Consider the following 56,141-nt stretch of genomic DNA (forward strand, 5'->3'; position numbering starts at 1 on the left):
GCGACCGTATCGCCGTGCTCAGCGCCGGACGCCTGATCGACACCTTCGAGCGCGATCATTGGACCCAGGACCAACTGCTTGCCGCCGCCTTCGCCGGCTACCAGAAACGTGATGCCCTGCTGCACGACGCAGCTCCCAGGATGGACGCATGAAAACCACAACAAACACCTCGGACGCCGCGCCAGTGCGCCGCAGCGGCACCTATTTCGGCCTGGGCACCTACCTGGGCCTGGCCGGTGCCTTGCTGGCGATGATCGTGCTGTTCTCGTTGCTGAGCAGCCACTTCCTGTCCTATGCCACCTTCAGCACCCTGGCCAACCAGATCCCCGACCTGATGGTGCTGGCGGTGGGCATGACCTTCGTGCTGATCATCGGCGGCATCGACCTGTCGGTCGGCTCGGTACTGGCCCTGGCGGCCTCGGCCGTCAGCGTGGCGATCCTCGGCTGGGGCTGGGGCGTGCTGCCCGCCGCCTTGCTCGGCATGGCCGTGGCGGCCTTGGCCGGCACCGTCACCGGCAGCATCACCGTGGCCTGGCGCATCCCTTCGTTCATCGTCTCGCTGGGCGTGCTGGAAATGGCCCGTGGCCTGGCGTACCAGTTCACCGATTCGCGTACCGCGTATATCGGCGATGCCTTCGCCTGGTTCTCCAACCCGATCGCCTTCGGCATTTCCCCGGCCTTCATCATCGCCTTGCTGGTGATCGTGCTGGCCCAACTGGTGCTGACCCGTACTGTGTTCGGCCGCTACCTGATCGGTATCGGCACCAACGAAGAGGCCGTGCGCCTGGCCGGTATCGACCCGCGCCCCTACAAGATCCTGGTGTTCGCCCTGATGGGTGTGCTCGCCGGTCTTGCCGCGCTGTTCCAGATCTCGCGCCTGGAGGCCGCCGACCCCAATGCCGGCTCGGGCATGGAGCTGCAGGTGATCGCTGCCGTGGTGATCGGCGGCACCAGCCTGATGGGCGGGCGCGGCTCGGTCATCAGCACCTTCTTCGGCGTGCTGATCATTTCGGTGCTGGCCGCCGGCCTGGCCCAGATCGGCGCCTCTGAGCCGACCAAACGTATCATCACCGGGGCGGTCATCGTCATCGCCGTGGTACTCGACACTTATCGCAGCCGGCGTGCGAACCGGCGGAACTGAAACCATGGCAACCATCAAAGACGTCGCGGCACTTGCAGGTATTTCCTACACCACCGTGTCCCATGTACTGAACAAGACCCGCCCGGTAAGCGAGCAGGTGCGGCTGAAGGTCGAGGCGGCGATTGCCGAGCTCGACTACGTGCCCAGCGCCGTGGCCCGTTCGCTGAAGGCACGCAGCACCGCCACCATCGGCCTGCTGGTGCCCAACAGCGTCAACCCGTATTTCGCCGAGCTGGCCCGGGGTATCGAGGACGCCTGCGAGCGCAACGGCTACTGCGTGATCCTGTGCAACTCCGATGACAACCCGCAGAAGCAGCGCAGCTACCTGCGCGTGCTGCTGGAAAAGCGCATCGACGGCCTGATCGTCGCCTCGGTGGGCGAGGACCAGGACCTGCTCGACAGCCTCAGCGGCGTGCGCACGCCGATGGTCATCGTCGACCGCGCGCTGGAAGGCGTCGAGGCCGACCTGGTGCGCATAGACCACGAGCAGGGCGCCTACCTGGCCACCCGCCACCTGCTCGAGCTCGGGCATCGCGAGATCGCCACCATCGGCGGCCCGGTGGACACCGGGGTCAGCCAGCTGCGCCTGGCCGGGTTCCGCCGAGCGATGGCCGAGGGCGGCGTGCGCGTTGCCCCGGGCCATGTGCTGCACAGCGACTTCACCAGCCTCGGCGGGCATGCCGCCGCGGCGCGCCTGCTCGATGGCGAGCGGCCCACGGCGATCTTCGCCGGCAACGACATGATTGGTTTCGGCGTGCTGCGTGCCGCTGCCGAACGCAATATCGACGTGCCCGGCGAGCTGTCGGTGATTGGTTTCGACGACATCGAACTGAGCCGCTACGTGTATCCGGCGCTGACCACGGTCGGCCAGTCGATCCGCGAGTTGGGCGAGAGCGCTGCCGGGCTGTTGCTGTCGCGCATCGTCACGCCGCGCCGCGACGGCGCTGCCGAACAGCGCATCGTCGCCCCGCGCATCGTGCTGCGCGAATCCACCGGGCCACGCCCGGACCTGTTCAACGATTACCGTTAAGGAATGCCCATGGATGCCAAGGTGGTAGTGGTCGGCAGCCTCAACATGGACCTGGTGGCCCGCGCCCAGCGCCTGCCCCGGGCAGGCGAGACCCTGACCGGCGACAGTTTCTTCACCGCGCCCGGCGGCAAGGGCGCCAACCAGGCGGTGGCCGTGGCCCGGCTGGGCGCCAGCGTGGCGATGGTCGGCAACGTCGGCGACGACGCCTACGGTCAGCAACTGCGCCAGGCGCTGCTCACCGAGGGCATCGATTGCCAGGGTGTGAGCGTGTGCCCGGGTGTGTCCAGCGGCGTGGCGCTGATCGTGGTGGATGCCGCCAGCCAGAACGCCATTGTCGTGATCCCCGGTGGCAACGGCCTGCTCAGCCCCGAGTCGGTGAGCCGTTTCGATGCACTGCTGCAGCGCGCCGAAGTGATCATCTGCCAGCTGGAGGTGCCGAGCACCACCGTGGCCTGGACCCTGGCCCGCGGCCGCGAGCTGGGCCGCACGGTGATCCTCAACCCGGCGCCGGCCAGCGGGCCGTTGCCAGCGGAGTGGTATGCCTACATCGATTACCTGATCCCCAACGAGAGCGAAGCCGAGGCCCTGGCCGGGGTGCGGGTCAACGACCAGGAAAGTGCCCGTCGCGCGGCCGAGCGGCTACGCCAGCTGGGGGCGGGGAAGGTGATCGTCACCCTTGGCGGCGATGGTGCCTTGCTGGTCGACGCCAGCGGCAGCCGGCACTTCCCGGCCCCACGGGTGCAGCCGGTGGACACCACGGCGGCCGGCGACACCTTTGTCGGCGGCTTTGCCGCTGGCCTGGCGCGGGGCTTGTCGGAAGACGAGGCGATCAGCTTCGGCCAGCGCGCCGCCGCATTGTCGGTGACCCGGGTCGGCGCGCAGCCGTCCATTCCCCTGTTGAAGGAGCTGGCGCCATGAAGAAGACGCCGCTGTTGAACATCGCCCTGTCGCGAACCATTGCCGGGCTCGGCCATGGCGACATCCTGGTGATCGGCGACGCCGGCCTGCCGGTGCCGCCAGGCGTCGAGCTGATCGACCTGGCGCTGACGCCGGGTATCCCGGATTTTGCCAGCGTGTTGCGCGTGGTACTGAGCGAGATGCAGGTCGAACGGCATGTGCTGGCCGATGAAGTGTTCCAGGCCCTGCCGCCCGGGTTGGCCGAGGTCGAACGTTTGCACGCGGACGGTGAGCTGGGCCAGCGACAGGCGCTGAGCCATGCCGACTTCAAGACCCTGTGTCGCCAGGCCCGGGCCGTGGTGCGCACCGGGGAGTGCAAGCCCTACAGCAATATTGCCCTGGTGGCTGGCGTCACTTTCTAGACCGAATGCGAGGGCTTGCACCCTCGATCGCCGGCAAGCCGGCTCCCACAGGTCGGGCGCAACCTCGGGCTGCCGCTGTGGGAGCCGGCTTGCCGGCGAAAGGGCCGCGAAGCGGCCCCTTGTGAATCCATCCCCCTAGCAACAAGGAGTGCTGAATGTCCCTCAAGAACCTGCTCCAAGGAGCCGTCCTCATGTCCGCGCTGGCCGCGACTTCCCTCATGGCCGCGCCCCGCGACCTGATCATCGACACCGACCCCGGCGCCGACGACGTCGTCGCCCTGCTGCTGGCCATGGCCTCGCCCGAGGAACTGAAGATCCGCGCCATCACCACCGTAGCCGGCAACGTGCGCCTGGAGAAGACCTCTCGCAACGCTCGCCTGGCCCGTGAGTGGGCTGGCCGCGAAGAGATCCCGGTGTACGCCGGGGCAGGGCGGCCGATGGTGCGCACGCCGATCTACGCCGCCAACGTGCACGGCGAGGAAGGCCTGACCGGCGTCCAGGTCCACGAGCCGAAAAAGCCGCTGGCCCAGGGCAACGCCGTGCAGTACCTGATCGACACCCTGAGCGCCGCCGAGCCTCACAGCATCACCGTCGCCATGCTCGGCCCACAGACCAACCTGGCCCTGGCATTGATCCAGAAGCCGGAGATCGTCAACGGCATCAAGGAAGTGGTGGTGATGGGCGGCGCCCACTTCAACGGCGGCAACATCACGCCGGCGGCGGAATTCAACCTGTTTGCCGATCCGCACGCCGCCGAGGTGGTGCTGGCCAGTGGCGTGAAACTCACCTACCTGCCGCTGGACGTCACCCACAAGGTGCTCACCAGCGACGCGCGCCTCAAGCAGCTCGCCGCGGTCAACAACAATGCCAGCAAGCTGGTGGTGGACATCCTCAACGCCTACATCAAGTTCGACATGGACAATTACGGCATGCCCGGCGGCCCGGTGCACGACGCCAGCGTCATCGCCTACCTGCTCAAGCCCGAGCTGTTCAAGGGTCGCCAGGTGCACATGGTGGTCGACAGCCGCGAAGGCCCGACCTTCGGCCAGACCATTGCCGACTGGTACGGCGTGCTCAAGCAGCCGGCCAATGTGATGTGGATCGAAGAGGGGGACGCGCAGGGCTTCTTCGACCTGCTCAGCGCCCGCCTGGCCCGATTGAAATAGTGTCGTGGTGCGCGTAGCGCTCGAACACCTGGTCGATGAAGCTACGCGCCGCCTCGCTGCCTCGGTCGCGTACCAGCAGGTCGATGGCGATCAGCAATAGCTCTTCGGGGGTTCCCGGGCTGTAGGCACTCTGACCTTCGTCCCACTTGACCTTGATATCGGCGTCGATGCTGTGGCTGCTCATGGGGCGGTTCTCGCTTGGGCCTGGATGATAGGTCGAATACCGCGTCCTGGCGTTCGAAGTGGAGGTGTTTCCTGCGCCACTTCTTGCAGTAAATCATGCCTTGGCGCAAGAGGATCTGCGACTTAGGCATAAGCCATGCGTTTGGTCGAACCTGCGGTTCGGGGCAAAATCCGGTGACGATTGCGTTTCGCATCCACTGGCTGCGTCAGGCAGAATCTTGCGGTTTTGCAACAAACAGTTAGAAGAACTGTCGCATAAGGCAGTTCCCGGATCGATTTAGGAGGATTCATGTTCCGTACCCGCGCTACCCTGGCGACCCTGCTGGTGGCTACCGTCCTGGCAGGTTGCAGCACCGGTGGCTCTTCGGGCGCCAGCGCCCCTGCCGCCCCGGCCGGCAATGACGGCCGCTGCGAAGCCAGTGGCGCCGATTTCACCGTCGGCAAGCCGGCCAGCGCCGAGCTGTTGGAGCAGGCGCGCAAGGCCAGCGGCTCGCAGATGGCACGCATCCTCAAACCGCACGATGTGATCACCCTGGAATACCGCTCCGAGCGATTGAACCTGAATGTTGATGACAAGGGTGTGGTGACCCGCGTCAACTGCGGCTGATTGCCCGCACGCTGTCACCTGGCGCGGGCCGGCCCGCGCCTTCCCGCGCTTATTCCACGCTTGCCGGTTCGCGCCGTTCCTCGCGAGTGAACAACCCTTCTCCCAAAGTGCGCGCGGCTCGCAGATGCCGTGCCGGATCCTGTCCTTCGCTGTCGTCCAGCAACGTCGAACTCAATACTTGAGCGCCGCAGTAATCGAAGATGCCGTGCTCGATCTGCACGCGCATGGCCTCGCCGTAGCCGTGGCGCTCGAAGGTGCCGGCATCGGCCCCGGCAACGCCGATCAGGTGCGCGGTCAAACCGTGCAGGCGCTTTGTGGTACTACCGTCCGCGGCCTGGTAGAAGGCCCAGCCATTGCTGAACACACGCTCGACCCAGCCCTTGAGCAGGGCCGGGAGCGACCACCAGTAGATGGGATAGACCAGCACCAGGGTGTCGGCGCGTTCGATGCGCGCCTGCTCGGCCAGCACATCGGCCGGCGGCGGCGCCAGGCGGCGGTGCACGGCGTGGTCGGCGAGGCTGAAACGGGGGTCGAAACCTTCACGGGCCAGGTCGGCGAACTCGCTGGTGTGACCGGCCGCGCGCAACCCTTCGGCAACCTGTTGGGCAAGGGCATGGGTAAGGGACTCGGTGTCGTGGTGACCGATGACGATCAGGGCATGCATGGCAGAATCTCCAGAATCAGGATGCGGGGGCTTCGGGAGCGTTATATACTCCCAGTAAGTTACGCTTAGTAAGTTACTTTTGGTAGGTAATCGATGTCAAGCGAGGAAAAGACCGCGCCGCGCAAACGCCTGTCCCGCGAGGAGCGTCGCCGGCAGCTGCTGGATGTGGCCTGGCAGCTGGTGCGCGAAGAAGGCACCGATGCCCTGAGCCTGGGGCGTCTGGCCGAGCAGGCCGGGGTGACCAAGCCGGTGGTGTATGACCACTTCGAAACCCGCAACGGATTGCTGTTGGCGCTGTACCAGGAGTACGACGCACGCCAGACGGCGATGCTCGACACGGCTCTGGCCGGTTGTCCGGCGGACCTGCCGGGGCGGGCCTGGGTAATCGCCGAGGCCTATGTGGATTGCGTGGCGACCCAAGGGCGCGAGATCCCCGGTGTCAGTGCGGCATTGGCCGGCTCGCCGGAGCTCGAGGCGCTCAAGCGCGGCTATGAAGGGCCTTTCATGGACAAATGCCGGGAAGCCTTGGCGCCGTTCGCGCCGACCGGCGATATCGGCGTGGCCGGCCTGTGGGTGCTGGTGGGGGCAGCGGAGGCGCTGTCCCTGGCGGCGGCGGCCGGCGAATTGGCCGGCGAGGCCGCCAAGCGCGAATTGCAGGCAACCATCGTGGCGATGGTCCTGCGTCAGTAGCTGCCGGCGCGGCGCAGGCCAGCAGTCAAGCCGGCAGGCTCTGGTACGTCTGTTCCTCGCCTGGGCTGCGGGCGAACTGGCGCTTGTACTCGCGGCTGAACTGCGAGGTGCTCTGGTAGCCGACGCGATGCGCAACCTGGGCCACGCCTAGCCCTTCGCCGATCAGCATCTGTTGCGCCTTGAGCAGGCGCAGGCGCTTGAGGTACTGCATCGGCGCGAGGTCGGTGCAGCGCTTGAAATGCTCATGGAAGGTCGACACGCTCATGTTCGCCCGGCCGGCCAGCTCATCCACCCCCAGCGGCTCGGCGTAGTGCTCGCGCAGGTATGCCAGGGCCGAGGCGATCCGGGCAAAATGTCCCTGTTGTTCGACCAGTGCCCGCAGCACCCCGGCCTGGGGGCCGCGCAGCGCGGTGTAGAGCACCTCGCGCACTCGCGCCGGCCCCAGCACCCTGGCGTCCAGCGGGTCCTGCAGGCACCGCAGCAGGCGCTCGACACTCTCGCGCATGGCCGTGTCCAACGCCGCCGAGGTCATAGACTGCGGGGTCTGTACCTGAACCGCGGCATCCGGCCCCAGGTTCATCGCTTGCACCAGCTCGCCGAGCATGGCGCGATCGATGTCCACCGCCACGCCCAGCAGTGGCGCCTGGGGTGTGGCGAAGGTTTCGCAGAGGAAGGGCACCGACAGCGCCTGCACCAGATAATGCCCGGCGCCGTACTCCAGGGTGCGCGGGCCCAGGCGCGCCAGCTTGCTGCCCTGGGCGACGATGATCAGGCTGGGTTCGTAGATCTGCGGGCTGCTGGCCACGTAGTGGTCCCAGGTCAGGACCTGGACCTGGGGCAGGGCGGTGGGCACGAACCCGGGGCGCGTGGCGAGGCTGCGGATCAGTGAGCAGAGCGTGGCATTGGCATCCACGTGGCAAGTCAGGTGCATGGCGAAACCGGGCAGAGAATCGGACAATGTCATCTTCGCAGATTAACTGGCTGGCGCCAGAGGGGAGCGGGCAGGTCCGGAGAATCAGGCATGCATGCCGGAGAATCGGCCGTGGCCGGGGCAGGCCAGGCTGCGCAAAATGCGCCGCCTGAACCGTTTCACCTGAGAGAGGTCCGCATGTACACCGCCATCGGCTACGCCGCCCAGTCCCCCACCAGCCCCCTGGCCCCCATGAGCTTCCAGCGTCGCAGCCCGCGGGCCGACGATGTCGCCATCGAGATCCTCTACTGTGGCGTGTGTCACTCCGATATCCATCAGGCCCGCAACGAGTGGGGCATCGCCGTCTATCCGCTGATGCCGGGCCACGAGATCGTCGGTCGGGTCACTGCGGTTGGCGCGCAGGTCAGCCGCTACCAGGTGGGCGATCTGGTCGGTGTAGGTTGCATGGTCGATGCCTGCCGTCACTGCGAAGCCTGCCGCCAGGGCGTCGAGCAATACTGCCTGGAAGGCCCGACCATGACCTACGCTACCCCCGACCGAGTCGATGGCAGCAATACCATGGGCGGCTACTCGAGCAGCATCGTGGTCAGCGAGGATTTCGTCCTGCGCATTCCCCAAGGCCTCGACCTGGCCAGCGCGGCGCCGATCCTCTGCGCCGGCATCACCACCTACTCGCCGCTCAAGCACCATGGCGTTGGCCCGGGGCACAAAGTCGGCGTGCTGGGCATGGGCGGGCTGGGCCACATGGGCATCAAGTTAGCCAAGGCCCTGGGGGCGCATGTCACGCTGTTCACCCGTTCGGCGGCCAAGGCCGAGGAGGCCCGGCGCCAGGGGGCAGATGAAGTGATCGTTTCCACCGACGCCGAACAGATGCGCGCCGCGGCCGGCCGCTTCGACTTCCTGCTCGACACCATCCCGGTCCAGCACGACCTCAACCCCTACCTCGAAACCTTGAGGTTCGACGGCGTGCATATCCTGGTCGGCTTGATCGAGCCGGTCGAGCCGCCGTTGCATGCGGCCAACCTGGTGATGAAGCGCCGAGTGCTGGCCGGCTCGTTGATCGGTGGCATCGCAGAAACCCAGGAGGTGCTCGACTTCTGCGCCGAGCACGGAATCAGCTGCGATATCGAGATGCTCGACATCCGCAACATCAACCAGGCCTACGAGCGGATGATCGCGGGTGATGTGAAATACCGTTTCGTCATCGACATGGCCACGCTGAAGGCCTGAGTCGAGGCGGCTCGTTATCTGAGGGGCGCCGCATATGCCTGGCGCAGGTCGACGCCCCAACCATCGAGCACGGCCTTGACGTTGTCGGCCGTCATCACCTGGCGGTCGTTCTCAAGCGGCACGCCAGTGCCTGCGAGCATCGCCTCGCCCACCACCCTCCCGCTGGTGCCGGCTTCGAACGACAGTTCGGTGGCGATCTCGCTGTCCCGGTCGCGCATCCCCACGGCACTGCTTACTCCAGCCGCGACCAGGGTGATCGGCAGCCACTCGTAGTAGCGCAGGCTTTGCGCGTCGGCGCTGATACGGGTAATGGCGGGCCTGACCACCAGCGTGTTCGGGCCAGGGGCATCCACTACCGTCATCACCTTGCCTATTTCCTCGCGCAGAACCGCGTCGTAATAGTCGGTGATCGAGGCGAGGGTAGCCTGGGGAATACGCGGGCTCGGTTCGGGTGCCGGGTAGAAGCGGCTGGGCGCCAGGTAGACCTCGATGTAGCGCCCCCGTGGCCATTTAGGGTCGGCCCAGCTCAGTAGGGTACCGCCAGACGGCGCCTGGTGCGGGGTGAGCAGGGCGTAGTCCTTGAGAAACCCGGCCGGGGCCGGCTTGTGGCTGCTGCAAGCCGATAAGCTTAGCGTGCTGGTCAGCATGACCGTCAGCAGATGCCGCTGACTCATGGGCGGCGCTCCTCTTGCGCGGCGGCCTGCCAAGCCTGGGGCGGGGGCGCGTCCTGCGAAGCCTGGATCTGCAACTTGCCATGCGCCATCAGCCAGTGGACCAGCTCACGGATGGGCACGGTATGGCTGTATTCGACCCATTCGCCACAGCCCGGATCGTAATGCTCGAAGTAGCGCCGCAGGATGATGTAGCCCAGGTTGTCCGCCAGGCTCAGGCTCTCTTGCTGCACGATCAGTGAGCCCGTCTGGCCGCGGCTGGTGTGGCGCTGGCTGAGGATCAGGGGGGCGGAACCTTCTTGAACGTCGGTGCTGTTGCGGCTGTCGGCTATCTTCATGGGGAGCCCTCGGCGAGTGGAAGGCCCGCAGGGTGCAGGGCAATGTTTGCCAGGTGATGTCCGAATCGTGTCGGGGGTGACGAAATGTTGCCCGATTGAAATAAATGACCCGGGCGCCGCAATGGTTTTAGATACGCCTTTTATCCGGACCTGTACCACCGTGAGCAGACTGCTGATCGTCGATGACGATGTGGAAATCCTCGCCCTGCTTAAGCAATTCTTCGTCCAGCAGGGGTATGAGGTGGACCTGGCCGCCGAAGGCCAGGCGATGTGGGCGGCCATCGAGCGCCAGCGCCCGGACGCGATTATCCTCGACCTGATGCTGCCGGGCGAGGGCGGTCTGAGTCTGTGCCAGAAGCTGCGTGCGCAGGTCGGAGTGCCGGTCATCATGCTCACCGCCATGGCCGAGCTGAGCGACCGTATCATCGGCCTGGAACTGGGCGCCGACGACTACCTGACCAAACCTTTCGATCCGCGTGAACTGCTGGCCCGCCTGCGCGCCGTGCAGCGCCGTGTCGGCGAGCAGGCGTCGCGCGGCGAGGCGGCCAGGCCGGTGATCGGTTTCGCCGGTTGGCACCTGGACGTCACATGCCGCGAGCTGCGTTCGCCCGAGCAGGTGATGATCCCGCTGTCCGGCGCGGAGTTCGACCTGCTGGTGGTGTTCCTCGAACATCCCCAGCGCATCCTTACCCGCGAGCAGTTGATCGACCTGACCCGTGGCCAGGGCCATGACGCCTACGACCGCAGCATCGATGTGCAGGTCAGCCGGCTGCGGCGCAAGATCGAGCCCGACAGCAAGCGCCCGGATCTGATTCGCACCGTGCGCAATGGCGGCTACCTGTTCACCGCCAAGGTCAGCCGCTCGTGATCCGTCGCCTGCTGGGCCGCGATACCTTGCGTAAACGGATTGCCCTGACCATCTTCGTCGCGTTGCTGGCCTCGTTGGCGCTCAATGCCTTGTTCGTCCAGCTGGCGGGTAGCTGGGCGCGCCCGCCCATCGACCGCACCGGCCTGCTCGAACAGATCGCCGTCATCACGCGGGTGATCGAGCGCGCACCGCCGGCGCTGCGCAGCAAACTGGCCCTGGCGGCGAGCACGCCGACTCTGCAGGTGACCTGGAGCACCCAGCGCAGCGATTTCGGCCTACCCGGTCCTGGCGTGCAGTTTACCTCCGGTCAGGTGCCGGCGATGGGGCAGTTGCTGGGGCCGGCACGCGTCATCGAGGTCTACAACCCCGACGACTGGCCCAAGGGCAGCCCCGAGGCTCACTATATTGCGCTGGTCGCCCTGGCTGATGACAGCTGGTTGTTGTTCGTGCCGCCGGAGCGCAGTTGGGGCCTGAGCGTAACGGCGCGCCTGGCGGTGGTGATCGGCCTGGGGCTGGTGGCGACCTTGTTGGTGGCCTGGCTCGCCACTCGTCAGCTAGCCGCTCCCTTGCAGCGTTTTGCCAGCGCGGCGCGACGTTTCGGTGGCGACCTGCAGGCCCCTCCCATCGACATCGAAGGGCCCGAGGAGATCCGCCAGGCGATCATCGCCTTCAATACCATGCAGGCGCAGATCCAGCACTTCATTCGCGAGCGTACCCACATGCTGGCGGCGATTTCCCACGACCTGCGCGCCCCGCTGACACGCATGCGTCTGCGCAGCGAGTTCATGGAAGACCTGGACCACAAGCACAAGCTGATCCGCGATGTGGAAGAGATGCAGAGCATGATCAACGAAGCCCTGGCGTTCTTTCGCGAAGGCACGCAGCTGGAGCAGCGTACGGCCTACGACCTGTCGGAGCTGTTGCAGACCCTGGTCGACGACTACCGCGACCAGCAGCTCGCCGTCACCTTCAAGGGCCCGGCGCACTTGGTGCATGACGGCCGTCCGCTGGCGACCAAGCGGGTGATCGTCAACCTGCTGGAAAACGCCATGAAGTATGCCCGTGATCCGCAGATCACCCTGAGCCATGCCGGGCACCTCATCGTCATCGAAGTAAGCGACCGCGGGCCGGGCATCCCCGAAGAGGCCTTGCAGCGGGTGTTCGATCCGTTCTACCGGCTGGAAGGATCGCGCAACCGCGACACCGGCGGCGTCGGCCTGGGGCTCTCGGCCGCCCGTGCCAGCGTGCGCGAGCAAGGCGGCGAGCTGACCCTGCGCAATCGCGTGGGTGGCGGGCTGGTGGCCCGGGTCGAACTGCCCGATGGGCGCTGAGCGGGTCAGTACACCCACACCTCGACGCGGCGATTGCGCAGGCGCCCCTGCTGCAGATCGTTGTCGGCTACCGGCAACTCGTCGCCCATGCCCGTTACGTCTCTGGCCTGGACCCCGGCCCGGGCCAATTCGCGACGTACCGCCATGGCCCGCAGCCGCGACAGCAGGGCGGCGCGGCCGGGTGTTTCCTTGGGGTCGCCGAAGCCCACCAGCACCACCTTGCCCTGCAGCTTGCCGGCCTGACGCAGGTAGTCGCCGACCCGTTGCACATCGCGCAGGGCCTTGTTGTCGAGGCTGGCGCTGCCTTCCTGGAAACGGAAGTTGACGCTCAGGCGTTGCGCTTCGCTGGCCAGTGCCCGGTAGCGCGGCGGCATGTCGGCCTGGGCCGGTACCGGCTGTGGCTTGATCTGCTGGGAGACGAACCCCTGGTCGGCGACGATCGCCTGTCCGGCGGGGCTCTGGGCGAACTCCGCCAGGGCCCTGGCCTGGGGCGTGGCGTGGGCGGGCAGGTAGAAAAACAGGCGACGCGACAGCGGGTAGTCTTCGCTGGCCACCAAGGCGCGGCTGGGGAGCAGGGCAGGCGCGTCACCCTCGGCCACCGCCAGCACCTTGGTCTGGTGGACCGTGCCCAGGCCGCTGAAGCCGATGGCCTGGCGGTCGGCCATGACCTGGGCGGCCAGCGCATCGGCTGATTCGAAGCGACGCGCCTGGGGGGCCAGCGCCTGGTTGTGCGGGGCAAGCACCAGGGCATTGAAGGTCTCGAAGGTGCCGGAGCGGTCGTCGCGGGCATACAGGTGGATCGCCCCGCCGGGCACGCCCAGCTGCTCCCAGCGCTGCAACTGCCCGGAAAACACCTGCGCCAATTGCGTGGTGGTCAGTTGCGCGAGGGGGTTGTCCGGATGGGTGATCACCGCCACGCCATCCAGGGCGATGACCTGCTCCGAGCCCGCGCCGCGCAGGTTGCCCAGGGCCTGCAACTGTTGCAGCTCGCTGTCACTGATCGGTCGCGAGGCCGCGGCCAGGTCCGCTTCGCCCCGGGGCAACGCGGCGAAGCCGGTGCTGGTGCCGTGGGCGGCGATGTCGATGTGCAAGGGCAGGCCGTTGCGATCGACAGCGTGAAGCGTGGTCTCGTTGGCGGAGACACCAGGCTGGCGCTCGATGGCGCTTGCGCCCTGCGCTTGCAACAGGCCCCGCACCAAGGCTGGGCCAAGCGCGGCGCCGATGGTGTTGGAGCCCTGGATACGCAGTTGCGCCGGCTCGGCGCAAGCCAGGCTCGCAAGCAGGCACAGCAGTAGGGGAAGCAGGCGAGGCATGCCGGAGACCTGTGGCACCGAGTTGCACCGCAGATTACGACAGAGATCTGACTGAAAGATGACAGCGCTGTTTTGGCCAGATGCAGCCTGGGAGCGGCGCTGCGCCGCTCCCAGGCTTGAGGGCTTTCAGCTCAATGGGTCTGCGGCACGATGATACTCGCCGGTGCCTCGGCCGCCCGACGGCGCGCCACGCAGTAGTACAGCACGCTGGGTACCACCAAACCGATCAGCCACGACACGTCCACGCCGCCCAGTTGCGCGACCATGGGCCCGGTGTACAGCTTGGTGTCGATGAACGGCATCTGCACCAGCACGCCGAAGGTGTACACGCCGATGCCTGGCCAGTTCCAGCGCCCGTAGCGGCCATCCGGGTCGGCCAGTGCCGGGATGTCATAGCGTTCCTTGGTGATGAAGTAGTAGTCCACCAGGTTCACCGCGCTCCAGGGCACGAAGAAGGTCAGCAGGAACAGGATGAACGACTTGAACGCGCTGAGGAACGAGTGCTGCCCGAGCAGCGCGACCAGGGTCGCCGCGCCGACGATGCCGAGCACGAACACCAGGCGCTGCACGCGGCTGATCTGCAGGTGGCCACGAAAGCCGCTGATGATCGTGGCGATGCACATGAAGCTGCCGTAGCTGTTGAGGGTCGAGATGGTCACCTTGCCGAATGCGATGCAGAAGTACAGCAGCGCCGCCGTGGTACCGGCACCGCCCAGGCCGACGATATAGGCCACCTCGCGGCCGGAGAACTGGCCACCGGCGATGGCCGCGGCGAACACGCCGAGGATCATCGAGGCCTGGGCGCCGAGCACCGAGCCCAGGCCGGCGGCGAGGAAGGTCTTGAGTGGTGAGGTGTGGCTGGGCAGGTAGCGCGAGTAGTCGGCCACGTAAGGGCCGAAGGCGATCTGCCAGGAGGCGGCCAGCGACACCGCGAGCAGGAAGCTGGCCCAGCTGAAGTGGCGGTTGTCGAGCAACTGGCCGATATCGGCCAGCATCAGGATGCGGCTGAACAGGTAGACGAAGGCGATGATCCCCAGCACGCTGGCCACCCGGCCGATCCAGTGGATCACCCGGTAGCCGGCCAGGGTCGCCAGCACGATCACCCCGGCGAAGATGAGGATGCCGGCGCTGTCGCTGATGCTCAGCAACTGGCCGATGGCCTGGCCGGACAGTACCGTGCCGGTAGCAGTGAAGCCCAGGTACATCAGGCACACCAGGGCCATGGGGATGGCCGCGCCGTAAACGCCGAACTGCACACGGCTGGAAATCATCTGCGGCAGCCCCAGGCGCGGACCCTGGGCGGCATGCAGGGCCATCACCGCGCCGCCGACCAGTTGCCCGAGCAAAAGGCCGATCAACGACCAGAACACGTCGCCGCCCAGCACCACGGCCAGGGCGCCGGTGACGATCGCGGTAATCTGCAGGTTGGCTCCCAGCCACAGGGTGAATTGGCTGTAGACCCGTCCATGGCGCTCAGACTCGGGGATGTAGTCGATCGAGCGGCGCTCGATCACGGGTTTGCTGGACATCGGGAGGCTCCGCTTCGTTGTTTTTGTGAAAGGCGGCGGCTATCGGCGGGACGCAGGGCGGATGGCCGAAGCCCGATATGATCATGTATATACAAGTCTGGTCAAGTGAAGCTTGCACAGGGTGATCGCGTGCTTTCTCCGGCCATCACAGCCGACTGTTACACAAGGCTGCTACGCAACTGTGCTGGTCCGCGGCGGCGTGATGCCCGTATGCTGTAACCAAATATGTCTATAACAAGCCTGAAGAAGGAATGCCTGCAATGCCACTCAAGGACCTGCTGATCGCCCTGGTGGTGATCATCGCCTGGGGCGTCAACTTCGTGATCATCAAGGTGGGGCTCGACGGCCTGCCGCCGATGCTGCTCGGAGCCCTGCGTTTCCTGCTGGTGGCCTTCCCGGCGGTGTTCCTGATCAAGCGCCCGAACCTGCCGTGGCGCTGGCTGATCGCCTATGGCGCGACCATTTCCCTGGGCCAGTTCGCCTTCCTCTTCCAGGCCATGGCCAGTGGCATGCCGCCTGGGCTGGCCTCGCTGGTGCTGCAGTCCCAGGCGTTCTTCACCCTGGGCTTCGCGGCCATGTTTCTCGGCGAGCGGCTGCGCCTGGCCAGTGTGCTCGGCCTGCTGGTGGCCGCCAGCGGCCTGGCGGTGATCGGTAGCGAGGACAGCGGCCACGTGCCGCTGGTGGCGCTGCTGCTGACCCTGTGCGGCGGCGCCATGTGGGGGATGGGCAACATCATCACCCGGCGTTTCGGCCAGGTGGACCTGGTCGCCCTGGTGATCTGGGGCGGGCTGATTCCGCCGCTGCCGTTCCTGGCACTGTCGTGGTGGCTGGAAGGCCCCGAGCGCATTGGCCATGCCCTGGCCAACATCGGCTGGAGTTCGGTGCTGGCCCTGGCGTACCTGGCGTTCGTCGCCACCATGGTCGGCTACAGCCTGTGGAGCAAACTGTTGTCGCGCCACCCGGCGGGCAAGGTGGCGCCGTTCTCGCTGCTGGTGCCGGTGGTGGGCCTGAGCTCCGCGGCACTGCTGCTGGGCGAGCGCCTGAGCGAGGCGCAAGGCTGGGGGGCGCTGCTGGTGATGCTGGGCCTGTTGATCAACGTGTTCGGGCCACGACTGGGGATGCGCCTGCGCACCGCCAGCGCCGGGCGCACCTGAGCGGCGCTCATACCAGCAAGGCCGACCAGGCCGACACCAGCAGCAACCCCGCCAGACCCTGGTTGAACAGGCGCAAGGCCCGCGACGAGCGCAACCAGCGTGCGCTGCCGATGCCCATCAATGCCCAGGCGGTCATGCTGGGTAGGGCGACCAGCAGGAACACCAGGGCCAGCCAGCCCATCGGCAGTGCCGGGGTGGCGAACAGGCCGACCATCGCCACCGCCGTCACCCATACCTTGGGGTTGACCACCTGCAGGGTCGCCGCGCTCAGTGGGCCAAGGCCACTGTCGTTGCCCGCCAGCAAGGGGGCGCAGGCGCTGCGCAGCATCTTCCAGGCCAGCCAGCTGAGCCACAGGGCGCCGGCCCAGCTCATGGCCAACTGCGCCAGGGGGTAGCGCAGCAGCAACGCGCCGAGCCCCATTCCCACCAGCCACACCACCGCCGCCGCCGCGCAGCAGGCCGCCACGATCGGTGCCAGGCTGGCGCGCAAACCGCGCCGGGCACCGTGGGCGAGGATCAACAGGTTGGTCGGCCCGGGGCTGATGCTGGCGGCCAGGGCAAACAGGATGAAGGGCAACAGCGAGTGCGACATGGTCATGGCTCCGTGTGATCGAGGCACCATGGTCGCGGCCAGCGCGGCTTCAGTCTGGAAGGTTTGAGCAGCGCTTGCGGTAGTCCGCCGGGGTCAGCCGGTAGGCGCGGCGGAACCAGCGGCCCAGGTGGCTCTGGTCGGCAAAGCCCAGGGCGGTGGCGACGCTGGCCGGCGTTTCGCCCAGGGCCAGCAGCCGCCGCGCGCGGGCCAGGCGCAGCAGGATCAGGTAGGCATGCGGCGCCAGGCCGAAGGCTGCCTTGAACGCCCGGGTCAGGCGGAAACGGTCGACGCCGCAGACCTGTGCCAGCTCGGCCAGGCCGATGTCCTGGTCCAGGTGCGCATGCAGATAGTCGCGGGCGACCTGGGCGCACAGCGGCAGGCGTGGATCTGGGTCCAGGCGTTTGCGCCAGTGCAGGTGGCCTGTGAGGCAGCTCAGCAGATCGTCCAGGGCGGTCTGGCGGACGATGCGCAGGTCGCTGTAGTGCACCGTCTCGAAGGCCCGGGCGGTGGCGCCGGCCAGGCGCGGATCCTGGTGCAGCAGGGTGCCGAAGCTGGGCAGGGCGCCTGAGGGGGCCTGCTCGAACAGGGCGCGCAGTTCGGTTTCCAGCCAGTTGGCGTCCAGGTACAGGGTCGAATAGGTGAAGCCTTCCACGGTTGGCGCATGGCCGTCGTGCAGGTCGCCAGGCTCGAGCACGAACACCTGGCCGGGCGTGCTGCAATGGCGTTCGCGGCGGCAGTTGAACTGCTGCACGCCCTGTTCGGTCACCCCGACCAGGAAGCTGTCGTGCCAGTGCGGGTCGTAGGCGTGGCCGGTAAAATGGGCGCGGACCGACTCGATGCCGGTGTCGGCGTCCTGTCTGAGATCGATCCAGTTGCTCATGGAGGCGGGCCGTGTGGGTGGTCGATGGATGACCTTAGCGCACAAACGGCCCAGGTGTTTAGAACGATTGTGCAGCCTTCAGCGCTGGGCCAGTGCCAGGTTGAGGCCAAGCCCGGCGAATGAGGCGGCGAAGCCGCGGCGCAACCAGGCCTGCACCTTCGGCGAGTCGATCACGGCGCGGCGGAACAGGTGGGCGAGCAGGCCATAGAGGACGAAGACGACGAAGGTCATGGCCATGAAAACCGCGCTGAGGCTGAGCATCTGCACGGTCGCGGAGCCGGCCTGCGGGACGATGAACTGCGGCAGGAAGGCGAGGAAGAACAGCGTCAGCTTGGGGTTGAGGATATTCAGCAGGCAGGCTTTGATCACCAGTTGGCTGGCGGCGGCGGGGGTGGCGTGCGCGTCCACGGCGAAGGCCGCACGGTCGCGCCAGGTGGCGTAGGCCAGGTACAGCAGGTAGGCGACGCCGGCGAACTTGAGGCCCTGGAAGGCCAGGGCGCTGGTGTGCAGGAGCGCCGAGAGCCCCAGCACCGAGGCCAGCAAGTGCGGGACGATGCCCAGGGTGCAGCCGGTGGCGGTCCACAGGCAGGCGCGTCGCCCGGCCACCAGGGCGCTCGATACAGTGAGGATGACCCCGCTGCCGGGGATCAGCACGATGATCAGCGCGGTGACGAGAAATTCCAGGCTTGGCATGAATGACAGCTCCTTGCGGTCGGGGGTGGATGCACTATACGCCCGGCGACAACGGCTGCAACATGTCGTCCGGGCGCAGCGCGGCGAAACGCTCGCGCAGCCACAGGTGCAACTGGGCCACGGCGGGGGTGAGCTGCTTGCGGTGCGGGCACACCAGGGTCACCGGGGTCAGCTCGCCGGGGTATTCGGGCAGCAGCAGCTCCAGCTCGCCGGCGGCGACATCGGCGCTGACATCCAGCCACGACTTGTAGACTATGCCTTCGCCTTCCAGCGCCCAGCGCCGCACCACGTCGGCATCGTCACTGAACAGCGGCCCGCGCACCTGCACGGTGCGGTTGCCCAGGCGCCATTTGTCGTACACCCGGCTTTGCTGCAGGTATAGCAGGCAGTCGTGTTGCTGCAGGTCCTCGGGGGTCAGCGGGCGGCCATGGCGCGCCAGGTAGTCCGGGGAGGCCGCCAGGACCCGGCGGTTCCACGGCGCCAGGGGCAGGGCAATGTAGTTGGCGTCCTCGTTCTGGCCGTAGCGGATGGCGACGTCCACCGGATCGCGATACAGGTCGGCCAACTGGTCGGAGAGGAAGAAGCGCAGGCCCAACCCCGGATGCTCGCGGCGAAATGCACTGAGCCAGGGCCGCAGCAGGTTGCGGCCCATGTCCGAGGGCGCCGCCACCTGCAACACGCCGCGCAGGCAGCTGTGGCTGCCATGCAGGTCCTCGCGGCCCTGGCGCAGGGCATCGATCACGCGCTGGGCGGTGGGCAGGTACAGCTCGCCTTCGGCGGTCAGGCGCAGGCTGCGGGTGGTGCGGGCGAACAGGCGCACATCGAGCTCGCGCTCCAGGCGCTTGATCGCCGCGGCCACCTGGCCGGGCAGCAGGTCGGCCTCGTGGGCCGCAGCGGTGAAGCTGCCCAGGGCGTTGGCACGGGCGAACAGTTCGAGGTCGTTGATGCGCAGCATTTTCACTCCAGGGATGAAAGTGTTGCTGCATTGTGCTGGTTTTTCTTTGCGGTCGGGAAGATAAGATGCCATTCATTCACGAACCCTTGAGGAATTGCCCTAGATGGACACCGTTGCCCTCGCCAAACGCCGTTACACCACCAAGGCCTACGACGCCAGCCGCAAAATCCCCCAGGCCACCATCGACGCGTTGCTCGAGCAGTTGCGCCACAGCCCGTCCTCGGTCAATTCGCAGCCCTGGCACTTCGTCGTGGCCGACAGCGCCGAAGGCAAGGCGCGCCTGGCCAAGGCCACCGATGCTCGATTCGCCTACAACAGCCCGAAGCTGCGCGATGCCTCCCATGTGATCGTGTTCGCCGCCCGCACCAACATGACCGAAGCTCACCTGCAGGCAGTGCTGGCGCAGGAAGCCGCCGATGGCCGCTTCCGTAACGAGCAGGCCCGCGAAGTCCAGGACCAGACCCGCCGCGGTTATGTCGACCTGCACCGCCATGACTTCAAGGACCTGCAGCACTGGATGGAGAAGCAGGTCTACCTGGCCCTGGGCACCGCGCTGCTGGGCGCCGCCGCCCACGGCCTGGACGCCACGCCGATCGAAGGCTTCGACGCCAAGGCCCTGGACGCCGAACTGGGCCTGCGCGAGCAGGGCTACACCAGCGTGGTGCTGCTGAGCCTGGGCTATCGCAGCGAGGAGGATTTCAATGCCGGTCTGAGCAAGTCGCGGTTGGCGGCGGGGCAGGTATTTACCTTCCTGTGAGTATCGGTAGTGGCGCTTGACCTGGGTCAGCCCTGAATCAGCGGCCCCAGGCGTTCGGCCAGGGCCTGGACCATCGCGCTCACCTTGGGCAGGTGTCCGCGGTTGCGGCGCCAGGCCAGGTTGATCGGCAATCCTTCCATCGCGTACGCCGGCAGTATCTGTTGCAGCGTCCCGTCATCGAGCTGGCGCTGCACCAGCCAGGTCGGCAACTGGGCGATGCCGTGCCCGGCGCTGACAGCTAGCGCCTGGCCTTCGGCATCGCCGATGGCCAGGCGCCCGGGCATGCCGCGCAGCTGCGTCAGGCCCGGGCGGGCGCCGGCAAAGTGCAGGGCCGGTGTGCTGCCGTCTGCGCAGGCATAGAGCACGCAGCCCTGGGCCTGCAGTTGCTGCAGGTCTTGGGGCGTGCCGTGGCGAGCCAGATAAGCGGGGGCGGCGCAGAACACCAGGCGCTGGCTGCCCAGGTAACGGTGCTCGATGCCTGGCTGCCAGGTTTGTGGTCCGCCGATGCGCACGACAATGTCGATGGCGTCCTCGACCAGGTCGACGAAGCGATCGGAGAGGGTGATGTGCGGTTGCAGCCGTGGATGCCGCGCAGCGAAGTCGAGTACGGCAGGGAGGCCGTGCAGACGGCCGAAGGTAGCTGGCAGGTCGATGCGCAGCTTGCCGCAGGGCGTATGGTGTTCATCGTTGAGGGCCAGCTCGGCTTCCTCGATGTCCGCCAGCACGCGGGTGCACGCGCGGTAGTAGTCGGCGCCGCTGTCGGTCAGGGCCAGGCGCCGGGTGGTGCGTTCGAACAGGCGCACCTGCAGGCGTTTCTCCAGGCGCGCGACGCCCTTGCTCACGGCGGAACTGGTGAGGTTCATGCGTTCGGCGGCGGCGATGAAGCTGCCAGCGTTGGCCACGCTGACGAAGAAGTCGATGTCCTTGAGGCGTTCCGAGGCAGACATGGCGAGGTCTTTTATTAATGAATCTGATTCACTTGATAAAGGAATAACTACCAGCAATAGGAACTAAATTCCAGATTAAGCTGGCCTTCCATTCAACCAGGATTGCAGCGGATGTCCACTTCCAGCCTGACCCACGCCACCCTCACGCGCCCAGCGCCGCGTACGGGGTTATCCATCGGCCTCTTCGCCATCGGCGGCTTCGCGGTGCTGACCACCGAATTTCTGATTCTCGGGCTGCTGCCGGCGCTGGCCCGCGACCTTGGCCTTTCGGTTGCGGGTGCGGGCCAGTTGGTCACGCTGTTCGCCGTGACCGTGATGTTGTTCGGGCCGCCGCTCACCGCCTGGCTGTCGGCAGTGCCGCGCAAGGGACTGTTCATCGCCATCCTGCTGGTGTTCGCCGCGTCCAACGCGCTGTCGGCGCTGGCGCCGAACATCTGGGTGCTGGCATTGGCACGCTTTATCGCCGCGCTGGCCTTGCCGGTGTATTGGGGCACCGCCAGCGAAAGCGCCGGGCAATTGGCCGGGGCGGGGCGCGAGGGCTGGGCGGTGTCACGGGTGTACCTGGGCATCACCGCCGCATTCGTCTTCGGCATTCCACTGGGCACGCTGGCCGCCGGGCTGGTCGGCTGGCGTGGCAGTTTCGCGTTGCTCGCCGGGCTGTGCCTGCTGGTGGCGCTGTTGATGTGGGCGTGGCTGCCGACTGTGCCGGCGGCACCCGCCCGTGCGCCGGGGGAGCGGCAGACGGTGATCCTCAAGGACCGCCGCTTCATCGCCCATGTGCTGCTCTCGGCGCTGGTGTTCACCGCCATGTTCACTGCCTACACCTACCTGGCCGAGACGCTTGAACAGCTGGCCGCCGTGCCGGCCGGCGAAGTGGGCTGGTGGCTGATGGGCTTCGGCGTGGTCGGCATGCTCGGCAACGGCCTGGCCGGGCGCATTGTTGATCGGAGCCCGCTGCGGGCGACCTTGCTGCTGTTGGCGATGCTGGCGCTGGGCATGGGCGCGGTCACCCCGTTGCTCGGCACTGCATGGCTGCTGGGGGGCGCGCTGGTGCTGTGGGGCATCGCCTACACCGCGCTGTTCCCGGTCTGTCAGGTGCGGGTGATGCAGGCCGGCGCCAAGGCCCAGGCCCTGGCCGGGACCTTGAACGTGTCGGCGGCCAATGCCGGTATCGCCGCCGGTGCGGCGTTGGGCGGCGCGTCGATCCAGGTCCTGGGCCTGGGCGCCCTGGGCTACGTGGCATGCGGGTTCGCCGTGCTGGCGATGATCGCCACCCTGGCCATGCTGGCGAGCGAGTGAGGCCTACACCGCCCGGGTGTTGAGCAGGCGCACGCCCAGGCCGATGAACAGCGCGCCGCTGGCGCGCTTGAACCAGGCCGCCAGGGGCGAAGCCTTCAGGCGCAGGCCGAAGCGCCAGGCGGTGAAGCAGTAGAAGGAGTGCACCAGGCAGACGATCAGCGAGCCGCTCAGGTACATGGCCGCGAACTGGCCGAAGATCGGCCGCCCAGGCTCGAGGAACTGCGGCAGGAAGGCGCAGAAGAACACCAGGGTCTTGGGGTTGCTCGCCGAGACCAGGAAGGCTTCCACGGCGATCCGCCATTGCGTCTGGGGCGGCGTCGCTACCACCTGCGCCGTCGGCGCGGTGGGGGCGCCTTTGCCCAGCAACTGGCGCAGGCCGAGGTAGATCAGGTAAGCGGCGCCGGCCAGCTTCAGCGCCAGGAACGCCGTGGGCAAAGAGATCAGCAGGGCGCCCACGCCCATGGCCACGGCGGTGATCGTCAGCAGTTGCGCGGTGAGGTTGCCGAACAGGGTCATGCCCATGCCGGACGGGCCGTAGCGCAAGGCGTTGCGCACGGTGAGCAGGACATTCGGGCCGGGGAGCAGCGAGGTGAGCAGGTAGGCGAAGGAGAAGGTCAACCAGAGGTGCAGGGCCATGGAGCGCGTCCTTTGCGCTGGGAAAAACACACAATGCCAGTAATCGGCGCGGACCGCCATTGGGCACCGCTGAGGGAGCGGCTTGCCCGCTCCCAGAGAAGTTGCCCAGGCCGGTTCAGCGTGCCAGGCGCCCGCTGACGAAGTGGGCGACATCGTTGAAGCCCGGGGTCGAGGCATGGCCGGGCGTCACCAGCGAATCGATGAAGGCCTCATCCTCCGCCGTGACCTTGACCTCCAACGCACCGGCATAGGTGTCCCACTGCGCCTCGGTGCGCGGCCCGACGATGGCCGAGCTGACCAGGCGGTTGTTCAGCACCCAGGCGATGGCGAACTCGACGATGCCCACGCCCTTGGCCTCGGTATAGGCATGGATCTTCTGGGCGATGGCCAGCGATTCCTGGCGCCATTCCACTTCCATGATGCGCTTGTCCTGGCGACCGGCACGGCTGCCTTCGTCGGGGGTGGAGCCTGGCGCGTACTTGCCGCTGAGCACGCCACGGGCCAGCGGGCTGAACGGCACCACGCCCAGGCCATGGTAGGCGGCGGCGGTGAGTTGTTCGGGCTCGGCCTGGCGGTTGACGATGTTGTACAGCGGCTGGCTGACCACCGGCTTGGCCACGCCGAGCCTGTGCGCCACGTTGCAGATCTCGGCGATGCGCCAGCCACGGAAGTTGGACACGCCCCAGTAGCGGATCTTGCCTTGCGCCAGCAGGTCGCCGATGGCGCGCACCGTCTCTTCCAGCGGTACCGAATGGTCCTCGCGGTGCAGGTAGTAGATGTCCAGATAGTCGGTGCCCATGCGCGTGAGGGTGGCCTCGATGGCATTGAACAGGTGTTTGCGCGACAGGCCGCTGCGGTTCGGCAGGCCATCGACCGGGCCATAGCCGGCCTTGGAGGCGATGATCCACTCGTGACGGTTGCGCGCCACCGCTTCGCCGACGATTTCCTCGGAGCGGCCGCCATTGTAGACATCGGCGGTGTCGACGAAGTTGATGCCCTGGTCCCAGGCCTTGTCGATGATGCGCAGCGAGTCTTCGGTGCTGGTCTGTTCACCGAACATCATGCTGCCGAGCGTCAGGGCCGAGACTTGCAGGCCGGAGTGGCCAAGGGGGCGGTAGATCATTGCGAGTCATCCTTTCCTTACAGTGTGGGTGAACTTGTTTTACACAGTTCACCCCGGTATTGAAAGCTCGCGGTGGCGAAGGCAGGGCGTGTACTCAGCGCGTCGGCAGGCCGAGCAGTTCGCGCCTTGTCTCCAAGGCAATGGTTGCATAACCCTTGCCGGTACCCCGGTTGCGCAACCCGTGGTCATGCTGGGCCGTCACGTCCTCCCAGCACTCGACGGACAGCAGGTGGCAGTAGCTACTGTCGGTTTCGATCTCGAAGTCTATGAAGCGTTCGGTATCGGTCAACAGACTGCCCGTCAGGCTGGCCATGCCGGGGAAGTCGAACTCAAGGTCCAGCAGCAAGGAGCGTGCCCAGTCGATCCCGTGGTTCTCGGCGACGCCCAGCAGAGCAGGCGGTATCTCACGGGTGAGCCAGGGCCTTGCCGACTCTCTGATGCGATGGGCAGTGAGCAGGTTCTGTTCCTGTACGTTGAGTTGTCGCTTCCTGAGCAGTCGCTGGATATTCGGGGAGCTCGAGTTCATCCGTCGACCCCGCCGCAGCAGAGAGCCTGTAGAAATTCCTGTTCGCCGTCTGCCTGCCACCAAGGGATGCGAACCTGGCCGCCTTGTTGCTGAAGTTGGCGCAGGAGCGACAGCAGGGCGTCGATTCGAGGCGCATCCCAGTCGGGCCCCATGCAATAGTCCAGTGTCAGGACGTGCTCACAGACCATCACGCCCAGGTCAGGGAGGGGCTGGCCATCGATGTCGATGCCCTGCGCCAGTACATGAAACGGTTCGACGACACCTTCGCTGACACGCGAGGCATCCTGTGGGCCGGTAAAGGGTATTTCGCGCCCGCTTGTCTTGTCCCACAAGCAACCGCGCTCCACCCTGGCACCGAGGGTGAACAGGCGTGTGAATGCGCTCGGCATGTCGGCGCTTACGGCAAAGTGGAGCTCGATTTCCGGCAGTGTCCCGTCGTCCTGGCTGAAGTAGTCTGCCAAAGGGTGTACTTGTGGCGTCTCTACCAGCGCCGGGGTGCTGGCGAGGAGGTGGGCCTGGTTTTTGTGCCGGTCCAGTTGCACTGGGTCAATCTCCATGCGATGAGGCGAGTCTGCGGCGTACTGTACGGTGAGGACCGTATCGGTGCCACTGCCGGGTCAACGCCAGGTCTCAATCCGGCCAGGCATCGATCAGCTCACGCGCCTCGCGGCTCGACAGCGGCCGCTTCATGCGCTGCGACAGCACGGCCATGGCCCGTGAACAGCCCTTGGCGATCACCGCCTCGACCTGGTCGTCCAGGCACTGCAGGGCGATGAAGTCGCCCTGTTCCGGCGAGCCGACGTACTCGATGCGGTTCCAGCCGCTGGCATGCCCGAGCACTTCGTAGGTGCGCCCGTGCTGGTAGGTCCAGAAGAACGGCACGTCGTCGTAGCGGCGCCGCTCGCCGAGCATGTTGGCGGCGGCGATCACGCCGTGTTGCTGGGCCAGGCGCCAATGCTCGATGCGCACCGGGCGGCCGGCCAGGGGGAAGGTGGCGACATCGCCGGCCGCCCACAGGCCGTCGGCGGCCTGCAGGTGCGCGTCCACCGTGAGCGAATGGTCTTCGGCCAGGGCCAGGCCCTGGACGAAACGGGTGGCCGGGGTGACGCCGGTGCCCAGCAGCACCAGCGCGGTTTCCAGGCGCTCGCCATTGGCCAGCAGCACGGCCTCGACGCGCTCGTGGCCGTCGAAGCCGATCACCTCGGTCGGCCCGTGGAACTGCACACCCTTGCGCTCATGCAGCTCGCGCAGGGTCTGGCCGATGCGCTCGCCCAACTGCCTGGCCAGCGGGATGGCGTGGCGTGTGACCACATGCACCTGCAGGCCGTACTTGAGCAGGGCGCTGGCGGCCTCCAGGCCGATGAAACCGTCGCCGACGATCACCACCGGCTGGCCCGGCTCGGCCAGGTCGAGCAACTGCGCGGCATCGGTGCGCGAGCGCAGTACGCAGATGCCGGGCAGTTGCACGCCGGGGAGCTGGGGGCGGTTGGGCTTGCCGCCGGTGGCCAGCAGGGCGGCGTCGTATTTCAACTGCTGGCCGTCGGCCAGGCTGATCATGCGCTTGCCGGCATCCAGCGCGCGTACCTTGCCGTGAATGCGCTGCAGCTGGCCTTGGCGCAGGTCGACTGGCGCGAGTAGTGAGGACACTTCGTCCACCGGCATTTGCCCGGCGATGACGAACTTGCTCAGGGCCGTGCGATCGTAAGCGTTCGGCTGTTCCTGGTCGATCCACAACAGGCGGCCGGCAAAGCCATGGTCGAGCAAGGTGGCGATGGCGGCGGCCCCGGCGGCGCCGGCGCCCACCACGACAAAGGTGCGCGCGTCGCTGTGGCGCGGCGCTTCAGCCTCGGGTAGTGGCTGCTCGTCCACCCATACCTGGCCGTCCCTGACCTGCACGGCATGCCGGCGCAGACCGGCCAGCGCCGGCGGCTCGCACACCGCGCCGTCGTCCACGGCGAAGGCGGCCTTGTGCCAGGGGCAGATCAGCAACCCACCACAGACCGCGCCTTGTTCCAGTGGCGCGCCCTCATGCGGGCAGTTGGCCTGGTAGGCACGCACCCGCTCGCCCTGGCGTACCAGGACGATTTCTTCGGTACCAACCTGAACGCGCAGGGGACGGAGTTGTTCAAGCTGGTCGAGGCTAGCCACGGCATGGAAGGTCATGGGGATCTCCTCACGGGTTGTGTTCATTTGACGCCTGCACTGGGTGCGGGCTGCGCTCAGCCGACGATTGGACGGTAATCACAATATTTCACAAAAACTTCAAATGAGACTAAATTGACTCAAATCGAATGTGTAAGTACCATTCGCGCCAATTCTAGTTAACGGCTCGGGTGAGTTAATGAGCAATTTGCGTGCAATAGGGATGGTCAGCTGGCTGGCAGTGGCGGTAGCACTGGCCGGCTGCGGAGCTGCTGAAGAACAGCAGGCCGCGACTGAAACGGCATTTCCGGTGGAGACCGTGACGCTGGCCAGCGAACAGCTGGCCCTGGCCTCGACCCTGCCGGGCCGGGTCGAACCGATGCGTGTGGCCGAGGTGCGTGCCCGGGTCGCCGGCATTGTCCTGCACAAACGTTTCGAGGAAGGCGCCGACGTCAAGGCTGGGGATGTGTTGTTCCAGATCGATCCGGCACCGTTCAAGGCTGCCCTGGCGCGTGTCGAGGCCGACCTTGCGCGGGCCCAGGCGGTGCAGCAGGAGGCCCAGGCACGGGTCAAGCGCTATGAGCCGCTGGTCAAGATCGAGGCGGTCAGCCAGCAGGACTTCGACAGCGCCAGCGCCGAGCTGCGCAGCGCCCAGGCGGCCGTGCGCTCGGCCCAGGCCGACGTGCAGACCGCGCGCCTTAACCTGGGCTATGCCACGGTCACCGCGCCGATCTCCGGCCGCATCGGCCGCGCCTTGGCCACCGAAGGCGCCCTGGTCGGGCAGGGGGAGGCCACCTTGATGGCGCGCATCCAGCAGCTCGATCCGATCTACGTCGACTTCACCCAGTCCGCCGCCGAAGCCCTGCGTCTGCGTCAGGCCCTCAAGGACGGCGCGCTCGGCGCTGGCGACGACAAGGCGCTGACCGCCCAGGTGGAAGGCACCGACTACCAGCGCCAGGGCGCGCTGATGTTCACCGACGTGGCGGTCGACCGTGGCACCGGCCAGGTCACCTTGCGCGGTCGCTTCGACAATGCCGACGGCATCCTGCTGCCGGGCATGTACGTGCGCGTGCGCACCCCGCAGGGTACCGACCAGCAGGCCATCCTGGTGCCGCAGCGCGCGGTGCAGCGCGGCAGCGATGGCGAGGCGCGGGTGCTGGTGGTCGGCACCGGCAACCTGGCCGAGGCGCGCAGCGTGCGCACCGGCGGGATGCATGGCTCGCGCTGGCAGATCACCGAGGGCCTGCGCGCCGGTGACCAGGTCATCGTCGGCGGCCCGGCCGGCCTTGCCCCGGGCATGCCGGTGCAGCCGGCCCAGGCGCAACAGGCCGCGGCACACTAAGGCGAGGGTAGCGAGATGTCCAAGTTCTTCATCAATCGGCCGAACTTCGCCTGGGTCGTGGCGCTGTTCATATCCCTGGCCGGTTTGCTGGTGATCCCGGCGTTGCCGGTGGCCCAGTATCCCAGCGTGGCGCCGCCACAGATTTCCATCAATGCCGTCTACCCGGGCGCGTCCGCCAAGGTGATGGTCGAGTCGGTGACCAGCATCATCGAGGAGTCGCTCAACGGCGCCAAGGGCCTGCTGTACTACGAGTCCACCAACAACTCCAACGGCGTGGCCGAGGTGATGGTGACGTTCCAGCCCGGCACCGACCCGGATATGGCCCAGGTCGATGTGCAGAACCGCCTGAAGAAGGCCGAGGCGCGCATGCCCCAGGCGGTACTGACCCAGGGTCTGAAGGTCGAGCAGGCCAGTTCCGGCTTCCTGCTGATGTACGCCCTGACCAGCGCCACCGGTGGCCGTGACGACGTCACCAGCCTGGCCGACTATGCCGCGCGCAACATCAACAACGAGCTGCTGCGCGTACCCGGCGTGGGCAAGTTGCAGTTCTTCGCCTCCGAGGCGGCGATGCGGGTCTGGGTCGATCCGCAGAAGCTGGTGGGCTACGGCCTGTCCATCGACGACATCGGCAACGCCATTCGTGGCCAGAACGTTCAGGTACCCGCCGGCAGTTTCGGCAGCACGCCCGGAGCCAGCGAGCAGGAACTGACCGCGACCTTGGCCGTGCAGGGCACCCTGGAAACCCCCGAGGCCTTCGCCGGCATCGTCCTGCGCGCCAACCCGGACGGCTCCAGCGTGCGCCTTGGCGATGTCGCGCGCCTGGCCATCGGCAGCGAGAACTACAATCTCTCGGCGCGCCTGGACGGCAAGCCCGCCGTGGTCGCCGCTGTGCAGCTGGCGCCGGGCGCCAACGCCATCGAAACCGCGACCCTGGTCAAGGAGCGCCTGGCCGAGCTGTCGCAGTTCTTCCCCGACGGCGTCGAATACTCGGTGCCCTACGACACCTCGCGCTTCGTCGACGTGGCCATCGAGAAGGTGATCCACACCCTGATCGAGGCCATGGTGCTGGTGTTCCTGGTGATGTTCCTGTTCCTGCAGAACGTGCGCTACACCCTGATCCCGTCGATCGTGGTGCCAGTGTGCCTGCTGGGAACGCTGATGGTCATGAAGCTGCTGGGTTTCTCGGTGAACATGATGACCATGTTCGGCATGGTGCTGGCCATCGGTATCCTGGTGGACGACGCCATCGTCGTGGTGGAGAACGTCGAGCGCTTGATGGCCGAGGAAGGGCTGTCGCCGGCGGAAGCCACCATCAAGGCGATGGGGCAGGTTTCCGGGGCGATCATTGGTATCACCATGGTGCTGGCGGCGGTGTTCCTGCCGTTGGCGTTCATGTCCGGTTCGGTCGGGGTGATTTACCAGCAGTTCTCCGTGTCGCTGGCGGTGTCGATCCTGTTCTCCGGCTTCCTGGCCCTGACCTTCACCCCGGCGCTGTGCGCCACGCTGCTCAAGCCTGTGGCCCATGGGCACCACGAGAGGGGCGGTTTCTTCGGTGCCTTCAACCGCAGCTTCGCCCGTGTGACCGAGCGCTATTCGCTGATGAACAGTGCACTGGTGGCCCGTGCCGGGCGCTGGATGCTCGCCTATGTCGGCATCCTGGTGGTGCTGGGTTATTCCTACCTGCGCGTCCCGGAGGCCTTCGTGCCCGCCGAGGACCTCGGCTACGGCATCGTCGACGTACAACTACCGCCTGGCGCCAGCCGGGTGCGCACTGACCATACCGCCGAAGCGCTCGAGCAGTTCCTGATGTCTCGCGAGGCAGTGGCCAACTCGATCGTGGTGACCGGTTTCAGTTTCTCGGGCCAGGGAGAGAATGCCGCGCTGGCTTTCCCGACCTACAAGGACTGGTCGCAACGTGGCAAGGGCCAATCGGCGGCAGACGAAATCGTCGCGACCAACGAGCGCTTCGCGGCCAACGGCGACGGTGCCATCACCGCGGTCATGCCGCCGCCGATCGACGGCCTGGGCAACTCCGGCGGTTTCGCCCTGCGCTTGATGGACCGGGGCGGCCTGGGGCGTGAAGCGCTGCTGGCGGCCCGTGACCAGTTGCTGGCTCGAGCCAACGGCAACCCGGTGTTCCTGTACGCGATGATGGAAGGCCTGGCAGAAGCACCACAGTTGCGCGTCCAGATCGACCGCGACAAGGCACGCGCCCTGGGGGTGAACTTCGAGTCGATCAACAGCACCCTGGCCACCGCCTTCGGTTCGGCGGTGATCAACGACTTCACTAATGCCGGGCGCCAGCAGCGTGTGGTGGTGCAGGCCGAGCAGGGCGAGCGCATGACCCCGGAAAGCGTGCTGCGCCTGTACGCACCTAACGCCCGCGGCGAGCAAGTGCCGTTCAGTGCCTTCGCCACCACCCAGTGGGAGGAAGGGCCGGTGCAACTGGTGCGCTACAACGGCTACCCGTCGATCCGTATCGCCGGCGACGCCGCACCCGGCTACAGCACTGGCCAGGCGATGGCAGAGATGGAGCGCCTGGTCGGCGAGCTGCAACCCGGCATCGGCTATGCCTGGACCGGCCTGTCCTACCAGGAGAAGGTCTCCAGTGGCCAGGCCGCCGGCCTGTTCGCCCTGGCCATCCTGGTGGTGTTCCTGCTGCTGGTGGCGCTGTACGAGAGCTGGGCGATCCCGCTGACGGTGATGCTGATCGTGCCGATCGGCGCCTTGGGCGCGGTCTGGGCGGTACTGCTCACCGGCATGCCCAACGATGTGTACTTCAAGGTCGGCCTGATCACCATCATCGGCCTTGCGGCGAAGAACGCCATCCTGATCGTCGAGTTCGCCAAGGAGCTGTGGGAGAAGGGTTACAGCTTGAGCGACGCCGCCATTGAAGCCGCGCGCCTGCGTTTCCGCCCGATCGTGATGACCTCCATGGCCTTCATCCTCGGCGTGGTGCCCCTGGCCATCGCCACTGGCGCCGGCGCGGCCAGCCAGCGTGCCATCGGTACCGGGGTGATTGGCGGCATGCTCAGCGCCACCTTGCTGGGCGTGGTGTTCGTGCCGATCTGTTTCGTCTGGGTGCTCAAGCTGCTCAAGCGCAAGCCGGCCCCTGTGCAACATGCTGTCGAGGTGACGAAGTGATAGTCATGGGTAAATGTGCACTCCCGTTCGCGCTGGCCGTTACCCTGGTCGGCTGCTCCCTGGCACCGACCTACCAGCGCCCGGAGGCGCCGGTGGCGGCTGCCTGGGGCGATGCCGCCGGCCATCATGGCAAGTCGGTGGAGCAGCTGGACTGGCAGGCGTTCATCGTCGATCCGGCCTTGCGTCAACTGGTCACCACGGCACTGGACAACAACCGCTCCCTGCGTCAGACCCTGCTCGACATCGAGCAGGCCCGAGCGCAATACCGTATCCAGCGGGCCGATCGGGTACCAGGCCTGAACGCCGGTGCCTCCGGTAACCGCCAGCACCTGCCGGCGGACCTGTCGAACAACGGCAGGGAAGGGGTCAGCAGCAGTTACCAGGTGGGGCTGTCGCTGCCAGAGTACGAAGTGGACCTGTTCGGTCGGGTCAAGAGCCTGAGCGATGCGGCGCTGGAGCAGTACCTGGCCACCGAGGAAGTCGGCCGTGCCGCGCGCATCGCGCTGATCGCTGATGTCACCCAGGCCTACCTGACCCTGGACGGTGCCGAACGGCGCCTGACGCTGACTCGCCAGACCCTGGCCAGCCGCGAGGACTCGCTGGCCCTGGTCGGCCAGCGGCGCGCCGCTGGCACGGCCACGGCGCTGGACCACCAGGAGGCGCTGGGGCTGGTCGAGCAGTCACGGGCCGAGCTCGAAGGTATCGTGCGCGAGCAGCGCCAGGCCTACAACGCCCTGGCGCTGCTGCTGGGCAGCGCCGAGGCGGCCAAGGCGATTCCCGCCGAGCGGATGCAGGCGCCGATGGTCCTGCAGGACATCGCCCCAGGCGCGCCGTCGGCGCTGATCGAGCGCCGCCCGGACATCCTGGCCGCCGAGCACCGGCTGCGGGCGCGCAATGCCGATATCGGCGCGGCGCGGGCGGCGTTCTTCCCGCGGATCAGCCTGACCGGCAGTTTCGGCACTTCCAGCGCGCAGATGTCCGGGTTGTTCGACGGCGGCTCGCGTAGCTGGACGTTCATGCCGCAACTGTCGCTGCCGCTGTTCGACGCCGGGCGCAACAAGGCCGGCCTGAGCCTGGCCGAGGCGCGCAAGGATTCGGCGGTGGCCGCTTACGAAGGCACGATCCAGAGCGCCTTCCGCGAAGTGGCCGACGCCCTGGCCGCCACCGATACCTTGCGCCGCGAGGAAGCCGCGCGGCGCGCCCTGGCCGACACCAGCCGGGCGACCGTGGCGCTGGCCAAGGCGCGCTATGAGGGCGGGGTGGACAACCACCTGCGCTACCTGGACGCGCAGCGCAACGGCTATGTCAACGAAGCGGCGTTCATCCAGGCCAGCACCCAGCGCCAGCTGGCACTGGTCGATCTGTTCCGTGCCTTGGGCGGTGGCTGGCCGGCCCAAGGTTGAAATGCCTCCTTTGGTTGGGAAGTCCAACCGCTTGGCCCCAGGTGTCCCTGCCTTGGGGCCTTTTTTTTTGCCCGCGATAGGGCCGAGCAGGCGAGCGTTAATCGCGCAACAGATCCGGACTGTTGAAGTTGCTCAACCGCGCATCGTCCCCGGCACACCCCAACCCCTGCACATTCGCCTGCAGCAAGGCCTTCTGCAAACTCCGCTCACCCGCCTGCCAGGCGTGCTCCAGCAATGGCAATACGCGCCGGGGCAACACACTGAACATCGGCTGCCAATACCCACCCTGGCGCACCATGGCCGCGCTGTCATGCGCCTCGGCCAGGCGCAGCAGGTCCTCGACCAGCGCCCGGTCGATGCGCGGCGCATCGCAGGCCAGCACTACCACCCATTCGTGCCGGGCTGCCCTGAGCCCGCTGATCACGCCGGCCAGCGGACCGGGAAAGTCCGCTTCGGCGTCGGTGACGAGCTGGTCGGCGTAGATTGCGTAGGCCGCCTGGTTGCGGTTGCAGGAGATCACCAGGTCATCGCTCAACGCCCGCACAGCGCGCTGCACATGCGCCACCAACGGCTCGCCGCGCCAGGGCACCAGCCCCTTGTCGCGCCCGCCCATGCGCTGGCCACGGCCGCCGGCGAGGATAAGGATGGAGCAGGGGGGAAGAACGTCGGGCATGAAAAAGGGTTCCGGGCAGTCAATGCCGGGAACCCTCCCATTTACCGCAGGGCTTGTCCAGTCAGGCCTGGTGGCTGGCCACCTGCGCCGCCTTGGTCTTGCCGCGCCTGGCCAGGCGCATCACCACGACGAAGAACACCGGCACGAACACCACGGCGAAGGTGGCGCTGAGCATGCCGCCGATCACCCCGGTGCCGATGGCTTGCTGGCTGGCCGAGCTGGCGCCGCTGGCGATGGCCAGTGGCACCACGCCAAGGATGAACGCCAGCGACGTCATCACGATCGGGCGCAGGCGCAGGCGCGCGGCCTGGATCGCTGCGTCCGCCGCATCGACGCCCTGGTCCACCAGGTCCTTGGCGAACTCGATGATCAGGATGGCATTCTTCGCCGACAGGCCGATCAGGGTGATCAGGCCGACCTTGAAGAACACGTCGTTGGGCAGGCCGCGCAGGGTCACCGCGAGCACCGCGCCGAGCACCCCCAGCGGTACCACCAGCAGCACCGCGGTGGGGATCGACCAGCTTTCGTACAGCGCGGCCAGGCACAGGAACACCACCAGCAGCGACAGCGCCATCAGCAGTGGCGCCTGACTGCCGGACAGGCGTTCCTGCAGCGACAGGCCGGTCCACTCCAGGCCGGCACCTGCCGGCAGTTGCGCCACCAGGCGCTCTATCTCGGCCATGGCTTCGCCCGAACTGTAGCCGGCCGCCGGCTCGCCGGAAATCGACACCGCCGGGTAGCCGTTGTAGCGGGTCAGCTGCACCGGGCCGGACTGCCAGCGGGCGCTGACGAAGGCGCCCAGGGGCACCATCTTGCCGCTGCTGTTGCGCACGTGGATCTTCAGCAGGTCCTCGACCTGGCTGCGCCGGTCGCCTTCGGCCTGCACCACCACCCGCTGCATGCGGCCCTGGTTGGGGAAGTCGTTGACGTAGTTCGACCCCACCGCGGTGTCGAGCACCGCGCCGATATCGGCAAACGACACGCCCAGGGCGTTGGCCTGGCGGCGGTCCACTTCCAGCTCGACCTGAGGGCTCTCCGCCAGAGATGCTTCGCGCACGTTGACCAGCACCTTGCTCTTGCGCGCGGCGTCCAGCAGTTGGTCGCGAGCTTCCATCAGCCCGGTGTGGCCCATGCCGCCGCGGTCCTGCAGGCGGAACTCGAAACCGGTCGACTCGCCCAGGCCGTCCACCGGCGGCGGCAACACCGCATAGGCGATGGCGTCCTTGAGCTGGGTGAAGGCCATGGTGGCGCGCTCGGCGATCGACTGCGCGCTGTCGTCGCCACCGCGTTCGGACCAGTCCTTGAGCGTGGTGAAGGCCAGCGCCGCGTTCTGCCCGCTGCCGGAGAAGCTGAAACCGAGGATCAGCGTGGTGTTGGCCACGCCGGGCTCTTCGGCGTTGTGCGCCTCGATCTGCTGCCCGACCTCGATGGTCCGTGCCTGGCTGGCGCCCGGCGGCAGCTGGATGTCGGTGATGGTGTAGCCCTGGTCCTCGGTAGGCAGGAAGGCGGTGGGCAGCTGGCTGAAGCCGTACACCAGCACGCCGACCAGCGCGGCATACACCAGCAGATAGCGACCGCTGCGGGCCAGGGCGTGGGTCACCCAGCGCTGGTAGCCATTGCTCATGCCTTCGAAGCGGCGGTTGAACCAGCCGAAGAAACCCTTGCGCTCATGATGCTCGCCTTTCTCCAGCGGTTTGAGCAGGGTGGCGCACAGGGCCGGGGTCAGGCTCAGGGCGAGGAACGCCGAGAACAGGATCGACACCGCCATCGACACCGAGAACTGCTGGTAGATCACCCCCACCGAACCTTGCATGAAGGCCATCGGCAGGAATACCGCTACCAGTACCAGGGTGATGCCGACGATGGCGCCGCTGATCTGGCCCATGGCCTTGCGCGTGGCTTCCTTGGGCGGCAGGCCTTCCTCGGCCATGATCCGCTCGACGTTTTCCACCACGACGATGGCGTCGTCCACCAGGATACCGATGGCCAGCACCATGCCGAACAGGGTCAGTACGTTGACCGAGAAACCCAGCACGTTCATCACCGCGAAGGTGCCCATCAGCGCCACCGGCACCACCAGGGTCGGAATCAGCGTGTAACGGAAGTTCTGCAGGAACAGGAACATCACCGCGAACACCAGCACCATGGCCTCGAGCAGGGTGTTGATCACCTGCTTGATCGAGACCTTGACGAAGGGCGAGGTGTCGTAGGGGATGTCGTACTTCACCCCGGCCGGGAAGTAGCGCGCCAGCTCGTCGAGCTTCTGCTTGACCAGGGTCGCGGTTTCCATGGCGTTGGCGCCGGGCGACAACTTGACGCTGAAGGCGCTGGTGGCCTTGCCGTTGAGGCGGGTGCCGTACTGGTATTCCTGGGCCCCGATCTCGACCCGCGCCACGTCACCGACAGTGACCGTGGAACCGTCGGTGTTGGCGCGCAGGACGATGGCGGCGAACTCCTCTGGGGTGCTCAGCTGGCCCTTGACCACCACGTTGGCGGTAATCTCCTGGGTCGGTCGGCTCGGCAGGTCGCCAATGCTGCCGGGGGCGACCTGGGCGTTCTGCGCGGCGATGGCCTCGGCCACGTCATTGGGCGTGAGGTTGAAGCCAACCAGCTTGGCCGGGTCGATCCAGATGCGCATGGCCCGTTCGGAGCCATACAGCTGCGCCTTGCCGACACCCTTGAGGCGACGGATCTCGTTCATCACGTTGCGCGCGAGGATGTCCGACAGGGCGATCTCGTCGAGGCTGCCGTCCTCGGAGGTGAGGGTGGCCAGCAACAGGAAACCGGTGGACACCTTCTCGACCTGCAGGCCTTGCTGGGTGACCGGGCGCGGCAGGCGCGACTCGATTACCTTGAGGCGGTTCTGCACGTCCACCTGGGCCATGTCCGGGTTGGTGCCAGGCTGGAAGCTGGCGGTGATGGTGGCGCTGCCCAGGCTGCTCTGCGATTCGAAATAGAGCAGGTTGTCGGCACCGTTGAGCTCCTGCTCGATGATGCTGACCACGCTCTCGTCCATGGTCGCCGCCGAGGCGCCGGGGTAGACGGCGTAGATTTCCACCTGCGGCGGGGCCACGTCGGGATACTGGGCCACCGGCAACTGTGGGATGGCCAGGGCGCCGACCAAGAGGATGAACAGGGCGACCACCCAGGCGAACACCGGGCGGTCGATGAAGAACTGCGGCATGGATCAGGCCCTCATTGGCCGTTGTGTTGGGCGACTGCGGTGGCGCCTGGTTGTTCGTCGACTTGCACCTGGTCGCCGGCCTTGACGTGTTGCAGGCCCTCGACCACCACGCGGTCACCTGGGGCCAGCCCCTCGCTGACGATCCAGCGGTCACCCTGGGCGCTGCCCAGGGTCACCTGGCGTTCGCTGATGCGGTCCTGCTGGTCGACCAGCAGCACCTTGGGCACACCGGCGCTGTCGCGCAGGATGGCGCGTTGCGGCACGCTGATGCCTTGAGGCTGCACGGCCTGGTCCAGGCGCACGCGCACATAGCTGCCGGGCAGCAGGTCGAGGTCCGGGTTGGGGAACTCGCTGCGCAGGGTGATCTGGTTGGTGCTCGGGTCGACGCTGATATCGGAGAACAGCAGCTTGCCGGCCAGCGGGTAGGCGCTGCCATCGTCCTGGATCAGCGTGGCCTTGACCTGGTCGCGGCCCACCTGCTGCAGCTCGCCGGCACGCAGCGAGCGGCGCAGGGCGTTGAGTTCGCGGGTCGACTGGGTGACGTCGGCGTGGATCGGGTTCAACTGCTGGATGGTGGCCAGCGGCGTGGTCTCGCTCTGGCCGACCAGCGCGCCCTCGGTCACCAGGGCGCGGCCGATGCGCCCGGAGATCGGTGCGGTGACGGTGGCGTAGCCCAGGTTCAGGCGCGCGCGTTCCAGCGCCGCCTTGGCTTCGCCGACCGCGGCGTCGGCCTGGAGGAAGGCGGCGCGGGCGTTGTCGTACTCCTGGCGGCTGACGGCCTTGTCGTCGACCAGTTCGCGGTAGCGTTGCTCCTGCAGGCGCGCCTGGTACAGCGTCGCCTCGGCCTTGGCCAGGGTGGCGCGGGCGCTGTCGAAGTCGGCCTTGAACGGCGCCGGATCGATCAGGAACAGCACATCGCCCTGTTTGACGTCGCTGCCTTCGCGGTACACCCGCTTGAGCACCACCCCGGCCACCCGGGCGCGCACCTCGGCGGTGCGAGGGGCAAGGATGCGGCCGCTGAGTTCGGTGCTGATGGCCAGCGGCTGCACGGCAAGGGTTTCGACCCGGACCTGGGAGGGCGGGGCCTTTTCTTCCTGCTCGGCGGCGTCGTTGCAAGCGGCCAGGGAAAGGGTCATCAGCGCCAGCAGCGCCAGAGGGCGCAGGCGCAAAGCACGGAGCGTGGACATACGGATCTTCCAGGTTTGATCCAGCGTATGCTAAAGCAGCCGTTCGGGTGGCGGCTGTTAAGCTGTGTTGGGCGTGTGTGAAAAAGTGTGAACAATCGGCGGTGGCCCGCCCGGGATTCTATATCCTGCCTTACTTCAATCTTTCGTCAAATCCCCTTATGCCGAACATTCTCCTGGTCGAAGACGACAGCGCGTTGTCCGAACTGATCGCCAGCTACCTGCAACGCAACGATTTCCATGTCCGGGTGATTGCCCGCGGCGACCATGTTCTGGACGAATTCCGCCGGCAGAAGCCGGACCTGGTGATACTCGACCTGATGCTGCCGGGCCTGGACGGCCTGCAGGTATGCCGCCTGCTGCGCCAGGAGACGCAGAGCCTGCCGATCCTCATGTTGACCGCCCGCGACGACAGCCACGACCAGGTGCTGGGGCTGGAGATGGGCGCCGACGACTACGTCACCAAGCCGTGCGAGCCCCGCGTGTTGCTGGCCAGGGTGCGCACGTTGCTGCGCCGCAGCAGCGTCAACGAGCCGCGCCTGGACTGCGACCTGATCCAGATCGGCGGCCTGTGCATCGACCTGGCCGAGCGCACGGTCAACTGGCGCGGCGAAGAAGTGGAGCTGTCGAGCGGCGAATACAACCTGCTGGTGGTGCTGGCGCGCAACGCCGGCGAGGTGATGAGCCGTGACCGCATCCTCCAGCAATTGCGCGGTATCGAGTTCAACGGCACCGACCGCTCGGTGGACGTGGCCATCTCCAAGCTGCGCCGACGTTTCGACGACAGCGCCGGCGAGGCGCGCAAGATCAAGACCGTATGGGGCAAGGGCTACCTGTTCAGCCGCGTCGAGTGGGAGTACTGATACGCCATGCTGAAGATCCTGGTGCGGTTGTACCTGGTGATCATCGTCGCCTATGCCGGGGCGATCGCGCTGATTCCCGACACCATCGTCGGCTTGTTTCACGATCGCTTCATGGCCTACAACCTCGACCAGGCCAAGGGCGTGCAGACCCTGATCGTGCGTCAGTTCCAGCAGACGCCGCGGGAGCAGTGGCCGACGGTGGAAAAGGAACTGGCCGCGGCGTTCAAGCCGTTGGAGGTGCGCTTGCTGCGCATGGACGACGCCGAGCTGAGCAGCGAGGAAAAGGCCCGGCTCGAGCATGGCCTGTATGTGGTGCGCATGGCCGACTGGGGCTACTACGAAACGGCGCTGGCGCCGCTGGACCAGGACTGGCTGGTGCGCCTGCACTCGCCGGACGACCCGTTGGACATCAACGTGCTGTCCTGGGGCGTGACCGTGCTGATCGGCGCGGCCATGCTCGGCTGCCTGCTGCTGTGGGTATGGCCGCACTGGCGCGACCTCGAGCGCCTGAAGGACACTGCCCGGCGCCTCGGGCGCGGCGAGATGTCCGAGCGTACGCATATCTCGCCGCGCTCGAACATCGGCGAGCTGGCCGGGGTGTTCGACACCATGGCCAGCGACCTGGAGCGCCACGTCAACCAGCAGCGCGAACTGCTCAACGCGGTGTCCCACGAGCTGCGCACACCGCTGACCCGCCTGGACTTCGGGCTGGTACTGCTGTTCGACGAGGTACCGCCTGCCAGCCGCAAACGCCTGCTGGGGCTGGTGGGCCATGTGCGCGAGCTGGACGAGTTGGTGCTTGAGCTACTGTCCTACAGCCGCCTGGAAAGCGCCGACCAGGCCCGCGAGCGGGTCGAGGTGTCGTTGCTCGAGCTGGTGGACAGCGTGCTCGGTGGTTTCGCCGAAGAACTCGACGATCGCGGCATCCAGTGGGAGGTGCAATGCGACGCCGACCTGCCACGCTTCGTCCTCGATCCGCGACTGACTGCCCGCGCGGTACAGAACCTGGTGCGCAACGCCATGCGCTACTGCGACGAAAGCCTGCTGCTGCGCCTGCGCCTGGAAGAGGATGGCGCCTGCCTGGTGACGGTCGAGGACGACGGCATCGGCATTCCGGTCGAGGAGCGTGAGCGGATCTTCCAGCCGTTCTACCGGCTGGATCGCAGCCGTGATCGCAATACGGGTGGTTTCGGCTTGGGCTTGGCGATCAGCCGGCGGGCCATCGAAGGGCAGGGCGGTACGCTCACAGTGGCGCAATCTGCGTTGGGTGGGGCGCAGTTCAGGATTCGCTTGCCAGCCGGTTAGTCCACCGGACGAAGCGGTCCTTGCCCGTGTGCTTGGCTTCGTACAGTGCCTGGTCCGCCCGGATCAGCGCCGTGCTCAGGGTATCGCCGCTATCGATCCGGGCCAGGCCGATGCTGATGGTCACCGGGTGTGCCCCGAGGTCCTCGCGCACCCGCTGGCACAACCTCGCAACTTGCTGCTCGGCGCCTGTTTCATCCAGCCCCTGGAAGAAGATCGCGAATTCCTCACCGCCCAGCCGGGCGATCTCGTAGCCGATCATCGCCGCCTTTATGTGCGCCGCCACGCGCTTGAGCACCTCGTCGCCGATGTCATGGCCGAAGCGGTCGTTGACCTGCTTGAAATTGTCGATGTCGATCATCGCCAGGTACTGTTCGCCGGCCTGTCGCAGCTGCTTTTCGGCCTTGGCCATGAACGAGCGACGGTTGGGGATGTCGGTCAACGCGTCGATATAGGCCTGCTCCAGCAGTACCTTGGTCAGGTAGAAGTTGTGCAGCTTGGCCTGGCGGATACGCAGGTAGCTGTAGATCACCAGCCCGCTGAGGCACACCGCGTAGCTGACCAGCATCGCGCCTTCGAGCTCCAGGGCTTCGATACGGGTGTGGAAGAAGGGGTTGAGCATGACCCAGGTGATGCCCATGGCGCAGAAGAATGACCAGCGTCGCACCGGCAGCACCGACACGGTGTACAGCACGGTGGAGACCCCAAGTACCAGCCATACCGGTCGCAGGGCGATGGGGATGCCCTCGATCACCAGGCGCATGGCCAGGGTGATCACCGTCACGAACAGCAGGTTGAGCACGTCGAAATGCTGGCTCCTGCGGGTGAAAGCCAAGACCACGGTGAGGCTGCACAGCAAGGCGATGAACACCCCGGACAGCCAGGTGAAGCCCTGGCCGCCGAGGTAGCTGACGATCAGGTCGAAGACCAACCAGATGGCAATGCCGATGCAGAAGATCAGCAGGCAGAAACGGCGCATGGCCTCGAATTCGTGCTGGCGGAACTCGGCACGCAGGGCGGCGGGGGCGACCTGTTGGCGGATGTGGGCTTCGAGGGTCTTGTACATGCTGGAGGATGCCCTCGGCTATTGTGCTGTTCTTGCCGGCCTCGCGAAGAGATCCGTTCAGGTTCTGGTTTCAATCTATGGAAAGCGTCCCTCTGGCCCAGGGCCGATAGCGAAGGGCGAACACGGCTTCGGCGTGGCAGTCTCCGCTCAGCGCCGGCTGCGCAGGTTCGGCGCGGAACGCTTGGCCAGGTTTGCTGACCTGGCGAAATGCCTCGCGCACGATGCCCACCCGGCAGGGCAGGGCCTGTTCGTAGCCTTGGCGTACCAGCGGCGCCAGGCGGCCTGTGCCGGCGCCGTCCTGCCACCAGACGTTCAGGCCAAGGCTGGCCAACTGCTCCAGCCACGCGCCATTGACCCGCGGCGACAGCTGGCCGGAGCTGAACGCGCTGATATGCAGGGGCTTTTCCAGTTGCCGGTTAAAAGCCTGCAATTGAGTATGCAGCGCATCGCGCCTGGCCGGGTCGCGAAAGTGCAGGTCGTCCAGTTCCATGGGCAGGTACCAGCCGGCCACCGGCAGCGCCCATTCGGCCTTGAGCTGCTGGTATTGGGTGAGCGAGCGTCCCAGCTGCGCCTTGAAGTAACTGTTCAGGCCTTCGCCGTCGAGCTGTTCGAGGCGCTGGTAGTAGGCCGGATCCATGTACAGGCCGAGCACCAGCTCGAGGCCTTGGGCCCGCGCTTCGCGCAGGCTCCCGGCCAGCCAGCCCTTGGAGCCTCCAAAGTCGCTGTCGCCGTAGGCGCTCCACTGCACGATCAGGGTCTTGCCGCCCTGGGCCACGGTGGCTCGCCACAGGTTTTGCCACTGCGCCGGGGTGACGTTCGCGTCACGGTTGAGCGGTTGGTAGAACAGGCGCTGGTCGGCCTGGGCGGGTAGCCACAGGATCAGCAGGCAGAGAGCCAGGAAGCTACGCATCAGAAGTTCATCTCCACACCCAGCAGCACGCCGTTGCCGCGTTTGTAGAGGTTGCCGCCCAGTGCCTGCTGGTACTCGGCGCGTACTTTCAGCGAGCCGCGATAGGCGTTGTAGCGGTCGTCGTCGAACCACCACTGCCAACGTACGCCGACCCCGGCGCGGGCGTCCTGGCGCCAGTCGTTGCTTGGGTCCTGGCTGGCAAACTCGAGGAAGCCGTAGGGCATGATCGTCTGCGGCGACTGGCTGGGCAGTTTCCACGCATGGCCCTGCTGGAAGCGCGACAGCCAGGCATGGTCGCCGGCGCGGGTCCACCAGGCGGCGTCGAGGTAGAGGAAGCGCTCGTCCCAGTCGTCCTCGTCGATACGCCAGTCGTTGCGGTACTTGCCCTGATCCAGGAACGAAGCCGTGGCGCGCAGCAGCAGGTCGTTGCTCGATTCGGCGTTGTGACGCAGGTCGCCCCAGTTGCCGCCGACCTTGGCCGGGCTGAGCAGTTCGCCCAGGCTCAGGCCGCTGTAGTGCGTGCTGTCGATCTGGCGCTGGTGGTACAGCTCGGCGTACAGGTTGAGGTTGGCCTGGCCGAGCGGCTTGTAGCGCAGGCCAACACCGGTGCCCATGCTCTGCGCGTAGTCGGTGCGGCTCTGGCCACCGAACAGCACGCGGCCATACACCGACAGGGTGCTGCCATTGCGGCTGGGCTCTTCGCCCAGGGCGTGGTCCCACATCGCCAGTTGCACGTTCTGCGAGCGGGCCCGGCGCGAGGTGCCGCTGCGTTCGCCGGTGTCGAGGAACTTGTCGTTGGTCGAGGTGCCGGCGGGCGACCAGGTGCTGGCCAGGGTGATGCTGTCGCGGCGCGACAGGGTTTCATGGGCGCGGCGCTGGCGGTACTTGCGCGCCTCCAGGCTGCCGTACTCATCGTCGCCGTCGACCAGGTTGCGCTCCACGTCCAGTACCCGGCGCAGCTCGCGGCGGGCCGAGGCACTGTCCTCGACCTCGTCGTAGCGCAGAGCCAGGGTCTCGCCCAGGCGGTAGTCCTCGGGGAAGTCGCGGGTGGCGCGCTCCAGGTAGGGTATGGACTGGCGGCGTTGCTGCTTGTCCGCCGAGCCTGCCAGGCGCATGCCGTAGTCGGCGCGGTAACGCGGCTGGTCGGGCGCCAGGCGCACGGCCTCGGCCAGCCAGGCGCTGCTCTGGGCGCTGTCGCCAGCCTGCTGGGCGGTACCGGCGGCGGCGTAGTAGTGATCGGCGCGCGGAGCATGACGCAGCGCTTCGCGCTGGAAGGCCAGGGCCTGCTGCGGGTCGCCCTGGCGCTGGGCAATGGCGGCGCCCAGCGCCCAGTCGTCGGCACTCTGGTGCGCCGCCGCATCCCAGTGGCGGCGGGCGGCGTTGGCGTCACCGGCGTTCAGCGCGCCACGGGCGGCGGTCAGGCGCGCATTGTCGGTCCAGGCGCTGGCCGGCAGGCTATTCCAGATCGGCAGCGCCGCCTGGGAGTCGCCGGAGGCTTCCAGGGCGTAGGCCAGGGGCAGGCGACTGCCGCTATCGCCCAGGCGTTCGGCTGCCTGGTAGTAGACCACCGCTTCGCCTGGCTGATCAGGCATGGCGCAGCGCCCCAGGGCGCGATACTGCCCGGCTTCGACCGGGGTGGCCGGGATGGCCTTGCGCACGGCGTCGCACTGGCCGGCTTCGGCCAGGCGGCCCAGTAGCTGGCCACGGGTGACGGCATCGACTCGTGGCACCAGGGCAAGCATGCGCGGACTGTCCAGCGGGCCGTCGTTGCGTGCGTAGAGGTTGCCCAGGCGTTGCAGCAGCGAGGGCGTCAGCCTGCCCTGATGACGCGCGTAGGCGTTGTCGAGCAGCTGCCGGGCGCGCTCGCTCTGGCCGCTTTCGAGCAGCATGAAGCTGGCTTGTTCCAGGGCGGCGAGATCGCCAGTCTGTCGGTAGCGTTGCTCCCACTGCGCCGCGGTGCGCGGTTGCGCAGGCTGCGCGGGGTCGCCATACAGGCGCTGCCTGAGGATGGCATAGCTGCGCGGATTGTCGCGGGCCTGGCATTGGCCGAGCTGCTCGCGGGCCAGCTTCAGGTCCTTGTGGGACAGCCAGTCGACGGTCTCCAGGCACGGGCGTTGCAGTTCATTGCTCAGCTGGCGCACCAGCGGCGCATCATCACCTTCACGGGCCAGCTCCCACAGCTGCTGGCGCTGCTCGGGGTGCTGCAGTTGCTCGGCGGGCAGGCTCTGCAGCCAGCGCTCGGCCTGCTGGTTGTGGCCCATGGCGATGGCGCGGTTGGCCATGGCCAGGCGGGCGCGGGTCGCCGCGTCCTGGGAAGGTGCGCTGGCCAGGAGTGAGTTCAGGCCCTTTTCATCGAGCTGCTGGATATACGCATTGGCCAGGCGCTGCCAGTCCTGCGGGGGCAGTTGGCCCTGGTCGGCCAGCGGCTGCAACTGGTCGATGGTCTCTCCCCAGTTGTGCAACTGCTCGGCGAAGTTGGCCCGGGTCATGCGCAGCACCATGCCATCGTCGCGTACCGGCAGATGGTTGAGCCACTCCAGGGCCTTGGCCGCGCCGCCGAACTTGGCCAGGCTGACGCTGTAGGCCTGCCACAGGCGCACGCGCTGCTGGCCCTGGCTGTCGGCGAGCCAGGCCTCCACCTGGCTCGCGGCCGGCGGGTCCTGTTCGATCCAGGTCAGGCGCAGCTCCAGCAGGGCATCGGCGTGTTCGGGATTGTCGTCGAGGTCTTCGGCGATGGCCTCTGCTTCCTTGTAGCGACGCTGATGGGCCAGGGCTTCGGCCAGCAAGGCGCGGGCTTCGTTGTTGTTCGGCACGCGCCCCAGCACGTGGCGGGTCAGGCGCTCGACCTCGGCCCAGTTGTCCTTCTGCGCCTCCCGATAGCCACGCTCCATGAACGGGTAGCTGGTGAAGCGCTGGAAGTCGGTCATCGGCTTGGTCGGCGCGGCCAAGGCGGAAGAACACAGCAGCAGGCTGGCGATGGTCAGGGAAAGACGGGGCGTCATGCCACCTCCCGGGTCAGGTCGTAGGCGGCCTGCTGTTCGCTGGCCTGCTCGGCGAGGGCTTGCTGCAGCACCTCCTCGGTGATGATGCCGCGGGCGATCAGGTGTTCGCCCAGGCTCTGCTGCTCAGGGTTGAAGTCGATCAGGGCCTGGTTGAACAGGGTCACCGGCACCATGCCGCGCACCTGCAGCAGCGAACCGAGCATCACCTGGTGGGTGCCGACCCTCTCCAGCAGCGCGGCATCGTCCTGGTGACGTTCGAGAACCTCGAGCATTTCCCGGGTCTCGGGTTTCTGCCAGGGGCTCGGGTAGTGATAGCGCAGGCCCAGGGTCACGCGCCCCTGCGGCGCCAGGCGGGCACGCACCGGGCGCTTGAGCTGGCGGCTGATGACCCCCAGCGAGACCTGGCTGACCGGGCTTTCGCTGGCCAGCACCAGGGTGTCGCCGTCTTCGTCCACCGGCAGCACGCCGTAGTGGGTGGCGAGCTTGCGCGGCAGCTTGGCGATCAGCGCCGGGGCGATCTTGAACGGATTGAGCGGTGCCCAGGGCAGGTCCAGTTGCTCGGCCAGGGTCTCGACCAGCTGCTCGCTGGTGAGCCAGCCGCGCAGCAGCAGCTCGCGGCCGAGGCGTCGGCGTACCGGGCTGGTGATGGCCTGCTCCAGCTGTTCTTCGCTGATCAGGCCTTTCTCCACCAGGCGATGGCCCAGCGGGGTGCGTGCCGGGGCGGCGAGGGCAGGGAACTCGTGGGTGGTCTTGTCCCAGGCCACCCGCCGCGAATCGCCCATCTCCATCACCTGGCGCAGGGCGCGCAGGTTGGCGAAGAAGTTGACGAAGTTGCTCCACATCATCCGTGGTGCCGAGAGCAGGCCTTCGAACACGCCGTAGTAGCGGGTTACGAACCAGAATCGCTGGAACAGGCGGTTGAACAGCAGCAGGCCGTTGAGCCACAGCAAGGTGCTGAGCAGCGTGCTGTCGCTGAGGATCGACATGAACCGCCACGACTCCGGCGCGATCACCGTGACCAGCCACATCGCCAGCAGCACCAGCAGCAACAGGTTGACCAGGAAGCTCAGCAGGTAGGCGAACAGCCCGCGGCGGTCGCGCCAGAGGAAGTAGTTGAGCGCGCCCTTGCGGCTCCAGCCGAGGTTGCTGGTGCCCTGGAACACGATGCCGACGATCCACCGCGATTTCTGGCGGATGGCGTGCTGCCAGTCACGGGGGAAATGCTCGCGTACGCAGATCACCTGGGCGAACTCGCGGCTCATGCCGGGGCGCCACTCCTGTTTGAGGGCCAGCGCCGGGTCGGTAATGGAATAGCGGGCGAAGATGCATTTCATGCCTTTCTGCTTGAGGCGGAAGCCGATGTCGTAGTCTTCGGTGAGGCTCTGCACATCGAAGGCGATGCCGTCGCCGTCCTCCAGCAGCGCGCTGATCGCCCGGCGGCTGAAGCAGGTGCCGACCCCGGCGCTGGGCACCTGGCCGGTGAGCGCCTCGCGCACGATGACGTCCTTGCCGTGGTTCTCGGCGAACTCGTCGACGTAGTGGCCGGCGGTGAAACCCTTCCATTCCGGGGCGTAGGGGTACACCGGGATCTGGATCATGTCCTTGTTCGGCAGCAGGTAGTTGAACAGGCGCAGTTCCATGGGCGAGATGACGTCCTCGGCGTCATGCAGGATGAAACCGGCGAACTCGATGCGCGCGTCCTGCTGGAAACGCAGGATGGCGTCGATGATGTTGTTCAGGCAGTCGGCCTTGCTGGTGGGGCCGGGACGGGCGCAGACCACCTTGTGCACGTTGGGGTAGTGCAGGCACACGGCGTCGACGTCGGCCTGGGTCTGCGGGTCGTTGGGGTAGGTGCCGACGAATATCTGATAGTTCTCGTAGTCGATGGTGGAGGCGGCCAGGCGCGCCATCTCGCCGACCACGCCGACCTCGTTCCAGGCCGGCACCATGATCGCCAGGGGCTTTTCCGGCACCTCGAACAGGCGCTTCTCATCGGCCTTGTCGAACTTGTCGTAGATGCGGAAACGTCGGATCAGCTTGCGGCCCCAGTAGCACAGGTCGATGAACAGGTCGTCCAGGCCCAGCAGGAACATCAGCGTCGCCAGGACGATGGCAAGGATCTTCAGGCCGAACAGGACGTAGGTGAGGAAATCGATGAAGGCCAGGCTCATGCGTTGTCCCGTGCGGCGGATTGCTCGGCGAACCAGCGGCTCAGGCGTTCGGCGATGCGCTCGCTGGCGTGGCCGTCGCCGAAGGGGGTGTAGACCTGGGCCATGCGCTCATAGGCAACCGGGTCGTCGAGCAGTTGGCTGGTCTCCTGGACGATGCGCTCGGTGAGCGTGCCGACCAGCTTGACCGTGCCGCCCTTGAGCACAGCGGGGCGCTCGGTGACCTTGCGCAGCACCAGCACCGGCTTGCCCAGCGCGGGGGCCTCTTCCTGCACGCCGCCGGAGTCGGTGAGGATGATGTGCGCGCGGTTCATCAGCCAGACGAAGTGCGGGTAGTCCTGGGGCGCGACCAGATGGATGTTGTCGCGTCCCGAGAGCACGCTGTACACCGCGTGCTGCACCTGCGGGTTGAGGTGCACCGGGTAGAGGAACTGCACGTCCGGGTAGCGCAGGGCCAGTTCGGCCAGGGCCAGGCAGATGCGTTCGAAGCCGCTGCCGAAGTTCTCCCGGCGGTGGCCGGTGATCAGCACCATGCGCTGGTCGTCGCGCAGCACATTGAGCGGGGAGTCGGCGGCGGGGCGCCAGTTGTCCTTGTTCAGCTTGTCGCGCATCCACAGCAGGGCGTCGATCACCGTGTTGCCGGTGACCTCGATGTGCTCGGGCGGCACCCCTTCGCGGATCAGGTTGGCGTCGGAGTCGCGGGTGGGGGTGAAGTGCAGGTCGGCGAGCACGCCGGTCAAGCGCCGGTTGGCTTCCTCGGGCCAGGGCTGCTGCAGGTTGCCGGTGCGCAGGCCGGCCTCGACATGGCCGATGGGAATGTGACGGTGGAAGGCGGCCAGCGAGGCGATGAAGCTGGTGGTGGTATCGCCGTGGACCAGGACGATATCGGGCCTGACCTGTTCATAGGCCTGGTCGAGCTTGTCCAGCAGGTCGCGGGCCAGGCCGTTGAGGGTCTGGTTCTGGGTCATCACCTGCAGGTCCTGGTCGACCTCGAGGCCAAAGGCGGTGAGGACCTGTTCGAGCATTTCGCGGTGCTGGCCGGTGGAGCAGATCTGCAGGTCGACCTCGGGCCAGTCGCGCAGGACGCGGGCCAGCGGGGCCATCTTGATCGCTTCGGGGCGGGTACCGAATACCATCATCACGGTGTAAGCCATCGTGTAGTTCCTCGTTCGATTCCCTGGACGAAGTTGTACGACGTGTCGCTGCTTGCAGTCATAGATACAAGCAGTGGATCACAGGGTTGTCCAATGCGCGGCATGCCTGCGGCGAGTGCCGGGCAGGCCGTGGCCGAGCGGGCGCGGGGCATGGGTAATGCCGGTGGTGGAAGGCGCCGGACGCCAGGGGTGGGTGTTGCGGAAACGTTTATGCTAATTTTTCTTGATTGAACGGTCAGTCAATAAAGTATTTCTGACTTTTTCTTGCGGCTTTCTTCTTGTAGTTTTGCAGGTCTTTTCTTCAGGGAGCTGAACATGCAAGGCAAGGCGCGCAAGGTCGTCCAGGCCATCCTTTACGAGGCCATCGCCGTGGCCTGCGTGGCGCCGGTACTGGAGCTGGCATTCGGCGCGGGCATGGCGCAGTCGACGGTATTGTCGATCCTCATGTCGGGCATCGCGATGAGCTGGAACATGGCCTACAACTGGGCCTTCGAGCGCTGGGAGGCGCGCCAGCACCAGCGCAGCCGCACCTTGCTGCGGCGCCTGCTGCATGCCTTGGGTTTCGAGGGCGGGCTGGTGCTGATCCTGCTGCCGCTGGTGGCGTACTGGCTGGATATCGGCCTGTGGGCGGCGCTGGTGACCAACCTGGCGTTGTTCGTGTTCTTCTTCGTCTATGCGTTCGTGTTCCAGTGGGGTTTCGACAAGGTTTTCGATGTGCCGGTTTCGGCGCAGGAAGTGGCGAAGGGCTGCTGATATCGGGGGCTTTTCGCACAAGCCCCTGGGATTCCCCTTTGTATCGCTCATCGCCAATAATCCTCCATCCACCCTTGCCAGGCTCGCATCAATGCCGCGCCCGATCATCCTGCCGCTCGCCGAGAACTATCGCCATGGCGAGCACATCGCCCCGCACTGCCATGACCGCGCCCAGCTGATCCATGCCATCAGCGGCGTGGTCACGGTCAGTGCCCGCGAGGGCAACTGGGTGGTCCCCCCCGGGCGCGGTGTGTGGGTGCCGGCGGCCGTCGAACACGAACTGCGCATGGCCGGCGTGGTGCGCATGCGCACCCTGTTCGTCGACCCGGGCGCGCGCCCGGACCTGCCGCGCCAATGCCAGGTGATCGAGATCTCGCCGTTGCTGCGCGAGCTGATCATCCGTGCCATGGACATCGCCCCCGATCATCCGGCGCAAGGCCGCGAGGCGCGGATCATGCAACTTATCCTCGACGAGATCCGCGTGCTGCCGGTGTTCGCCCTGCATGTGCCAAGCCCGCATTCGGCGCATCTGCAAAGGTTGTGCGAGGCGCTGCGCCAGGCGCCGTCCGAGGACTGGGGCCTGGCCCGCGCCGCGGCCCACAGCGGCCTGAACCCGCGTACCCTGACCCGCGCCTTCCAACGCGAGACCGGCCTGAGCCTGGTGCAGTGGCTGCGGCGCATGCGTCTGTTGGCCAGCCTGGATGCCCTGGCGGCCGGGCAGTCGGTGCTGGAGGTGGCGCTGGACCTGGGCTACGACAGCCCCAGCGCGTTCAGCGCAATGTTCCGTCGCACCCTTGGGGTGTCGCCATCGGTCTACTTCGGCAGGACCGCCGAGCGCTGGTAGGCCAGCCCCGGTGCTTCGTCCCAGCCGCCGCCCAGCGCGGTGAACAGGTTGACCTCGGCCAGCAACTGCGCCAGGCGATCACTGATCAGGCCTTGCTGGGCGCTGAACAGCGAGCGCTGCGCATCGAGGAACGTCAGGCTGCTGTCGATACCGGTGCGGTAGCGGTTCTCGGCCAGGTCATGGTAGCGCTGGCTGGCCTCGACCAGGTCGCGCTGGGCCTGCAGTTGCTGCTGGTAGGTGGTGCGCGCCGCCAGGCCGTCGGCCACCTCCTGGAAGGCGGTCTGGATCGATTTTTCGTAGCGCGCCACCTGCATGTCCTTTTGCAGCTTGGCGTAGTCGAGGCTGGCGCGCAGGCTGCCGGCATTGAACAGCGGCAGGTTCACTTGCGGTTGGAACAGCCAGCTGCCGGTGCCGGCATCGAACAGGTCGGCCAGCTCGCGGCTGCTGCTGCCGGCGTTGGCGGTCAGGCTGATGCTCGGAAAGAACGCCGCCCGTGCCGCGCCGATGTTGGCGTTGGCGGCCTGCAACTGGTATTCGGCCTGGCGGATATCGGGCCGGCGTTGCAGCAGGTCGGCGGGCAGGCCGGCCGGCACCCGGGCGATCTGCTCGTCGGCCAGGGGCAGGGGCGGCAAGTGCTCATCGACCTGCGCGCCGACCAGGCGCTGCAACTGGTTGAGATCCTGGGCGGCCAGGCGGGTATAGCGCGCCACGGCGGCGCGGGTGCTGTCGACGCGGGTGGTGGCCTGGATCTGGTCGAGCGCCGACAGCGTGCCGGTGCGGCGCTGGCGTTGGGTCAGGCGCAGGCTTTTCTCGTCGGCCTGCAAGGTCTGGCGCGACAGGGCCAGCAACTCCTGGTCGGCGCGCCAGGTCAGGTAGGCGCCAGCAACGCTGCTGATCAGGCTGAGCTCGGCGCCGCGCCGGGCTTCGTCGGTGGCCAGGTAGGTCAGCAGGGCCTGGTCGCTGAGGCTGCGCAGGCGGCCAAACAGGTCCAGTTCGTAGGCGCTGATGCCGACGGTGGCCGATTGCTGGGTGCTGATCACGCCCTCGCCACCGGTACGTCGCCGGGGCAGATACTGGCGCGTGCCCTGGGCATTGGCGGCGATCTTCGGCAGCAGTTCGGCGCGCTGGATGCGGTACTGGGCGCGGTACGCTTCGGTATTGAGCAGGGCCACGCGCAGGTCGCGGTTGTTGGCCAGCGCGGTGTCCAGCAGTTGGCGCAGCACCGGGTCGCGGAACACTCCCTGCCAGTCGCGAGGCAGCGCCGTGGTGGACGGTCCGCCTCTGTAGGCGGGGCCGCTTGGGTATTGCTCGGCGCTAGGAGAGGGGGGGCGCTGGTAGTCGGGGGCCAGGCTGCAGCCGGACAGTACAAGAGCAAGCAAGGGCAGGGTGATTCGCGGCATGGCAGGGTCTCTGGGTTCAGGTGCCGGCCATCCAGCGGGCCAGGCCGTGGCGTCCGCTGACACCGAGCTTGGCGGTGGCGCGTTTGAGGTAGGTCTCGATCGAGCTGCTCTTCACGTTCAGGCGCTGGGCCATCTGTGGCACCGTGCCGCCGGTGAGCAGGCCGATGCACACCTCCTGCTCGCGGCTGGACAAGCGGATTGCGTCTTGCTCCAGGCGCTCGGTGAACACCTGGCGCAGCGACCCGGCCTCATCGGGCAGCAGGCCGCCCGGGCGGCGACTGGCCGCCTGCAGGAACAGCTGGGCGTGATGCTCGACCAACGGCAGCAGTGTGTCGGACAGGCGCTTGAGCAGCGACAGCTCGGCCAAAGAGAACATTCCCTCGCTGCGTAACCGTTGGCAGCAGATGACCCAGCGTCGGTTGCCGCTGCGCGATACCAGGTTGCACTGGTGCACGGGGGCGTTTATCTGGATCAGCAGCGGGTCTTCCATGCGCATGATGCTTTGCAGCAGGGGGTGGCGCAGGGGCTCCTGAACCGGTGTTTCCTCGGGGCGGCCGGCACTGCCCAGTACCTTGACCTGGCGGATGCTGGCCTGGTCGCTGTCGAGGGTCCACTCGCTGAGGTCGAGCCGATGGATCGGCACCTGGTCGCCGATCAGCTGGAGCATCTGTTCGGCGAAGGTGCTATCGCCGGTGCTGGCAACCAGTGCCCCCAGTTGCAGGTACAAGTGCGGGTCGTGGCAGTGTTCGAGGCTGTCGATCAGCTTCATGTGCTTGTCTTCCTTGATCCGGTAACGCGGCGGGTCTCGCGGTCGAGTCCTCTCTGTGCTGGGGCTTGGCGCTATTGAATAGCAGGCTCCGAGCCTGCGTCTGTAGCGGAAAGCGGGGACAGGAAATGCCAATTAATCCGATAAGAAAAGTCGGTGTTTCGCCGCCTATAGACCCTGTGAATCAATGGAATGTCGGACAATTCGTGCTGGTAAGCGGCGAGATCGGCGGCGTTCGCCACGTTCGCGCATGCGAGTAGGCCGCTGTCGGCTGCCCGGTAGCGTCAATGTCCTACAAAAGATTCCGCAGGCTCAGGCCGAGCAAAAGCACCCTTGCCATTGTCCGGGTTTGGGGGGCCATACATGGGCTTGGGGGGGTGCTTGAATCCGTGGACGCCCCCTGTTTCAAGGAAGATCCACGCCATGTCCGCCGCCGACACATTCCCCCTGACCTGCGCCCAGCGCGACATCTGGCTCGACCAGATCAGCCATGGCGACTCACCGCTCTACAATGTCGGCGGCTATCTCGCGTTCGATGGCACTGTTGACTGCGACCTGCTGCGGCGCGCGCTGGACCATCTGGTTGGGCTGCACGACGGGCTGCGCATGGTGCTGGTGCCTGAGGCCGGGGAGGATGGCGTGGCCCGCCAGCGCTTCCTGCCCCAGATGAGGGTGCCACTGGACGAGCACGATCTGCGCGGGCAGACGGCGGCGTTCGCAGCTGCGCAGTGCCTGGCCAAGACTTTGCTGCAGCAGCCTTTCACCCTCGACACCGGGCCGCTGCTGCGCATGGCAGTGCTGCACATCGATGCCGAGTGCAGCTTGCTGATGGCGCAGGCTCATCACTTGATCCTCGACGGCTGGGGCCTTGAGCAACTGCTCCATCTGCTGGGTCAGTACTACGGCCTGCTTGAGCAGGGGCAGGTATTGCCAGGCACGGCACCGTCCTACAAGGCGTTCATCGAAGATGACCAGGCCTACCAGGGATCGGCCCGCCAACAACGCGATCTGGCTTACTGGCTGGGGCGCTACGCACAGCTGCCGGATGCGCTGCTGCGGCCCAGAGAGCAGGGGCTGCCCCTTGGCGCCACGCCAAGCCATGCCCTGGAGCGCAGTTTCGATGGTGCCCTGCTGGCCCGAATGCAGAACCTGGCCGACGCGCTGCAAGGGTCGGTAGCCCATGTGCTGCTGGCAGCCTTGCATGTGTGCTGCGCCAGGGCCTGGCAGCGCGACGACTGGGTGGTCGGCCTGCCGGTGCGCAACCGTGGAAGTGCGCGGGCCAAGGCCACGCTGGGCCTGTTCGTTCAGGTAAACGCCTTGCGCATGGACTTCGGCAGGACCTTGAGCTTCGCCGAGTTGGTACGCGGCATCGGCGATGCGCTCAGGCGTGACCTGCGCCACCAGCGCTTGCCGCTGAGCGAGTTAAACCGTGCGCTGGGCTTGTCCCGCGAGGCGCGCGGGCAGTTGTTCGAGATCACCGTGTCCTACGAGCAAGAGGGCCACGACTTGCGTTACGGCAGCCTCGGCGCGCACAGCGTCAAGGTGTGCAACGACCACGAACCCACGCCGTTGTCGCTCTACCTGCGCAGTAACCCGCACAATGGCAAGGCCTGGCTGCACCTGGTGTACAACCAGGCCTGGCTGGCACCCGAGGACGTCGAGGTGTTCAGTACGCGCCTGCTTCATGTGCTGGCCCAAGGGCTCGAGCAACCCCAGGCGGGCATCGACAGCTACGACCTGTTGCTTGCCGAGGAACACCAGCGCCTGCGCCAGTGGAACGCCACCGCCCAAGACCCCGAGGGCCCGACCCTGATTCACCGCCGTATCGAAGCCCAGGCCGCAACACGCGCCGAGGCGACGGCCGCCGTGCATCAGGGGCGCAGCCTGAGCTATGGCGAGCTGAACGACCGCGCCAACCAGCTGGCCGTGCAGCTGCTGGCCATGGGCGTGCTGCCAGAGCAGCGGGTGGCGGTGCTCGCCCGGCGTGGCCTGGACACCCTGGTCGGCTTGCTTGCGGTGCTCAAGGCCGGCGCGGCCTATGTGCCGGTGGACCCGGCGCACCCGAGCGAGCGCCTGCAGTACCTGATCGATGACTGCGCACCGACGGTGGTGCTGACCCTCTCAAACCTGCGTGACCGCCTGCCGGTCACCAACGTGCCGGTTATCGAGCTGGACCGCCTGCCATCGGCCACGGCTGGGCTGGCCAACCCCCAGGTAGAGCGGCTGTCCGGCGCCAACCTGGTCTACGTGATCTACACCTCCGGTTCCACCGGCCAACCCAAGGGCGTGATGGTCGAGCACCGCATGCTGGCCAACCTGGTCGACTGGCACTGCGCCGCCTTCGATCTGCGCCCTAACAGCCATACCTCCAGCCTGGCCGGTTTCGGCTTCGATGCCATGGCCTGGGAAGTCTGGCCAGCCCTGTGCGCCGGCGCGACGCTGCACCTGGCGCCGGTGGGCGAGGGGGGCGAGGATATCGATGCGCTGCTGCGCTGGTGGCGCGCCCAGCCGCTGCAGGTCAGCTTCCTGCCCACGCCCGTGGCCGAACACGCCTTCGCCCAGGGCGAGCCACACCCGACCTTGCAGACCTTGCTGGTCGGCGGCGACCGCCTGCGGCGCCTGGCGCGGGAGCGAGGTTGCCGGATCATCAACAACTACGGCCCGACCGAGGCCACGGTGGTCGCCAGTGCTGGCGAGGTGCACCCCGGGCAGGTGCTGCATATCGGCGCGCCGGTGGCCAATGCGCGCCTGTACGTGCTCGACGCCCAGGGTCGGCAACTGCCAGTGGGCGCCGTGGGCGAGTTGTACATCGGTGGCGCGGGGGTCGCCCGTGGCTACCTGAACCGCCCGGAACTTACCGCCGAACGCTTCCTCGACGACCCGTTCACCCAGCAGCCTGGCGCGCGGATGTACCGTACAGGGGACCTGGTGCGCTGGTTGCCCGAGGGCAACCTGGAATACCTCGGCCGCAGTGACGACCAGGTGAAGATCCGTGGTGTGCGGGTGGAGCTGGGCGAGATCGAGAGCGCGCTGGCCAGCCATGCGGCGGTGCGCGAGGCCGTGGTACTGCTGCGCGACGGGCAACTGGTGGCCTGGTATGTCGCCGGGCAGGTACTGACCCCGCTGGACCTGCACGAGCACCTGCGCGACCGCCTGCCTGCGGCGTTGCTGCCATCGGCCTATGTGGCGATGGCGGCCTGGCCGCTGACCGCCAATGGCAAGCTCGACCGCCGCGCCCTGCCGGCGCCGGGCAGCGAAGCCTCGGTGCGGCGCACCCACGAACCGCCGCAGGGCGAGCTCGAGCAGCGCCTGGCCGCGCTATGGGCCGAGCTGCTGGAGGTGGAGCAGATCGGGCGGCATGATCATTTCTTTGAACTGGGGGGCCATTCGCTGCTGGCGGTACGCCTGATCGAGCGCATGCGCCAGGCAGGGCTGCACGCCGATGCCCAGGTGCTGTTCGGCCAGCCGACCCTGGCCAGCCTCGCCGCGTCGCTGGGCAGCGCCCCCGCACAAGCGGTACCGGCCAATCGTGTGCCGCCGGGTTGCCAGCGCATCACCCCCGAGATGCTGGCCTTGACCCACCTGGACCAGGCCAGCATCGACCAGATCGTCGGCACGGTTCCGGGCGGCGCGGCCAATGTGCAGGAGATCTACCCCCTGGCACCATTGCAGGAAGGATTGCTGTACCACCATCTCACCGACGAGCGCGATCCCTACCTGCAACAGGCGCTGTTCGCCTTCGACAGCAGGGCGGCGCTGGAGGCGTTCAACCAGGCCCTGGCCGGGGTCATCGAACGTCACGATATCCTGCGCACCAGCCTGGCCTGGGAAGGCCTGGCGCAGCCCCAGCAGGTGGTGTGGCGCCAGGCCGGGCTGCAAGTGAACGTCCTCGGGCCCGGACCTGGCGAAGCGGCCGTGCGGCTGCGCGAACAGGGGCTGCGATTGGACTTGCGCCAGGCGCCGATGATGGCCTTGAGCTGTGTGGAGGACAGTACCCAGGCGCGATGGTTGGGCCTGCTGTATTTCCACCACCTGGTTAACGACGCGGTCTCGGTACAGGTGCTGTTTGCTGAATTGGCGACGCTGATGGCAGGCGAAGGTCATGCACTGCCTGTCCCGGTGGCTTACCGCAACTATGTGGCGTTGAGCCGCGATGAGAGCCGGCAGGCGAGCCATGAACGCTACCTGCGCGAGTCCTTGGCCGGGGTAGAGGCGCCGCCGCGGTTGGCCGGCATGGCTGAGGGGCCGGCTGTGATGGCGCATGTCGA

49 protein-coding genes (2 of these 49 running past the window's edge) are annotated in these 56,141 nt (G+C 67.0%); 22 read left to right on the forward strand and 27 right to left on the reverse strand.

Annotated elements, in window-relative coordinates:
* The 6 genes from BMY03_RS14105 to BMY03_RS14130 all read left to right on the forward strand — a co-directional run.
* Positions 1-152 carry the 3' portion of a sugar ABC transporter ATP-binding protein gene (locus tag BMY03_RS14105; protein ID WP_038707570.1) on the forward strand. It extends 1,402 nt beyond the left edge of the window, so the window shows 152 of its 1,554 coding nt (coding positions 1,403-1,554); its start codon lies off the left edge, out of view; the stop codon is at positions 150-152.
* A complete protein-coding gene (locus BMY03_RS14110; protein WP_038706376.1) occupies positions 149-1,141 on the forward strand; it encodes an ABC transporter permease in 993 nt (330 codons plus the stop codon). The genes BMY03_RS14105 and BMY03_RS14110 overlap by 4 nt, the downstream gene beginning before the upstream one ends.
* Positions 1,142-1,145: 4 nt before the next feature.
* On the forward strand, positions 1,146-2,171 hold the full coding sequence (locus tag BMY03_RS14115) for a LacI family DNA-binding transcriptional regulator (RefSeq protein ID WP_038706375.1): 1,026 nt from the start codon (positions 1,146-1,148) through the stop codon (positions 2,169-2,171).
* 9 nt (positions 2,172-2,180) lie between these two features.
* Positions 2,181-3,089, forward strand: a complete 909-nt coding sequence (rbsK, locus tag BMY03_RS14120; RefSeq protein ID WP_094011406.1) for a ribokinase — start codon at positions 2,181-2,183, stop codon at positions 3,087-3,089.
* Positions 3,086-3,490: a D-ribose pyranase gene (gene rbsD / locus BMY03_RS14125; protein ID WP_094011407.1), complete on the forward strand. Its 405-nt coding sequence runs from the start codon at positions 3,086-3,088 to the stop codon at positions 3,488-3,490. Before rbsK ends, rbsD begins: the two co-directional genes overlap by 4 nt.
* 155 nt (positions 3,491-3,645) lie before the next feature.
* Complete coding sequence (locus tag BMY03_RS14130; RefSeq protein WP_046855160.1) at positions 3,646-4,656, forward strand: nucleoside hydrolase; 1,011 nt, start codon at positions 3,646-3,648, stop codon at positions 4,654-4,656.
* Here BMY03_RS14130 and BMY03_RS14135 read toward each other — a convergent pair.
* Entirely contained in the window at positions 4,628-4,840 is a 213-nt protein-coding gene (locus BMY03_RS14135) for a hypothetical protein (protein ID WP_023632517.1), read from the reverse strand. The genes BMY03_RS14130 and BMY03_RS14135 overlap by 29 nt on opposite strands.
* A 288-nt stretch (positions 4,841-5,128) precedes the next feature.
* On the opposite strand from BMY03_RS14135, the gene BMY03_RS14140 reads away from it, so the two are divergent.
* On the forward strand, positions 5,129-5,446 hold the full coding sequence (locus BMY03_RS14140) for an I78 family peptidase inhibitor (RefSeq protein WP_023632516.1): 318 nt from the start codon (positions 5,129-5,131) through the stop codon (positions 5,444-5,446).
* Positions 5,447-5,495: 49 nt separating this feature from the next.
* Here BMY03_RS14140 and BMY03_RS14145 read toward each other — a convergent pair whose 3' ends face one another.
* A complete protein-coding gene (locus BMY03_RS14145) occupies positions 5,496-6,110 on the reverse strand; it encodes an NAD(P)H-dependent oxidoreductase (RefSeq protein ID WP_094011408.1) in 615 nt (204 codons plus the stop codon).
* Positions 6,111-6,203: 93 nt separating this feature from the next.
* Here BMY03_RS14145 and BMY03_RS14150 point away from each other — a divergent pair, with 93 nt between their 5' ends.
* Positions 6,204-6,800 (forward strand): TetR/AcrR family transcriptional regulator, encoded by a 597-nt coding sequence (locus BMY03_RS14150; protein WP_094011409.1) that lies wholly within the window; start codon positions 6,204-6,206, stop codon positions 6,798-6,800.
* Between the two features lie 25 nt (positions 6,801-6,825).
* On the opposite strand, the gene BMY03_RS14155 is transcribed toward BMY03_RS14150, so the two are convergent.
* Positions 6,826-7,731, reverse strand: a complete 906-nt coding sequence (locus BMY03_RS14155; RefSeq protein ID WP_094011410.1) for an AraC family transcriptional regulator — start codon at positions 7,729-7,731, stop codon at positions 6,826-6,828.
* A gap of 177 nt (positions 7,732-7,908) precedes the next feature.
* Here BMY03_RS14155 and BMY03_RS14160 point away from each other — a divergent pair, with 177 nt between their 5' ends.
* Positions 7,909-8,961, forward strand: a complete 1,053-nt coding sequence (locus BMY03_RS14160) for an NAD(P)-dependent alcohol dehydrogenase (RefSeq protein WP_094011411.1) — start codon at positions 7,909-7,911, stop codon at positions 8,959-8,961.
* A gap of 14 nt (positions 8,962-8,975) precedes the next feature.
* Here BMY03_RS14160 and BMY03_RS14165 read toward each other — a convergent pair whose 3' ends face one another.
* Together BMY03_RS14165 and BMY03_RS14170 are read right to left on the reverse strand one after the other, a co-directional pair.
* A complete protein-coding gene (locus tag BMY03_RS14165; protein ID WP_094011412.1) occupies positions 8,976-9,635 on the reverse strand; it encodes a DUF3313 domain-containing protein in 660 nt (219 codons plus the stop codon).
* Positions 9,632-9,970, reverse strand: coding sequence for a hypothetical protein (locus BMY03_RS14170; protein ID WP_023632737.1), 339 nt, complete (start codon positions 9,968-9,970; stop codon positions 9,632-9,634). The genes BMY03_RS14165 and BMY03_RS14170 overlap by 4 nt, the downstream gene beginning before the upstream one ends.
* A 121-nt stretch (positions 9,971-10,091) precedes the next feature.
* On the opposite strand from BMY03_RS14170, the gene BMY03_RS14175 reads away from it, so the two are divergent.
* Both BMY03_RS14175 and BMY03_RS14180 read left to right on the forward strand, forming a co-directional pair.
* Complete coding sequence (locus BMY03_RS14175; protein ID WP_052062214.1) at positions 10,092-10,838, forward strand: response regulator; 747 nt, start codon at positions 10,092-10,094, stop codon at positions 10,836-10,838.
* Positions 10,835-12,169 (forward strand): ATP-binding protein, encoded by a 1,335-nt coding sequence (locus BMY03_RS14180; protein ID WP_094011413.1) that lies wholly within the window; start codon positions 10,835-10,837, stop codon positions 12,167-12,169. The genes BMY03_RS14175 and BMY03_RS14180 overlap by 4 nt, the downstream gene beginning before the upstream one ends.
* A 5-nt stretch (positions 12,170-12,174) precedes the next feature.
* Here BMY03_RS14180 and BMY03_RS14185 read toward each other — a convergent pair whose 3' ends face one another.
* Positions 12,175-13,482 carry a substrate-binding domain-containing protein gene (locus BMY03_RS14185; protein WP_094011414.1) on the reverse strand — a complete coding sequence of 436 codons (1,308 nt, stop codon included), beginning with the start codon at positions 13,480-13,482 and terminating at the stop codon, positions 12,175-12,177.
* A 131-nt stretch (positions 13,483-13,613) separates the two neighbouring features.
* Positions 13,614-15,011: a purine-cytosine permease family protein gene (locus tag BMY03_RS14190; protein ID WP_094011415.1), complete on the reverse strand. Its 1,398-nt coding sequence runs from the start codon at positions 15,009-15,011 to the stop codon at positions 13,614-13,616.
* A gap of 260 nt (positions 15,012-15,271) precedes the next feature.
* Between BMY03_RS14190 and BMY03_RS14195 the strand changes: the two genes are divergently transcribed.
* On the forward strand, positions 15,272-16,165 hold the full coding sequence (locus tag BMY03_RS14195; protein ID WP_038706366.1) for an EamA family transporter: 894 nt from the start codon (positions 15,272-15,274) through the stop codon (positions 16,163-16,165).
* A gap of 7 nt (positions 16,166-16,172) precedes the next feature.
* Here the strand turns inward: BMY03_RS14195 and BMY03_RS14200 are convergent, their stop codons facing one another.
* The 4 genes from BMY03_RS14200 to BMY03_RS14215 all read right to left on the reverse strand — a co-directional run bounded on the left by BMY03_RS14200 (position 16,173) and on the right by BMY03_RS14215 (position 19,285).
* The gene (locus BMY03_RS14200) at positions 16,173-16,757 is read right to left on the reverse strand and encodes a LysE family translocator (RefSeq protein ID WP_094011416.1); all 585 of its coding nucleotides are present in this window, start codon (positions 16,755-16,757) and stop codon (positions 16,173-16,175) included.
* 49 nt (positions 16,758-16,806) lie between these two features.
* A complete protein-coding gene (locus BMY03_RS14205; RefSeq protein WP_094011417.1) occupies positions 16,807-17,637 on the reverse strand; it encodes an AraC family transcriptional regulator in 831 nt (276 codons plus the stop codon).
* A gap of 78 nt (positions 17,638-17,715) precedes the next feature.
* Complete coding sequence (locus tag BMY03_RS14210) at positions 17,716-18,330, reverse strand: LysE family translocator (protein WP_038706363.1); 615 nt, start codon at positions 18,328-18,330, stop codon at positions 17,716-17,718.
* A 34-nt stretch (positions 18,331-18,364) separates the two neighbouring features.
* Positions 18,365-19,285, reverse strand: coding sequence for a LysR family transcriptional regulator (locus BMY03_RS14215; RefSeq protein WP_094011418.1), 921 nt, complete (start codon positions 19,283-19,285; stop codon positions 18,365-18,367).
* A gap of 103 nt (positions 19,286-19,388) precedes the next feature.
* On the opposite strand from BMY03_RS14215, the gene nfsB reads away from it, so the two are divergent.
* The gene (gene nfsB, locus BMY03_RS14220) at positions 19,389-20,042 is read left to right on the forward strand and encodes an oxygen-insensitive NAD(P)H nitroreductase (protein WP_038706361.1); all 654 of its coding nucleotides are present in this window, start codon (positions 19,389-19,391) and stop codon (positions 20,040-20,042) included.
* 26 nt (positions 20,043-20,068) lie between these two features.
* Here the strand turns inward: nfsB and BMY03_RS14225 are convergent, their stop codons facing one another.
* Positions 20,069-20,989, reverse strand: a complete 921-nt coding sequence (locus BMY03_RS14225; RefSeq protein ID WP_094011419.1) for a LysR family transcriptional regulator — start codon at positions 20,987-20,989, stop codon at positions 20,069-20,071.
* A 111-nt stretch (positions 20,990-21,100) separates the two neighbouring features.
* Here BMY03_RS14225 and BMY03_RS14230 point away from each other — a divergent pair, with 111 nt between their 5' ends.
* The gene (locus BMY03_RS14230; RefSeq protein ID WP_094011420.1) at positions 21,101-22,288 is read left to right on the forward strand and encodes an MFS transporter; all 1,188 of its coding nucleotides are present in this window, start codon (positions 21,101-21,103) and stop codon (positions 22,286-22,288) included.
* Positions 22,289-22,291: 3 nt separating this feature from the next.
* Here the strand turns inward: BMY03_RS14230 and BMY03_RS14235 are convergent, their stop codons facing one another.
* The 5 genes from BMY03_RS14235 to BMY03_RS14255 all read right to left on the reverse strand — a co-directional run bounded on the left by BMY03_RS14235 (position 22,292) and on the right by BMY03_RS14255 (position 26,736).
* Entirely contained in the window at positions 22,292-22,924 is a 633-nt protein-coding gene (locus tag BMY03_RS14235) for a LysE family translocator (RefSeq protein ID WP_038706358.1), read from the reverse strand.
* A gap of 115 nt (positions 22,925-23,039) precedes the next feature.
* Positions 23,040-24,047, reverse strand: a complete 1,008-nt coding sequence (locus BMY03_RS14240) for an aldo/keto reductase (protein WP_038706357.1) — start codon at positions 24,045-24,047, stop codon at positions 23,040-23,042.
* A gap of 94 nt (positions 24,048-24,141) precedes the next feature.
* A complete protein-coding gene (locus BMY03_RS14245; RefSeq protein ID WP_094011421.1) occupies positions 24,142-24,573 on the reverse strand; it encodes a hypothetical protein in 432 nt (143 codons plus the stop codon).
* Positions 24,570-25,115, reverse strand: a complete 546-nt coding sequence (locus BMY03_RS14250; RefSeq protein WP_244891321.1) for a hypothetical protein — start codon at positions 25,113-25,115, stop codon at positions 24,570-24,572. The genes BMY03_RS14245 and BMY03_RS14250 overlap by 4 nt, the downstream gene beginning before the upstream one ends.
* Positions 25,116-25,203: 88 nt before the next feature.
* The gene (locus tag BMY03_RS14255; protein ID WP_094011422.1) at positions 25,204-26,736 is read right to left on the reverse strand and encodes an FAD-dependent oxidoreductase; all 1,533 of its coding nucleotides are present in this window, start codon (positions 26,734-26,736) and stop codon (positions 25,204-25,206) included.
* Between the two features lie 178 nt (positions 26,737-26,914).
* Between BMY03_RS14255 and BMY03_RS14260 the strand changes: the two genes are divergently transcribed.
* The 3 genes from BMY03_RS14260 to BMY03_RS14270 are packed head-to-tail and all read left to right on the forward strand — an operon-like array spanning position 26,915 to position 32,604.
* A complete protein-coding gene (locus BMY03_RS14260; RefSeq protein WP_038706355.1) occupies positions 26,915-28,057 on the forward strand; it encodes a MexC family multidrug efflux RND transporter periplasmic adaptor subunit in 1,143 nt (380 codons plus the stop codon).
* Between the two features lie 15 nt (positions 28,058-28,072).
* Positions 28,073-31,201 carry an efflux RND transporter permease subunit gene (locus BMY03_RS14265; RefSeq protein WP_094011423.1) on the forward strand — a complete coding sequence of 1,043 codons (3,129 nt, stop codon included), beginning with the start codon at positions 28,073-28,075 and terminating at the stop codon, positions 31,199-31,201.
* Positions 31,202-31,206: 5 nt separating this feature from the next.
* Positions 31,207-32,604 carry an efflux transporter outer membrane subunit gene (locus BMY03_RS14270; RefSeq protein WP_094011424.1) on the forward strand — a complete coding sequence of 466 codons (1,398 nt, stop codon included), beginning with the start codon at positions 31,207-31,209 and terminating at the stop codon, positions 32,602-32,604.
* A gap of 97 nt (positions 32,605-32,701) precedes the next feature.
* On the opposite strand, the gene mobA is transcribed toward BMY03_RS14270, so the two are convergent.
* The 3 genes from mobA to BMY03_RS14285 all read right to left on the reverse strand — a co-directional run bounded on the left by mobA (position 32,702) and on the right by BMY03_RS14285 (position 37,648).
* Entirely contained in the window at positions 32,702-33,277 is a 576-nt protein-coding gene (gene mobA, locus BMY03_RS14275; protein WP_094011425.1) for a molybdenum cofactor guanylyltransferase MobA, read from the reverse strand.
* Positions 33,278-33,338: 61 nt separating this feature from the next.
* Complete coding sequence (locus BMY03_RS14280; RefSeq protein ID WP_038706352.1) at positions 33,339-36,461, reverse strand: efflux RND transporter permease subunit; 3,123 nt, start codon at positions 36,459-36,461, stop codon at positions 33,339-33,341.
* A gap of 11 nt (positions 36,462-36,472) precedes the next feature.
* Entirely contained in the window at positions 36,473-37,648 is a 1,176-nt protein-coding gene (locus BMY03_RS14285) for an efflux RND transporter periplasmic adaptor subunit (RefSeq protein WP_038706351.1), read from the reverse strand.
* Between the two features lie 158 nt (positions 37,649-37,806).
* Between BMY03_RS14285 and BMY03_RS14290 the strand changes: the two genes are divergently transcribed.
* The gene (locus BMY03_RS14290; protein ID WP_038706350.1) at positions 37,807-38,508 is read left to right on the forward strand and encodes a response regulator; all 702 of its coding nucleotides are present in this window, start codon (positions 37,807-37,809) and stop codon (positions 38,506-38,508) included.
* 6 nt (positions 38,509-38,514) lie between these two features.
* Complete coding sequence (locus BMY03_RS14295; RefSeq protein WP_038706349.1) at positions 38,515-39,813, forward strand: ATP-binding protein; 1,299 nt, start codon at positions 38,515-38,517, stop codon at positions 39,811-39,813.
* Here BMY03_RS14295 and BMY03_RS14300 read toward each other — a convergent pair.
* The 5 genes from BMY03_RS14300 to wecB form a co-directional block, all read right to left on the reverse strand.
* Positions 39,788-40,876 (reverse strand): GGDEF domain-containing protein, encoded by a 1,089-nt coding sequence (locus tag BMY03_RS14300; protein WP_094011426.1) that lies wholly within the window; start codon positions 40,874-40,876, stop codon positions 39,788-39,790. The genes BMY03_RS14295 and BMY03_RS14300 overlap by 26 nt on opposite strands.
* 70 nt (positions 40,877-40,946) lie before the next feature.
* Entirely contained in the window at positions 40,947-41,786 is an 840-nt protein-coding gene (locus tag BMY03_RS14305; RefSeq protein ID WP_094011427.1) for a DUF4434 family protein, read from the reverse strand.
* The gene (locus tag BMY03_RS14310) at positions 41,786-44,788 is read right to left on the reverse strand and encodes a phage receptor (RefSeq protein ID WP_094011428.1); all 3,003 of its coding nucleotides are present in this window, start codon (positions 44,786-44,788) and stop codon (positions 41,786-41,788) included. The genes BMY03_RS14305 and BMY03_RS14310 overlap by 1 nt, the downstream gene beginning before the upstream one ends.
* Complete coding sequence (gene nfrB, locus BMY03_RS14315; RefSeq protein ID WP_038706347.1) at positions 44,785-46,959, reverse strand: cyclic di-3',5'-guanylate-activated glycosyltransferase NfrB; 2,175 nt, start codon at positions 46,957-46,959, stop codon at positions 44,785-44,787. Before nfrB ends, BMY03_RS14310 begins: the two co-directional genes overlap by 4 nt.
* The gene (gene wecB / locus BMY03_RS14320) at positions 46,956-48,110 is read right to left on the reverse strand and encodes a non-hydrolyzing UDP-N-acetylglucosamine 2-epimerase (RefSeq protein WP_094011429.1); all 1,155 of its coding nucleotides are present in this window, start codon (positions 48,108-48,110) and stop codon (positions 46,956-46,958) included. Before wecB ends, nfrB begins: the two co-directional genes overlap by 4 nt.
* A gap of 315 nt (positions 48,111-48,425) precedes the next feature.
* Between wecB and BMY03_RS14325 the strand changes: the two genes are divergently transcribed.
* Both BMY03_RS14325 and BMY03_RS14330 read left to right on the forward strand, forming a co-directional pair.
* Positions 48,426-48,863 carry a PACE efflux transporter gene (locus tag BMY03_RS14325; RefSeq protein WP_046855196.1) on the forward strand — a complete coding sequence of 146 codons (438 nt, stop codon included), beginning with the start codon at positions 48,426-48,428 and terminating at the stop codon, positions 48,861-48,863.
* A gap of 91 nt (positions 48,864-48,954) precedes the next feature.
* Positions 48,955-49,707 carry an AraC family transcriptional regulator gene (locus tag BMY03_RS14330; protein WP_038706346.1) on the forward strand — a complete coding sequence of 251 codons (753 nt, stop codon included), beginning with the start codon at positions 48,955-48,957 and terminating at the stop codon, positions 49,705-49,707.
* On the opposite strand, the gene BMY03_RS14335 is transcribed toward BMY03_RS14330, so the two are convergent.
* On the reverse strand, positions 49,677-51,107 hold the full coding sequence (locus tag BMY03_RS14335) for an efflux transporter outer membrane subunit (protein WP_094011430.1): 1,431 nt from the start codon (positions 51,105-51,107) through the stop codon (positions 49,677-49,679). The two genes, BMY03_RS14330 and BMY03_RS14335, sit on opposite strands and share 31 nt — an antisense overlap.
* Positions 51,108-51,123: 16 nt before the next feature.
* Positions 51,124-51,876, reverse strand: coding sequence for a helix-turn-helix transcriptional regulator (locus BMY03_RS14340; RefSeq protein ID WP_094011431.1), 753 nt, complete (start codon positions 51,874-51,876; stop codon positions 51,124-51,126).
* A gap of 420 nt (positions 51,877-52,296) precedes the next feature.
* On the opposite strand from BMY03_RS14340, the gene BMY03_RS14345 reads away from it, so the two are divergent.
* A protein-coding gene (locus tag BMY03_RS14345; RefSeq protein ID WP_094011432.1) for a non-ribosomal peptide synthetase crosses the window boundary here: on the forward strand, positions 52,297-56,141 show its 5' portion. 2,497 nt of this gene lie beyond the right edge of the window; 3,845 of the gene's 6,342 nt are visible here — the first part of the coding sequence; its start codon is at positions 52,297-52,299; its stop codon lies beyond the right edge, outside the window.

It is taken from the genome of Pseudomonas soli, from assembly GCF_900110655.1.
GTDB classification, from domain to species: Bacteria; Pseudomonadota; Gammaproteobacteria; order Pseudomonadales; family Pseudomonadaceae; genus Aquipseudomonas; species Aquipseudomonas soli.

Bases quoted from the DNA above. Each gene is read 5' to 3' on its own strand.
- BMY03_RS14110 (WP_038706376.1), top strand. From the start codon at position 149: ATGAAAACCACAACAAACACCTCGGACGCCGCGCCAGTGCGCCGCAGC.
- BMY03_RS14115 (WP_038706375.1), top strand. From the start codon at position 1,146: ATGGCAACCATCAAAGACGTCGCGGCACTTGCAGGTATTTCCTACACC.
- rbsK (WP_094011406.1), top strand. From the start codon at position 2,181: ATGGATGCCAAGGTGGTAGTGGTCGGCAGCCTCAACATGGACCTGGTG.
- rbsD (WP_094011407.1), top strand. From the start codon at position 3,086: ATGAAGAAGACGCCGCTGTTGAACATCGCCCTGTCGCGAACCATTGCC.
- BMY03_RS14130 (WP_046855160.1), top strand. From the start codon at position 3,646: ATGTCCCTCAAGAACCTGCTCCAAGGAGCCGTCCTCATGTCCGCGCTG.
- BMY03_RS14135 (WP_023632517.1), bottom strand. From the start codon at position 4,840: ATGAGCAGCCACAGCATCGACGCCGATATCAAGGTCAAGTGGGACGAA.
- BMY03_RS14140 (WP_023632516.1), top strand. From the start codon at position 5,129: ATGTTCCGTACCCGCGCTACCCTGGCGACCCTGCTGGTGGCTACCGTC.
- BMY03_RS14145 (WP_094011408.1), bottom strand. From the start codon at position 6,110: ATGCATGCCCTGATCGTCATCGGTCACCACGACACCGAGTCCCTTACC.
- BMY03_RS14150 (WP_094011409.1), top strand. From the start codon at position 6,204: ATGTCAAGCGAGGAAAAGACCGCGCCGCGCAAACGCCTGTCCCGCGAG.
- BMY03_RS14155 (WP_094011410.1), bottom strand. From the start codon at position 7,731: ATGCACCTGACTTGCCACGTGGATGCCAATGCCACGCTCTGCTCACTG.
- BMY03_RS14160 (WP_094011411.1), top strand. From the start codon at position 7,909: ATGTACACCGCCATCGGCTACGCCGCCCAGTCCCCCACCAGCCCCCTG.
- BMY03_RS14165 (WP_094011412.1), bottom strand. From the start codon at position 9,635: ATGAGTCAGCGGCATCTGCTGACGGTCATGCTGACCAGCACGCTAAGC.
- BMY03_RS14170 (WP_023632737.1), bottom strand. From the start codon at position 9,970: ATGAAGATAGCCGACAGCCGCAACAGCACCGACGTTCAAGAAGGTTCC.
- BMY03_RS14175 (WP_052062214.1), top strand. From the start codon at position 10,092: ATGGTTTTAGATACGCCTTTTATCCGGACCTGTACCACCGTGAGCAGA.
- BMY03_RS14185 (WP_094011414.1), bottom strand. From the start codon at position 13,482: ATGCCTCGCCTGCTTCCCCTACTGCTGTGCCTGCTTGCGAGCCTGGCT.
- BMY03_RS14190 (WP_094011415.1), bottom strand. From the start codon at position 15,011: ATGTCCAGCAAACCCGTGATCGAGCGCCGCTCGATCGACTACATCCCC.
- BMY03_RS14195 (WP_038706366.1), top strand. From the start codon at position 15,272: ATGCCACTCAAGGACCTGCTGATCGCCCTGGTGGTGATCATCGCCTGG.
- BMY03_RS14200 (WP_094011416.1), bottom strand. From the start codon at position 16,757: ATGTCGCACTCGCTGTTGCCCTTCATCCTGTTTGCCCTGGCCGCCAGC.
- BMY03_RS14205 (WP_094011417.1), bottom strand. From the start codon at position 17,637: ATGAGCAACTGGATCGATCTCAGACAGGACGCCGACACCGGCATCGAG.
- BMY03_RS14210 (WP_038706363.1), bottom strand. From the start codon at position 18,330: ATGCCAAGCCTGGAATTTCTCGTCACCGCGCTGATCATCGTGCTGATC.
- BMY03_RS14215 (WP_094011418.1), bottom strand. From the start codon at position 19,285: ATGCTGCGCATCAACGACCTCGAACTGTTCGCCCGTGCCAACGCCCTG.
- nfsB (WP_038706361.1), top strand. From the start codon at position 19,389: ATGGACACCGTTGCCCTCGCCAAACGCCGTTACACCACCAAGGCCTAC.
- BMY03_RS14225 (WP_094011419.1), bottom strand. From the start codon at position 20,989: ATGTCTGCCTCGGAACGCCTCAAGGACATCGACTTCTTCGTCAGCGTG.
- BMY03_RS14230 (WP_094011420.1), top strand. From the start codon at position 21,101: ATGTCCACTTCCAGCCTGACCCACGCCACCCTCACGCGCCCAGCGCCG.
- BMY03_RS14235 (WP_038706358.1), bottom strand. From the start codon at position 22,924: ATGGCCCTGCACCTCTGGTTGACCTTCTCCTTCGCCTACCTGCTCACC.
- BMY03_RS14240 (WP_038706357.1), bottom strand. From the start codon at position 24,047: ATGATCTACCGCCCCCTTGGCCACTCCGGCCTGCAAGTCTCGGCCCTG.
- BMY03_RS14245 (WP_094011421.1), bottom strand. From the start codon at position 24,573: ATGAACTCGAGCTCCCCGAATATCCAGCGACTGCTCAGGAAGCGACAA.
- BMY03_RS14255 (WP_094011422.1), bottom strand. From the start codon at position 26,736: ATGACCTTCCATGCCGTGGCTAGCCTCGACCAGCTTGAACAACTCCGT.
- BMY03_RS14260 (WP_038706355.1), top strand. From the start codon at position 26,915: ATGAGCAATTTGCGTGCAATAGGGATGGTCAGCTGGCTGGCAGTGGCG.
- BMY03_RS14265 (WP_094011423.1), top strand. From the start codon at position 28,073: ATGTCCAAGTTCTTCATCAATCGGCCGAACTTCGCCTGGGTCGTGGCG.
- BMY03_RS14270 (WP_094011424.1), top strand. From the start codon at position 31,207: ATGGGTAAATGTGCACTCCCGTTCGCGCTGGCCGTTACCCTGGTCGGC.
- mobA (WP_094011425.1), bottom strand. From the start codon at position 33,277: ATGCCCGACGTTCTTCCCCCCTGCTCCATCCTTATCCTCGCCGGCGGC.
- BMY03_RS14280 (WP_038706352.1), bottom strand. From the start codon at position 36,461: ATGCCGCAGTTCTTCATCGACCGCCCGGTGTTCGCCTGGGTGGTCGCC.
- BMY03_RS14285 (WP_038706351.1), bottom strand. From the start codon at position 37,648: ATGTCCACGCTCCGTGCTTTGCGCCTGCGCCCTCTGGCGCTGCTGGCG.
- BMY03_RS14290 (WP_038706350.1), top strand. From the start codon at position 37,807: ATGCCGAACATTCTCCTGGTCGAAGACGACAGCGCGTTGTCCGAACTG.
- BMY03_RS14295 (WP_038706349.1), top strand. From the start codon at position 38,515: ATGCTGAAGATCCTGGTGCGGTTGTACCTGGTGATCATCGTCGCCTAT.
- BMY03_RS14300 (WP_094011426.1), bottom strand. From the start codon at position 40,876: ATGTACAAGACCCTCGAAGCCCACATCCGCCAACAGGTCGCCCCCGCC.
- BMY03_RS14305 (WP_094011427.1), bottom strand. From the start codon at position 41,786: ATGCGTAGCTTCCTGGCTCTCTGCCTGCTGATCCTGTGGCTACCCGCC.
- BMY03_RS14310 (WP_094011428.1), bottom strand. From the start codon at position 44,788: ATGACGCCCCGTCTTTCCCTGACCATCGCCAGCCTGCTGCTGTGTTCT.
- nfrB (WP_038706347.1), bottom strand. From the start codon at position 46,959: ATGAGCCTGGCCTTCATCGATTTCCTCACCTACGTCCTGTTCGGCCTG.
- wecB (WP_094011429.1), bottom strand. From the start codon at position 48,110: ATGGCTTACACCGTGATGATGGTATTCGGTACCCGCCCCGAAGCGATC.
- BMY03_RS14325 (WP_046855196.1), top strand. From the start codon at position 48,426: ATGCAAGGCAAGGCGCGCAAGGTCGTCCAGGCCATCCTTTACGAGGCC.
- BMY03_RS14330 (WP_038706346.1), top strand. From the start codon at position 48,955: ATGCCGCGCCCGATCATCCTGCCGCTCGCCGAGAACTATCGCCATGGC.
- BMY03_RS14335 (WP_094011430.1), bottom strand. From the start codon at position 51,107: ATGCCGCGAATCACCCTGCCCTTGCTTGCTCTTGTACTGTCCGGCTGC.
- BMY03_RS14340 (WP_094011431.1), bottom strand. From the start codon at position 51,876: ATGAAGCTGATCGACAGCCTCGAACACTGCCACGACCCGCACTTGTAC.